Below are 57,132 nucleotides of genomic sequence, written 5' to 3'. Positions count from 1 at the left end.
GTTCACGACCGGCACATAGATCTGGCCGATCGCCAGATCCGACGTGTGGAGGATCTTCATCCGCGGCACGTAGCCAAGCTGGATGGCCTGGCTCGTCAGCGAATACGCGCCGGAGATCACCGCCTGCGACGCGATCACCGTCGCCACCGTCGACAGAATGACGAGCGGCAGCAACGCCCAATCCGGTGCAAGCAGGAAGAACGGATTTTCGATCGCTTTCGGGTTGTGCATCAGAAGTGCGCCCTGGCCAAAATAGTTCAGCACCAGCGACGGCATCACAAGCGCATACCAGGCCATGCGAATCGGCTTTGCGCCGAAGTGGCCCATGTCTGCGTACAAGGCTTCGGCGCCAGTCAGCACGAGCACAACGGAGCCCAGCACCACGTAGGCCTGCAGGACATGCGCCGACATGAAGCTGAATGCGTAACCGGGATTCAAGGCAGCGATCACACCGGGCGACTGCGCGATATGCATCACGCCGAGCACGGCAAGCGTCACGAACCACAGCACCATGATCGGCCCGAACAGACGACCCACCGTGGCGGTGCCGTGTCGCTGGATCCAGAACAGCAGCACGAGGACGATCATCGTAAGCGGCAACACCAGATGCGACAGCTTGGGCGCAGCGACCTCGAGCCCTTCGACCGCCGAGATCACGGAAATCGCCGGAGTGATCACGGCATCGCCGTAGAACATACAGGCGCCGAAGATACCGAGCATCATCAGGAGACCCGCCGCCCTGCTGCGCGGATCGAATGATCGTAGCGACAGCGCCATCAACGCGAGCACGCCGCCTTCGCCGTTGTTGTCGGCGCGCATCACGAAGAGCACGTACTTGACCGAGACCACGATGATGATCGCCCAGAACATCAGGGAGATGACACCGAGAATCGACGCGTCATTGAGCGGGATCCCATGCGACGGGGAGAACGCTTCCTTGAGCGAATACAGCGGGCTGGTGCCAATGTCGCCGAAGACGACACCGATCGCAGCAATTGCGAGCGAGGGCAAAGGCTGCCGGTGCCCGTGGTTGGTATCTGTCATAAACGCGAAGAATCCGTTCCTGATCGGAAAAACGAGCGCTATTCTAAACTGGCAGTCGAGACCGACCGTCTGGCATGTTGTGGATACACCACGAGGACAGCCCGCGCAGTGTAGCATCGCACCCGGGGCAAGTCTGCCCGTATCGGGACGTTTCACGCCTGCCCTGCGACTTGTCTGGCTCGCCTGCCCATAAAAAAACGGAGCCTGTCAAGGCTCCGTTTTCAATCCATCAAACACTCAGCCGGGCGCGATTGCATTCGTCACGCTTTCGGCGCGGAATCCTGCGAGGTTCCGCGCTTGATCCACGCACCGAGATTGTGCGGACGAACCGTATCCCATTCCTCGAAAGGCTGGTGAATCCACGGATTTGTCGGCAGATACTGCACGTGATAGTCAGGCGTCACCTTGGAACAGCCCTTGTACCAGAGCACCGCGGAACGCACCGCCGTTATGGCCGGATAGCGCTCCTTCAGATGCTGCTGGACACGTGCCAGTGTCACGCCCGAGTCGACGAGATCGTCGACCAGCAGCACGTTGCCCGACAGCTCGCCGCGCGTCATCGTGATGTACTGCGCGATGTCGAGCTCGCCCTGCTCCGTGCCCGCGGCTTCGCGATATGAACTCGTCGCGAGAATCGCCAGCGGCAGGTCGTAAATACGCGACAGCTGGTCGCCGACGCGCAGGCCGCCGCGTGCAAGACACAGGATCTTGTCGAACTTCCAGCCAGATTCGTGCACAGCGAGTGCCAACAGCTCGATGAGCCGATGGTACTCATCCCAGCCGACCCAAAGATTCTTGTCGTCGTTGCGCGGATCTTTCATCGCAATCATGGGCACACCCTGCGTCATGACTTAAACCTTGAATGGATGACGAAGGAGAATGGTCTCGTCGCGGTCCGGACCCGTCGACACCATGTCGATCGGCACACCCGCCACTTCCTGCACGCGCGTCAGGTAAGCCCGCGCGTTGGCAGGCAGCTTGTCCCATTCCTTGATGCCTACGGTGCTTTCCTTCCAGCCGCCGAACGTCTCGTAGACCGGCTCGCAGCGCGCCACTTCCGACGCACCACGCGGCAGGATGTCAACGTCCTTGCCGTCGATCTTGTAGCCCACGCACAGCTTGACTTCATCGACACCGTCGAGCACGTCGAGCTTCGTCATGCACAGACCCGACACGCCGTTGATCTGGATCGAGCGACGCAGCGCGGCCGCGTCGAGCCAGCCCGTGCGACGCGGACGACCCGTGACCGAGCCGAATTCCTTGCCAACGGTAGCCAGCGTCAGACCGATCTGTTCCTGGCGGCTTGCGTTGTCCGCGTCGTACAGTTCGCTCGGGAACGGACCCGAACCGACACGCGTGCAATACGCCTTCGTGATGCCGAGAATGTAGTTCAACTTTTGCGGACCGACACCCGCCCCCGCCGCGGCCGCGCCGGCCACGCAGTTGCTGGAGGTCACGAACGGATAGGTGCCGTGATCGATGTCGAGCAGCGTGCCTTGCGCACCTTCGAACAGCAGGTTGTGACCGGCGTGGTTCTCGTCGTAGAGACGACGCGAGACGTCCGTGACCATCGGCTTCAGACGGTCCGCATAGCTCAACATCATGTCGAGGGTCTGCTGGAAATCGACGGCCGCGGCGCCCAGATAGCCGGTCAGCACAAAATTGTGGAAGTCGAGATTTTCCCGCAGACGCTCAGCGAACGCTGCCGGCTCGAACAGGTCCTGCACGCGCAGACCACGGCGCGCCACCTTGTCTTCGTACGCCGGGCCGATACCGCGGCCGGTCGTGCCGATCTTGCTTGCGCCGCGACGTGCTTCGCGCGCCTGGTCGATCGCAATGTGGTACGGAAGAATCAGGGTGGTGGCTTCGGAAATGAAGAGGCGCTTCTGAACGTCGACGCCAGCGGCTTCGAGTTCGCCGATTTCCTTGAACAGCGCTTCCGGCGACAACACGACGCCATTGCCGATGTAGCACGCGACGCCGGGATGCATGATGCCCGACGGAATCAGACGCAAGATGGTTTTCTTGCCGCCGATGATGAGCGTATGACCGGCATTGTGACCACCCTGGAAGCGAACGACGCCTTGAGCGTGGTCCGTCAGCCAGTCGACGATTTTGCCCTTGCCCTCATCACCCCACTGGGTCCCCACGACGACGACGTTACGCCCGGGGTTCACATTCACTGCGCTGGCAGACATGTTGTTTCGTAAGCTGGTTAAAAACGTATTCTACCGATAATCGCGAAAGGTTCCGGATTTTTTCCGTTTCCGCTCAACGGTATGGACGTTATTCTGGGTATTTCAACATGGGCGCGACGAGTGTGTTCGGATTGCCGCGCCCGGCTTTGCGGCACTCAGGAACGGGTTTCGACGACCCAGGCACCGTTGCGCTCGACCAGCACCCGGTCGCACGCGAATTCATCGAGATCGTGTTCGTGGCCCGGCAACGCCTGAATCACGACTTCGCCAGCATCGCGCAATGCGGCAACGCTCGCACGGAGCGCGTCGTCATGCTGCCAGGGTGCCAGAATGGCACTGCTGCGCGCTTCGACCGGCGAAATACGCGCGACTTCGCGCAGATCGAGCGAAAAACCGGTCGCGGCCCGCGCCCGTCCGTAGGCCTGGCCGACGTGGTCGTAACGGCCGCCGCGCGCCACCGCATTCGGCACACCATCGACGTAGGCCGAGAACATCACGCCGCTGTGATAGGCATAGCCGCGCAGGTCGGCCAGATCGATCATGACTTCCGCGCCGTCGACCTGCGCCGCGAGAAACGCGAGATCGTCGAGTGCGCGGGAGATTTCAGGCATGTCCGGCAAGCGCGCACGCGCATCGGCGAGCACCGTCGCGTCGCCGTACAGCGTCGGCAGGACCCGTAAGGCGTCGCGCGTGACGGGCGCGAGGTCCGCCGTCAGTTCCGCGAGGCGCGGCACGTCCTTGCCGGCAAGCGCCTCGTACAGTGTTTCGCCAAGCGCAGCCGCCGCCGGATCCTTGTCGGTCAGGGCCGCCAGCACGCCCGCGTGACAGAGGTCGAGCCGCACCTTCGCGAGCCCGGACAGACGCAGTGCGTCGAGCATCAGTTGCTGGATTTCAAGATCCGCCTCGAGCCCGGCGTGACCATAGATTTCCGCGCCGATCTGGACCTGCTCGCGGGTGGCGTGCAAACCGCGTGGGCGCGTATGCAGCACGTTGCCGGCGTAACAAAGGCGCGTCACACCCTGGCGGTTCAGCAGATGCGCGTCGATCCGCGCGACCTGCGGCGTGATATCGGCCCGCAACCCGAGCGTACGGCCCGACAACTGGTCTACGAGCTTGAACGTGCGCAGGTTCAGATCGCTGCCGCCGCTCGTCAGCAGCGACTCGAGATATTCGAGAAGGGGCGGCATGACCATTTCGTAGCCGTACGCACGGAAACGGTCCAGCAGCCGGCGGCGCAACTCTTCAATCTTGCGGGCCTCCGACGGCAGCACGTCGGCAATATTCTCGGGAAGTAACCAGGTCGACATCGATACAGTCCTACGACGTTGAACACGGCGCCTGGGCGCGCCGAAAAATGACGGTGAATGGCGGATAAAACACGCGCCTCGCAGGAACAAATTGCGCAGCGTGGCGCCGATGGCGGCCAGCAAGCCGCAGCCTGCCCGGGTCGCTCTCGGGTCGAATCAGCTCAACTATCAGGCTGCAATCAGGCTGCAATCAGGTTGCAATCAGCAGCAGAATGAGGCCGAGCACCATCACGATCAGACCGCCGATCCGGATGTGGTGCGGCGGCCGCTCCGCTATTCTACGAAACGTGTCGCGCCAGGCGCTCGGAAAAACGAAGGGGAACATCCCCTCGATGATCAGCATCAGTGCGATCGCGAGCAGTAACGAACCAGCTATATCCATTCGAATGACGGCGCCACGACGCCAGCAGGCGTGCAGCGCTCAGGTAATCAGCGTTTGCGCGGGGTCGCGGCGGCGTCCGGCGGATTGCCGCCAGTCGGACTACGCATGAAGCGGAAGAACTCGCTGCTGGAATCGACCACGATCACGTCGTTCGCCTTGAAGCTGTTCCGGTAGGCCTGCATGCTCTGATAGAACTCGTAAAACTGCGGATCGCGCCCGAACGCTTCGGCTGCAATCGACGCGGCCTTGCCGTCGCCCTCGCCCTTGATCGTCTGCGCTTCCCGGTAGGCGTCCGCGATGAGACCCTCCTGCTGCCGGGCGGCGTCCGCCTTGATCTGATCGGCTTCGGCTGCACCCTGCGCCCGCTCCTGACTCGCCACCTGCTCACGTGCCGCGATCATCCGCTTGAAGACCGAATCGGCCATCGCCGCGGGAAAGTCGACACGCGTCAGCTGGATGGCGATCACATCGACGCCGAGCGCAGCCGTGTTTTTCTGCATGTCCATACGCGCCGCTGTTGCGATGTCCTGCTGCTTCGCGAGCGCATCCGGAAGTGCGAACTTCGCGAAGGCGTCGCCAAGCGCGCTACGCGACAGCGAGGCCAGCCGGTCAGGCAGGTCCTGGGTATCACCCTTCGTTTCCGCGAACAGCTTCAGCGGATCGGCGACACGATAGCGGATGACCGGATTCACCAGCACGTCGATCTTGTCCGACGTCACGTAGCGATCGGCATCCGGTGCATCGAACGACTGGATCCGGGTGTCGACGAGCGTGGCCGTCTGCAATGGAGGCGGCAGCTTGAAATGCAGCCCGGGACCGACCAGGACGGGCGCGGTGTCGCCATGAGCGGACACCACAGCCATATGCCGCTGGTCGACGACATAGAGCATCGACGAAGCCGCAAACAGCACGACCACAATTGCAACAACGAGCGCAACGATTCGATTCATGTTCGCGCTCCTTATTGCAGTTCTTCGTCGCGGCCGCGACTACGGAACGTATCGCGCGAGCGGAACGTATCGCTTGCCGCAGCGGCTTCGCTGGCCGCGCTCGCCACCGGGGCGCCTGACGCGGGCGCGACCGCGGCCGGGCCGCTCGCGGCTTGCGGCGCTGCTGCCGAACCGGTCTGCGCACCGACTGTGGCTGCCTCTGTCCCGCGCTGGCGTGTCTGGTCGATCAGCTTGTCGAGAGACAGGCTCAGCGTGTTGTTGCCGGACTTGCTGTCCACAAAGAGCTTCGTCGTGTTCGAATAGATATGCTGCATTGTGTCCAGATACATGCGTGTACGGATCACCGCGGGCGCCTTCGAGTATTGCTCGTAGACCTGTTTGAAGCGTTCTGCATCGCCCTGGGCCTGTGCAATGACGCGGTCGCTGTACGCCTTCGCATCGTCGATCAAGCGCGCCGCATCGGCCTGCGCACGCGGCAACAGTTCGTTTGCATAGGCCTGCGCGTCGCGCTTCGCGCGCTCGCGATCCTGACGCGCCTTCGCGGCGTCGTCGAATGCCGACTGAACCTGCTCCGGCGGCGTCACGCCCTGGATCGTCACACCGGTCACGGCGAGACCCGTATGGAATTCATCAAGCGAATGCTGGATGGAGTCGTTGAGCTGCTGACGGATTACTTCGCGATCCTGATAGAGGATATCGTCCATACCACGAGCGCCCACGATCTCGCGCACCGCCGCCTGCGCGGCCTGGGTGACCGCGAGGTCGGGATCGACGCTGCGGAACAGATAGTCGGTGGGCTTTCTCACCTGATACTGCACCGCGAAACGCACATCGACGATATCGCCATCGTGCGTGAGCATCGACGCATCCTTCACGTTGGCCATGCGCACGACATTGTTGCGGCCGATTTCCACCGACCGCACCTGCCCAACGTTGACCATATCGTGGGATTCAAACGGATAGGGCAAGCGCCAGTGCACACCCTGCCCCGCGGTATCGCGATACCTGCCGAACTGCGAGACGACGGCGGCCTGGCCTTCCTGAACCACAAACACACCGCTGCCCAGCCAGATTGCGATCAGCACGCCAATCACGATACCGACGCCGATGCGCGCGCCGCGACCGTTGTCCGGACGACGGTCACTGCCGCCCGAGCCTCCGCCCTTGCGGCCGAACACGCGGCTCAGCCGCTGGTTGAATTCACGCCACATTTCGTCGAGATCAGGCGGACCTTCGCCGTCCTTTCCGTTCTGCGGACGCTTCGGCTCGTTCGGACGCTGCCGGTCGCCATTGCCGTCTCCCCGGCCCCAGCGCGGATCGTTCATCGAAAGAATGGCGCGCAGCCGCAGCCAGATACTCCGCTCGTTGTAATCGTTCACCTGTGTTCGTTCACCAGAGTAGACAGCGGGTCAATGCAATTCGGCACGGGTCAGTGCCCGAGTTCTGAGACCTTGCGGTCGTCGGTTGGCACTGCCAGCCGGTCTTCTTCCGGCAATGGACGCCCACCGTTGGAAAGATATTCGGCAGTAGCGATTTCAGCGATGGCAGCGCGCAGCGTGTCTAGCCCCTGCCCTGTGCGCGCGCTCAAAAAGACGCGCGAAATATTACCATACTCATCCCGCTCGACCGCGTCGCCACGGGCCGCCAGCTCAGGAACGGCGTCGATCTTGTTGAAGACCAGCACCTGCCGGATCGAGTCAGCACCAATCTCGTGCAGTACTTCGTTTACCTGGTCGATCTGATCGAGCCGCACGGCGCTCGACGCGTCGACCACGTGCAGCAGCAGGTCAGCGTGAATGGTTTCCTCGAGCGTTGCCCGGAATGCGGCGACCAGCTGGTGAGGCAGTTCGCGAATAAACCCGACCGTATCCGACACCACCACCTGACCAACCTCATCGCCGAGATAGAGGCGGCGCGATGTCGTGTCGAGCGTGGCGAACAGCTGGTCGGCGGCATACGCCTGCGCCTTTGTCAGCGCGTTGAAGAGCGTCGATTTGCCGGCGTTCGTATAGCCGACGAGCGACACCGACATAGTCCGGTTGCGCTCACGCTGGCGACGTTGCGTGCCATGCTGGCGACGCAGCTTCTCGAGCCGCGACTTGAGCGCCTTGATCCGCTCGCCGATCAACCGACGGTCGGTTTCCAACTGCGTTTCACCTGGGCCGCGCAGACCGATACCGCCCTTCTGCCGTTCAAGGTGAGTCCACGCGCGTATGAGCCGCGTAGCGAGGTATTGGAGTTGTGCGAGTTCGACCTGCAGCTTGCCTTCGTGGCTGCGGGCGCGCTGCGCAAAGATATCGAGAATCAGACTGGTGCGGTCGATCACACGCCTGTTAAGCGCCTGCTCCAGATTGCGTTGCTGCGCGGGCGCCAGCGCGTGATTGAAGATGACGATTTCGATGTCGTTCGCCTCACACGCAAGACGCAATTCATCGGCCTTGCCGCTGCCGACGAACATCTTCGCGTCGGGGCTGGAGCGGCGTCCGGTGAGGGTGACTACGGGATTCGCGCCCGCGCTTTGCGCGAGCAGGCTGAGTTCTTCGAGACTGGCTTCGAAATCGATCTTACCGAAGTCGACGCCGACAAGCGCTGCGTTGGTCAAATTGGAGGGTATCAAGATGAAGCGGCCGGGAGTGATCGCCAACGGGCGACGCTACGCCGGCCGCGACGAGGGGTTAGGACTGTTCAGAATCCGGGTGGAAATTCACCGGACGGGCAGGCACGACCGTCGAGATGGCGTGCTTGTAGACCATCTGGGTAACCGTATTCCGGAGCAACACGACGTACTGGTCGAACGATTCGATGTTCCCTTGAAGCTTGATGCCGTTGACCAGATAGATCGAGACCGGCACGTGCTCTTTACGCAGTGCGTTCAAAAACGGGTCTTGTAACAATTGCCCTTTGTTGCTCATAGCAAACTCCGTATTTTTTTGCAGGTTGACTTAATTGACGACGAAGAAAAAGAAATCCGCCGTCAACCGCTACACTATAGCCGATTTTCGTTTTTGCGCGAGCGGCCTGGCCATCCGGCCAAACCCAACACACACGCGGGTTTCAGCCTTTATCCGCGTAAGGGTTCGTCGACGATCTGAACTCTATGCGCAATGGAGTCCCGGTCAGCCCGAAAGTTTCCCTGAAGCGGTTTTCGAGGTAGCGCTTATACGTTTCGGTGATCGCGTCGAGCGCGTTGCCGTGGATCACGATAATCGGCGGGTTTTGTCCCCCCTGGTGCGCGTAACGCAGCTTCGGACGCACCGGCCCGCGACGGCGCGGCTGCTGGAATTCGACGGCGTCGATCAGCGCGCGGGTCAGTTTGGGCGTCGGAAGCTTTGCCATGGCGGCGGCGTAAGCGTCGTCGACGGAGCGCATCAGCGGGCCGATCCCCGTTTTCTCCGCTGCCGAAATGAAATGGAACTTTGCGAAGTCGAGGAATTTTAGCTTGCGCTCCAGATCCGCCTTCGTGCGCTCACGCACATGCGAGTCGAGCCCGTCCCACTTGTTCACCCCGACCACGAGCGCACGCCCCTGCTCGACGACGAAGCCGGCAATGTGAGCATCCTGCTCCGAAATGTCCTGGCGCGCGTCCAGCAGAAGGATCACGACGTTGGCATCTGAAATCGACTGCAGCGTCTTGACCACCGAGAATTTTTCGATCGCCTCGAACACCTTGCCGCGGCGGCGCAGTCCCGCCGTGTCGATCAGCGTGTAGTTCTTGCCCTGCCGCTCGAAGTCGACGTAGATCGAATCGCGCGTCGTCCCGGGCATATCGAATGCAATTACGCGGTCTTCGCCGACCAGCGTATTGATGAGCGTCGACTTTCCGACGTTCGGGCGACCAACGATCGCGATCTTGACGCCGTGCGCGTTCTTGTCCTCGTCCTCTTCTTCCGGCTGACCGGCATACGCGACGCCGAGCGCCTCATTGATCATTTCCGTGACGCCGTCGCCGTGCGCCGCTGAAATGGCGCGCGGGTCGCCCAGACCGAGTTCGTAGAAGTCGGCGGCGACCGCGCTGTACTTCATCCCTTCGGCCTTGTTGACGACGAGGAAGATCGGCCGGCCGGTCTTGCGCAGGTAATCGGCAATCGACTTGTCCTGCGGCGCGAGTCCATTGCGTCCGTCAACGATGAACACCACGACATCGGATTCTTCGACCGCCTGACGGGTCTGCCGCGCCATCTCGTGCAGGATGCCGTCCTTCGCGACCGGCTCGAAACCGCCGGTATCGACAACCAGATAAGGCCGCTCGCCCGTGCGCCCTTCGCCATAGTGACGATCGCGCGTGAGGCCCGGCAAATCGGCGACGAGCGCGTCACGCGAACGCGTGAGACGGTTGAACAGCGTGGATTTCCCCACATTGGGGCGCCCAACGAGGGCAATTACGGGTTTCATCAGATGTTGTTCACGGTGAAACGCAGGGTCGAGACACTCGACGGGCCGCGCGGCGACGCCAGATGGCTGCCTGTCGGCTGCGTTTGACAAAAATTATCACGAAATCGGCCACGCCCGGATGCAATACGGTAAATGCGATGTGGTAACACACATCCCGGCAGACGAAAGGTCGGCTGGCTGGCGCGGCCTGAGCGTCCGCAGATCCAGCGTTGCGGACGGCGCTGACGCCATTGGGTGCGTCGCGTCTCCTGACCGCGCACCACTCTGAATTCGACCGCCGGACCAGCCGGGCCGGCAGCCTGTATCTCTCTTCACCACTTCTATCCTGAGCACGGGGTATTCCTGTGCATCAGAAACACGCGCGGCCGGCGAAGCCGGCCTGCGCGTCGATCGGACTCGAAACTGCGCGAAACCGCGCGAAACTACGCTTCCTGCGGCCCGTCAGCGCGGACGGAAGCCGTACAGGTCGCCGTCGCGCGTCTGCACGACGAGCGTGTCGCCCGCCAGCACGGGGGCAGCCGTAATGCCACTGCCGTCCGTCTTCATCCGTGCGACAAATGCCCCATTGTCGCGCGACAGGAAGTGCACATAGCCCTCGAAATCGCCGACCACTGCTGCATGCCCCAGCAAGAAAGGCACACCGACGTCGCGACTTTTCAGCTGTTCGTTGCGCCACAGCGGACGACCGTTCGTCGCATCGAAAGCCTGCACAATCGACCAATCATCGCCGGCAACGACCACGCTCTCATCCTGAGCAAGACCGCTCGTGCTCGAGAAATTCTTTTCCCACACCGCCCGGCCTGAATTCGCGTCGAAACAGCCAAGCTGTCCCTGGAACGTCACAGCACACGTCTGGGAGCCGACCAGCGTCGGCGCGCCGGTGACGTCGTTGATCCGTTCAACTTCGGTGACGCCCTTCGGATACGACACCGGCGCCTGCCAGTAGTTATCACCCGTCTGCAGGTTGATTGCGGCAAATGAGCCGCCCGGGAAGCCGGCCAGCACCGCCGCATCGCCGGCGAACGTCATGCCGGACGACACACGCAGGTTGAGCGGCATTGCGCGGTTGCGGTACACCCACTTCTGCTCACCCGTCTGCGCGTTGAACGCCGTGATCTGACCGTCGACCGTACGCACGATCACGAGCCCGTTGCCAACGAGCGGCGGCGAAATGATTTCGCCCGGCGCCGTGCCTTTCCACAGCAACTTGCCGTCGGGTCCGAGCACGTAGACACCACCCTTGAGCGCGCCCACGGCAGTCAGGTTGCCGTCGCTGCCAACGCCGGCCGACAGGTCGCTGTCGACCTTCGTGCGCCAGAGGTCTTTGCCCGTCTTGCCATCGATCTTGGCGACCGAGCCGTTCGCGCCAGCCGCGTACACGGCGTCACCGACCGCGACGGGCGAGAACAGATAGCGGCCAGCCTTGCCAACGCTCGCCTTCCACGTCTGCTGCACGTCGAGCACAGGTTTGAACTCGGTGAGCGGCGTCGGCACGCGGCGCTCGTCTTTCGTGGATGAGCAAGCCGCCATCATGAGGACGGTCATCGCACAGGCAACGGGCACAGCGTAACGTTTCAGCAGATTCATCGGTGGACGAAGCATTTATCGAGGATTAATCAAATGGAACCGGTCGATTGCGCAAAGCGCGGGTCAACCGCCCAGCGCGTCCAGCTTGAACTGGATCAACTGACGCATCGACGTATCGTTTTTCGACAGCGTATCGAGCGCGAGCTTGTAGGCTGCGCGTGCATCGTCGCGCTTGCCCTGTGCCGCCAGCAGATCGCCGCGCCCATCCGCAACGACGCCCTTGAAAGCGTCCGACTGCGGTTCCGCGAGCAACGCGAGGCCTGCATCATAGGCCTTTTCATCGAGCAGCAGCGATGCAAGTCGCAACTTCGCGACCTGCTTGAACTCGTCGTCTTTCGCGTGATCGATGACCCACTGCAACTGGATCTTCGCGGCAGGCTCGTCGCCGGCCGCATAGAGCGCCTTCGCGGCAGCCAGCGCCGTCATCTGCGCGTACGCGGTGCCGCTGAACTTGTCTTCCATGTCGCCCGCGACACGGGTGATCTTTGCCTTGTCGCCGGAAGCCACAGCCTGCTGAACCTGGTCATACAGCACGGCGGCTTCAGCCGCCTGACGACGTTGCCAGAAGTTCCAGCCGTTCCAGGCTGCGCCGGCAACGAGCACTACCAGTACGATCCACGTGGTTGCATTGCCCCACTGCGCCCACCATGCCTTTAAACTTTCAATCGATTCTTGTTCGTCGTGGTAACTCATCGCCAGGCGATTCCTTCTTCTTTAATACCTTGTACGTGTGTCGAAATGTGTCGAGCGCACCGCGCGATCAGTCGTCGCCGTCTTCGGCGGATGCAACCATCGCATTGATTAGAAATTCGGTCAAGTCTTCAGCCGGCACGTTCTGTTGCTCGCTCTTACTGCCTTCCGAGCCGACATTGCGCAGCGGTTTCACGCCGACCGTACCGTTCGCGATCTCATCTTCGCCGAGGACCACCGCGAACGCTGCGCCGCTCGAATCGGCCCGCTTCATCTGCGACTTGAAGCTGGCGGTCTGGCCGTCCGGGCTGCAATGCAGGATCACGTCGAGGCCTGTATCGCGCAGACGCTCGGCGATGATGAACGCCTGATCGCGGGCCGCTTCGCCCTGATGCACGACGTACACGTCGCAGCCCTCCTCCTCCGGAACGAGCTTGTCTTCCTTCAGCAGTTCCAGAATGCGCTCGACGCCCATCGCCCAGCCGCATGCCGCCGTCGGCTTGCCGCCGAGCTGTTCGATCAGCGGATCGTAACGACCGCCCGCGGCGACGGTGCCTTGCGCGCCGAGCTTGTCGGTAATCCATTCGAAGACGGTCAGATTGTAGTAATCGAGACCCCGCACGAGACGCGGATTGATTCTGAAAGGAATGTTGTTCGCCTTCAGGATGCGTTGTAGCCCTTCGAAGTGCGCAAGCGAAGCTTCGCCGAGAAAATCGATCAGCTTCGGCGCGTTCTGCGCAACCTCCTGCAGCGCAGGATTCTTTGTATCCAGCACCCGCAGGGGATTCGTATAGAGACGACGCTTCGCGTCTTCGTCGAGCACGTCCATGTGCTTCTCGAGATACGCGATCAGCTCGACACGATGCGCGGCGCGCTCCTCAGCGAGACCGAGCGAGTTGATTTCGAGCTTGATGCCCGTCAAGCCGAGATCGTCCCACAAACGCTGGCACATCAGGATGATTTCCGCGTCCGCATCCGGGCCGGCGAAGCCGAGCGCTTCGACACCGACCTGGTGGAACTGGCGATAACGCCCACGCTGCGGACGCTCGTGACGGAACATCGGGCCGACGTACCACAGCCGCTTCGGACCGTCGTAAAGCATGTTGTGCTCGATCGACGCGCGCACGACCGCAGCCGTGTTTTCCGGACGCAGCGTCAGGTTTTCGCCGTTCAACGCATCGGTGAAGCTGTACATTTCTTTCTCGACGATATCGGTTACCTCACCGATACCGCGCGTGAACAACTGCGTGTGCTCGACGATCGGCGTGCGGATGTTCTGGTATCCATACGAACGAAGCATCGACTTCACGGTCGACTCGAAAAACTCCCACAGCCCGGCATCCTGCGGAAGGATGTCGTTCATGCCCTTCACGCCCGACAATTTTTCGAGCTTTTTCTTCGATTCAGTCATCTGTCTTCGATTGACGATTTAGTTGAGCGCAGTCGCCCGGCCATAGCGGCGCTCGACGTAGTCGCTCACGATTTGCTGGAATTCTTCCGCGATACGCTCGCCACGCAGCGTCTTGACCTTTTCGCCGTCGATGAACACCGGTGCAGCCGGATTCTCGCCCGAGCCCGGCAGGCTGATGCCGATGTTCGCCTGCTTCGATTCGCCAGGACCGTTGACGATGCAACCCATCACCGCGACGTGCATCTTTTCGACACCAGGATACTGATCGCGCCAGACCGGCATCTGCGTGCGCAGATACGTCTGGATCTGCGAAGCGAGTTCCTGGAACAGCGTGCTGGTCGTACGGCCGCAGCCCGGGCACGCGATGACCATCGGCGTGAACGAGCGCAGCCCCATCGTCTGCAGGATTTCCTGGCCGACGATCACTTCACCGGTACGCGACGCACCCGGTTCCGGCGTGAGCGAAATTCGGATCGTGTCGCCGATACCCTGTTGAAGCAGCACCGACAGCGCAGCCGTCGACGCGACGATACCCTTCGAGCCCATGCCTGCTTCGGTCAGGCCGAGGTGCAGCGCGAACTCGCAACGGCGGGCGAGCTCACGATACACGGCGATCAGATCCTGAACACCGCTTACCTTGCACGACAGGATGATCCTGTTACGACCGAGCCCGAGTTCGACCGCGCGCTCCGCCGAGCCGATCGCCGACTGGATCAGCGCCTCGTACATCACGCTCTGCGCTTCCCACGGCTGCGTGCGCGCGGCGTTCTCGTCCATCATCTTCGCGAGCAGATCCTGATCGAGACTGCCCCAGTTGACACCGATCCGCACCGGTTTGTCGTACCTGATCGCGGTTTCGATCATCTGCGCGAACTGCGTGTCGCGTTTCGCGCCATGCCCGACGTTGCCCGGATTGATGCGGTACTTCGACAATGCCTCGGCACACGCGGGATAATCGCGCAGCAACAGGTGACCGTTGTAGTGAAAATCACCGACGAGCGGGACCGACACGCCCATCCGGTCGAGCTGTTCACGCACAGCCGGCACTGCAGCGGCAGCCTCCGGCGTGTTGACCGTGATACGCACGAGTTCGGAGCCAGCCTGCGCGAGTTCCTTGATCTGAATGGCAGTGCCGATCGCATCAGCGGTATCGGTGTTGGTCATCGACTGCACGCGCACTGGCGAGTCTCCGCCGATCGTGACGAGCTGGCCACCCCAGCGCACGTCGACTGCATGCGACGAGCGGCGCGGTGCGTGTCCGCCGAAAACCGGCTCGGACGAAGTGATCTGACTGCTGGATAGGGATTGAGCTTCGGAGTGCATCGAAAAACCCATTTACGCCGCAGGCGTCCTGCACGGAGCACGACGCCAGAATTGAAAAAGCGTCGCGGCTAAACGCCGCGACGCGTACCCTGTCAAGGCAATGCGAAGCGTGCCACATTACCCTTCGCTGATGCATATTTGGCCGGATCGACCGGCTGGCCGTCGAGCGACAGGGAATCGAGTCCGGCCTTGTTGCCAACCGTCACCTTGAACGGCGCTTCGCCAGCAACTTCCTTCGATTCGCCTGCGTGGACGAGGCCGGAGAACACCTCCTTGCCGTCCTTCTGCCGAACGCTGAACCAGCTGTCCTGCGTTACCTTGATGCCGACCGTCGCCTGGCCGCCGACAGTTGCTTCGGTCACTTCCGATGCAGCGGCAGCGGGCGCCTTCTCCTTCGCGGCGACGGCTGGCGCAGACGCTGGCGCCGGTGCCACCGGTACGGCGGCCGTGGGCAACGGAGCCGGCATCGGCGTTTCGGACGCGCCTTGCTCCGCCATCGCCGGCGCTTCGGATGCGGGGGCGTCCTGCCCGGCCACCGCAGCGGACGCTGCGGTCTGATCCTGCGCAACTGCGCCCGACGCGCCAGTCGCACTCCCCGCGCCACCCGCTGCACCATTCGCACCAGCCTTCAACCGCGCAAGCCACGCCGATGAATCGCCTCCGTTTGTGTGCCACATCGTGAGCGCAATTACCGCCACGACAACCGCGGCGACGCCCCACAGCCAGGACCGGGAGCGCGGCGAGCTGTCACCCAGCGACAGCGATACCCGACCACGCGGCAAATCCCTGCCAGACGATGCCGGCATCGAGAGATCCGGCTCCGGCACGCCTTTTACACGCCGCAAGGCCTGGGAAAACGGAGCGGGATCGACACCGAGCATCTTTGCGTAGCTACGCACCACGCCAAGCGCGAACGTCGTATCAGGAAGCTGGCTAACGTCGCCTGCCTCGAGCGCGCGCAGCTTGACCGGCGAAACCTTGAGGCGGGTAGAGACATCTTCGATCGTCCAACCCTTCGATTCGCGCAGCTCGGTCAATTGCGCCCCAACCGCGGCCAGTGAGTCCAGTCCGGGCTGCGCCGCAACCGGCGCCACGGCAGGTGCCGAACGGGCGGCATTCGTCTCTGTGCCATGCGGCTGCGGGTGCTGCGGCTCACTCATCCCAAATCCTTTCGCGTCGATTCTTTTTTACTCTTGCGATCCATGCAGGCCCATGCCTCGTCCAGATTCGCAGACCGTTTATAACAAAATGCGCGGCGTTCTGTGCCGCTTCCGATCGATTTTGCAAACTTTCTTTTCAGTTCGTCATGGCCTGTCGAGGTGACGAGACAGCCCACCACGCTTACACGGCGCGAACCTCGATCACCTTCGCCGCCTTCCCGGTGCGCTCAGCGAGACGGGTGCGGTCCTTGACCGCGCCAGCCAGCTGACCGCAGGCAGCATCGATATCGTCGCCGCGTGTCTTGCGCACCGTGGTGACGACGCCCGCGTCGATCAGCACCTGCGCAAACCGCTTGATCTGCTCCTGCTTCGAGCGCAGAAGCCCGGATTCCGGGAACGGATTAAACGGAATCAGATTGAATTTGCATGGCACGTCGCGCGTAACGGCAAGCAGTTCGCGCGCATGTGCTTCGGTGTCGTTCACACCGTCAAGCATGCAATATTCGAAAGTAATGAAATCTCGCGGCGCGACCTTCAGATAGCGCTGACAGGCCGCCATCAATTCGCGCAGCGGATACTTTTTGTTCAGCGGCACCAGTTCGTCACGCAACGCGTCGTTCGGTGCGTGCAGCGACACCGCAAGCGCCACCGGCAGATCCGCACCGAGGCGGTCCATCATCGGCACGACGCCAGACGTGGACAGCGTGACACGGCGGCGCGACAAACCATACGCGTTGTCGTCGAGCATCAGGCGCATGGCCGGCACGACGGCATCGTAGTTGAGCAACGGCTCGCCCATGCCCATCATCACGACATTCGTGACGACGCGCTCGCCTTTGCCTTCGCCACCCACGGCACGGCCGCCAGCAATGCCGAGCGACGCGCGCAGCGCAAACTCAGCCATGCGCAACTGGCCGATGATTTCGGCGGTCGTGAGGTTGCGGGAGAAACCCTGTTTGCCCGTCGAACAGAAACGGCAGTTGACCGCACACCCGGCCTGCGACGACACGCACAGCGTGCCCCGCGATTCTTCGGGGATGAAGACGGTTTCGACCGCGTTGCCGTTACCGACGTCGATCAGCCACTTGCGTGTTCCGTCTGCGGAGATGTGGTCGCTCGCGATATCGGGCATCGAAATCGTGGCGCGGCCCTTGAGCTTTTCGCGCAGCGACTTCGCGAGATCGGTCATGCCGTCGAAGTCGGCAGCGTTGTACTGGTGAATCCAGCGCTGCAACTGTTTGGCGCGAAACGGCTTTTCGCCGAGACTGTCGCAGTACGCGACGAGCCCCTGGGCGTCGAGATCGAGAAGGTTGACGGTTGGACTGCTCGTCATATCGAATCCTGCCATATCAGTGCGAAACCACGTTCATGCAACAAGCCACATGAACGCCGTGCCGTTCGCGCCCGTTCCTGCTGCTTCTAACGTGCTAACTGGCCGGCCGATCAGCGCGCGTAGACGTTGAGTGCCGGGAAGAAAAATGCGATTTCGACGGTGGCCGTTTCAGCTGCGTCCGAACCGTGGACGGCGTTGGCATCGATGCTGTCGGCGAAGTCGGCGCGAATCGTGCCCTTGTCGGCCTTCTTCGGATCCGTTGCGCCCATCAGGTCCCGGTTCAGCAGAATCGCGTTTTCGCCTTCCAGAACCTGAACCATCACCGGGCCCGAGATCATGAATTCGACGAGGTCCCTGAAGAACGGACGCGCGGCGTGAACGGCGTAGAACTTCTCGGCGTCGGCACGCGACAGGTGAACCATGCGTGCGGCAGCGATCTTGAGGCCAGCGTTTTCGAAACGGCTGTAGATCTGGCCGATCACATTCTTTGCCACTGCGTCCGGCTTGATAATCGACAGGGTGCGTTCGAGCGCCATAAAAACTCCAGAAAATTAAGAGGTTACAGATTCAAATGAATCCGCTATTGTAGCATGTTCCAGTGTATGATTGCGATTGAACCCTTACAGCACTGAAAGCATCTAACGAAGAGCCCGAAACCGCACCTTTGTCCATCTGGCGAGCTATTGAAACTCCGCATTGCCGGGATAATATTAGGTATGCACGGGCCCGTGGCCGGAGCAAAAAGAAACCGGCTGGCGTTGTACAACCACCGCGCATCACTGCGTTTGACGCAAGGAGAAAGCATGAACGATTCCCCCTATAACTTCGGCCGCAGCGGCACGATAGGCACGGTCGAAACCCGTAACCGCGTCCTGCGGAACACCTACTGGCTGCTCGCGCTGTCCATGGTGCCGACGGTGCTCGGCGCATGGGTGGGCGTCGCGACCGGGTTTTCGCTGTTTGCCGCTACCAGTCCCGCGATGAGTCTGCTGGCGTTCTTCGCGATTGCTTTCGGCTTCATGTTCGCGATCGAGCGCACAAAAAACAGCAGCGCCGGCGTGTTCGTGCTACTCGGCTTTACGTTCTTCATGGGCCTGATGCTGTCGCGGCTCCTGAGCTTCATTCTCGGCTTCTCGAATGGGCCGTCGCTGATCATGCTCGCGTTTGGTGGCACTGGTGTGATCTTCGCTGCCATGGCGACGGTTGCCACGGTCAGCAAACGTGACTTCTCCGGCCTCGGAAAATGGCTCTTCATGGGCGTGATCGTGCTGCTGCTGGCTATGGTCGCAAACATGTTCCTGCAACTGCCGGCGCTGATGCTCACCGTTTCGGTCCTCGCGATCGCAATCTTTTCGGCTTACATGCTGTTCGACGTGCAGCGCGTGGTGAACGGCGGTGAGACGAACTACATTTCGGCCACGCTCGCGATCTACCTCGATCTGTATAACGTGTTCACGAATCTACTGGCATTGCTCGGCATTTTCGGCGGCAACCGAAACTAGGAACCGTCGCCGCGGCGCGCAGCTTCGGCGGGGCGCCAGCCCGGCCGAAGCTGGTCCAGACTGGTTCCGGTGAATAATGCAAGGACGCCCATGACAAACGTCATGGGCGTCTTTTTATCTGCGCAATCGGCTGCTTTCTGCCGGACCGGCCGCACAAGCAGGTGTATTGCGAAACTCAAAGACATAACCAGTCAAACCCTACATCCTGCGATGCCACCACCACTTCGGTCGCCGCAACCCCCAGCACGCCGGCCATCGCGGCCTTCGCGAGTTCGGGCAAATTGTTTTGCTGACTCAGATGCGCAGCAACCAGGTGATTCAGTTTCGACCGGTCGAGCGACGCGAGAATTTCAGCCGCCGCATCGTTATTCAGGTGCCCGTGATCGCCGCCGATGCGCGCCTTCAGCGAAGGCGGATAACGGCTAGCCGCCAGCATCTGGACATCGTGGTTGCATTCGAGCATGAGTGCATCGCAGCCGCTCAATACTGAGCTGATATGCGACGTCGACGTTCCGACGTCGGTCAGCACGCCAAGCCGGCTCGCGCCGTCGGAAAACACAAATTGCAGCGGCTCGCGAGCATCGTGCGGGACCGTGTAAGGCAGCACGCTGAGATCGCCGATGGCGACCGCCTCGTCACCCCAGAGCACATGCAGATCGATGCAGGCTTCGTCTGCGCCGACGGCGCGCGCCGTGCCCCAGCTGGTATGCAGCGGAATCGACCACTTTCGGGCCAGCGTCAATGCGCTGCCGATGTGGTCGCCGTGCTCGTGGGTAATCAGGATAGCGTCGAGACTGCTGACACTCAAGCCGAGGCGCGCGAGGCGCCGATCGACCTCTTTCGCCGAGAACCCGCAGTCGAGCAGCACGCGCGTCGTGGTCGTTCCGCTTTGCGCCTCGACCAGCAGCGCGTTGCCCTCGCTGCCGCTTCCCAGACTGGCGAACCTCACGGCTCGCCTAGTTCAGCTCGGCATGCAGCAGCGACACGATGCGCTGCGCGTCCGACGACGTATCCACCTGGCCGTTCGCGTCGAGTACCGCAACCTGGGTCAGCGAGTCACTCTTCGAGCGCACATTCACGAGGAACTCCTGACCCGGTTTCTTCGAGCTGCTACCGCTATAGAACAGCTTGCCGAAGAGACCTTCCCTCTTCAATTCCTGCATCGAATCCGCATAGCGAACGTAATAGATCCCCTTCTCGCGGTCGCGATTGTCGACGGTGAAGTTGGTACGGTCGAGCGCGAGGCCCACGCGCAGCCATGCGCGGTCGAACGACTCAGGCAGATCCAGCGTCGCGGCGCCGTCAGCCGTGTCGATCTTCGCCGGCGCCGTCGCGGAACGTGCCTCAGTCAGGAGCTGCTTTGCCTGGGCGTCGGTCAGGCCGAACTTCTGCATCAGCTTCGCCAGAAACACCGCTTCGAGCGTCGGGTTGCGCGGACGCTCCTCCCAGCGCGAGGACGTCTTTTCCTGCCCCGTCAGCATTTCTTCCATCGCGCTGTGCGTGATCGAGATATCGGTCGTATTGTCCGAGGCGCGCGTGACGAGCGTGCGGAAACGGTCGCGCGTACCAGACGAATAAGCGAAGTCGATCACCTTGCCGATCGTGCGGCGAAACCAGTCGTCCGGGATGTTGGCGCGATTCTCGGCCCAGTCGGTCGACATGATGCCGGTAGCCGGCGCGTTGGTCGCGAGCGAGAAGCCGTTTTCTTCCCAGAACTCCTGCAACTGAGGCCAGAGCTGGTCAGGCGTACGGCCGTCGACTACGAGCCAGCGGCGGTCACCGTCGCGTTCGATGTGCATGCCGAACGGATCCTGCGCGTTAGGCACGCCTTCGGTCGAATTGCCCGCCGGCGTCACCGCCCGCTGCGGCGCGCCGCCGAGCGCAGCGCCGACCGGCGGCGCTGCATAGCGCTCATCCACCTTCGCGGTCGACAGGTCGCTCGGAATCGCCAGCGGCGGTGCGCTGCCGGCACCCTTGTAGTTGACCTTGTCGGACGAAAACCAGTCGTTCAGCGTGTCGCAGCCGGCGAGCGTACTCAGGGCAAGCGCTAGCGCCGCCATGCGGGTTGCGTGGAGGGAGAGTGCAGAACGTTTCATGAAGTCCTTCGTGATGCTGGAACGCGTTGCCTGGTTCAGTGCCGGGAACGTGGGCGATATCGACGTCGGTTAATGGAATGCCGGTGCTGGAGACTGAACGGTTCAGCCCAGCAGACCTGACTCGCGCAGCGCGGCACGCACAACATCGTGGTAACGCGCGTCGAGCGGAGTGAGCGGCAAGCGGATGCCGCCCTGAATACGACCCAGTTGCTGCAGCGCCCACTTCACCGGAATCGGGTTCGATTCGATGAAAAGGTTCTTGTGCAGGGAAAGCAGCTTCAAATGGATTTGACGGGCGGTTTTCGCGTCTGCCGCGAGCGCGGCCTTGCACAGCTCGCTCATTGCGCGCGGCGCCACGTTTGCCGTCACGGAAATGTTGCCATGGCCGCCAAGCAGCATCAGCGCGATCGCCGTGGGATCGTCACCGCTGTAGATGCCGAAATGGGCAGGCGCCGATTTGATCAGGTGCGCGGCGCGATCGATGTTGCCCGTCGCTTCCTTCACGCCCACGATGCCCGGCACCTGGGCGAGGCGCAGGATCGTCTCGTTGGACATGTCGGCGACCGTACGGCCCGGCACGTTGTACAGAATCACCGGCAGATCTACCGTTTCCGCGATCTTCGCAAAGTGACGGTAGATGCCTTCCTGCGTCGGCTTGTTGTAATAGGGTACGACCTGCAGTGTCGCGTCGGCGCCGACTTTCTTCGCCCGCTCGGTCAACTCGATCGCTTCAGTCGTGGAGTTGCCGCCCGAACCGGCGATCACGGGAATACGCCCGGCCGCGTGCTCAACGGCGGTCTTGACCATCAGCACGTGCTCTTCGACCGACAGCGTCGCCGATTCGCCGCTCGTCCCCACGACGACCAGAGCGTTCGTGCCCTCTTCAATGTGCCAGTCGATCAGTTTGCGAAACGCCGGCAGATCGAGGCTGCCGTCTTCGAGCATCGGGGTGACGATCGCGGGAATGCTGCCACGAATCTGAATGCCGTCTTGATTGCCGTTAGTCATGAAACGCCATGAATTTGATCAGTAAACCGCGATTGTAGCGGATTAGCCAGCCAGATCGTAACGCGGCGGGGATAGATCCCCCTCCCCGCCGGCAGACCGGTCAGCTTCGAGAATTGCGCAGATACGCTGGACGTACGCCGGACGAGGCTGCGCGAGAAAACCATCCTGAAATGCGACCACCCGCAGACGGCCACGCACCACGTCGAGCAGTTCCCCTGGCGCCAGCAGAAACGCAGGTCGCGAAGGCTTGCCCACCGTCTCGTTGCCCTGCGCGAAGGTTTCGTAAATCAGCACACCGGAGGGCGCGAGCGCATCCAGCAGACGTGGAAACAATGGACGATGCAGGTAGTTCGTGACCACCACCGCCGCAAATTTCGCGTCGGCAGGAAGCGGCCACGCCCCTTCTTCAATATCGGCAGTGAACGTCGTGATGCCGCGCTCGTCGCGCATCGCGGCGAGCGCATCAGCGTCGCGATCGATCGCCGTCACCGGATGCCCATGCGACGCAAACCAGCGCGCATGGCGCCCCGCTCCCGACGCCACATCCAGCACCGCGCCGCCCTCCGTCACCAGATGCGTCCACCGACGCACCCAGCGCGACGGTTCAGCAAGCGTCGAATGCGACGACGGCACATTGGAAGAAGCGTGATCGCCCATACGCACCTCGCCGAAACCGCCTCAGCTGTACGACAGGCCCATCGCCTCGCGCACATCGCGCATCGCTTCCGACGCGAAACGGCGCGCCTTGTCGCAGCCATCGGCGACGATCGCGCGCAGGAGCGACGGATCGTCCATGTACTTCTGTGCGCGCTCGAGCATCGGCTGCTGTTCGCGCAAGATGCCTTCGATGACAGGTTGCTTGCATTCGAGGCAGCCAATGCCGGCCGAGCGGCAGCCCTTCTGCACCCACTCGTGAGTCGTTTCGTCGGTATAGACCTGGTGCAGTTGCCAGACCGGGCACTTGTCCGGATCGCCCGGATCGGTGCGGCGCACACGGGCCGGATCGGTCGGCATCGTGCGGACTTTCTTCGTGATCGTCTCGGCGTCTTCACGCAGGCCGATCGTGTTGCCGTACGACTTCGACATCTTCTGCCCGTCGAGGCCCGGCATCCGCGACGCTTCGGTCAGCAGCACCTGCGGTTCGACGAGAATGATCTTGCGCGCGCCTTCCAGATAGCCGAACAGCCGCTCGCGATCATTCATCGACAGGCTTTGCGATTCCTGCAGCATCGCGCGCGCCTGTTCGAGGGCTTCGTCGTCGCCTTCCTGCTGGTAGGCATTACGCAGTTCGTGGTACAGCTTCGAGCGTTTGCCGCCGAGTTTCTTCGCGGCTTCGAGCGCCTTCTCCTCGAAGCCCGGCTCGCGGCCGTACAGGTAATTGAAGCGGCGTGCGATTTCGCGCGTCATTTCGACGTGCGGAACCTGGTCTTCGCCGACCGGCACGAGCGACGCGCGATACAGCAGGATGTCCGCCGCCATCAGGACGGGATAGCCGAGAAAACCGTAGGTCGACAGATCCTTGTCCTTCAGCTTTTCCATCTGCTCCTTGTAGGTCGGCACACGTTCGAGCCAGCCAAGCGGGGTGCTCATGCCAAGCAGCAGCGAGAGTTCCGCATGCTCGGGCACGCGGCTCTGGATGAAGAGCGTCGCCTGCGCCGGATCGATACCCGAAGCGAGCCAGTCGATCAGCACTTCCCAGACGTTCTTTTCGATCACATCGGGCGTTTCGTAGTGCGTCGTCAGCGCGTGCCAGTCGACGACGCAAAAGAAGCACGGGTATTCGGACTGCAGCCGCACCCAGTTTTTCAGCACGCCGTGATAGTGGCCGAGGTGCAGCGACCCGGTGGGCCGCATGCCGGAGAAGATACGGTCTGGGAACATGGTTGTATTAGAGAAGCGAAACGAGAGGAGTCAGGATAGCCGTCACGACGTCGTAACCGAGATTGACGAGCGGGCGCAGCCAGTACTTCGTCAGCGTGCCGGTCATCACAAGCGCCATCACGATGAAAAAGCCGTACGGTTCGATGCGCGACAGCGCGATCGACTGGCGCGCCGGCAGCAACGCGGTGAGCACACGGCCACCATCGAGCGGCGGCAGCGGAAACAGGTTGAGCACGCCCAGTACGAGATTGATGCCGACACCGGCTGCGGCCATTCGCGTGAAAAACGGTTCGTCGACGTTCATGGCGGTAAGCGCCACGCTCAATACACCCCACACAAGCGCCTGAACGAAATTGCAGACAGGCCCGGCTAGCGCGACCCACAGGCTGCCCCAGCGCGGGTTGCGCAGGTTGCCAAAGGCGACGGGAACCGGCTTCGCATAGCCGAACATGAACGCCCCGCTCGTCGCGAAGTACAGCAGCAACGGGATGGCGATGGTGCCGAGCGGATCGATATGCCGCATCGGATTGAACGAAACGCGACCGAGCACGTAGGCCGTGTTGTCGCCCAGAAGGCGCGCGACATAGCCGTGTGCGGCCTCATGCAGCGTGATGGCGAAAATCACCGGCAACGCGTATACGACAATGGTCTGTATCAAGGAAGAATCCATAACTCGCTATTGTATCAATGCGGGGAGCCGCGACCGACGGCTTTCTATGCCGGCTGTTCGAGCCCGAAGGGTTCAAGGCTGCCGCGTCCGGGACGTACGAGCACGGGTTCATGGCCGGTCAGGTCGATCACCGTCGACGGTTCGCACGGGCACGCGCCTCCATCGATCACGAGTTCGATCTGCTTTTCGAGACGTACCCGGATTTCCTCCGGGTCGTTCAGCGGCCGGGTTTCACCCGGCATGATCAACGTCGAACCGAGCAGCGGCTCGCCGAGTTCCTCGAGAATCGCGAGTGTAATCGCGTGGTCCGGCACGCGCAGACCGATCGTCTTGCGCGCCGGATGGGAGAGCCGCCGCGGCACTTCTTTCGTCGCCTGCAGCACGAAAACATAGGGGCCCGGCGTCACCGACCTGATGAGCCGGTACTGCCGGTTGTCGACCATGGCGAAGTTGGACAGCTCCGACAGATCGCGCACGAGCAGCGACAGCAGTTGTTTTTCATCGAGGCCGCGAATCCGGCGAAGACGTTCGACCGCGTCCTTGTCGTCCAGCTGACACGCGAGCGCGTAGCTCGAATCGGTGGGCAGCGCGACGATTCCGCCGTCCTTGATGATCTGCACCGCCTGCTTGATGAGACGCGGCTGCGGATTATCGGGATGGAGCCGAAAGAATTGGGACATGTCGGGTGAGCAAGGTATCGGATTATCGGGCACGACAAACACGGTCAGCGACAGCTCACGCGGCCCGCGGCCGCGGCGGGTCACAGCCAACGTTCCCAGACGGGCTTGAGATCGGACGGAAGGGGTGGCAGGCTGCCGAGTTCGGTACGCCCTTCCCCGGCCGCATGAAAATCCGACCCGCGCGAGGCCTCAAAACCGAAACGGCGCGCCACGTCCGCGTATTCGCGATACTGGTCCGGCGTGTGGCTGCCGGTGACGACTTCGATCGCCTTGCCTCCAAGGTCGATAAACTCGCCAAAGAACGCGTCGAACTCAACCGGCGTGTAGTTGTACCTGCCAGGATGCGCGACGATCGCCTCGCCACCGGCAATCTGGATCCACCTGAGCGCATCCGACAGCTTCGACCAGCGATGCGGTACGTAACCCGGCTTGCCGTCACCGAGGTAGCGGTTGAAGACATCCTGCGTCGATTCCGCGTAGCCGCTTTCCACCATGTAGCGCGCGAAATGGGTACGGGAGATCATGTCGGGATTGGAGACGTAACGCAACGCGCCGGCGTAGGCGTCCGGAATACCGAGCTTCCCGAGTTGCTCGCCGATGGCTTCAGCGCGCGCCGCCCGGCCGTCGCGCGTGCGCGCAAGCCCCTCGATAAGCGTCGTGCATTCCGGATCGATATGCAGACCGACGATGTGCACCGTGCGCGATGCCCATGTCACGGAGATTTCGACGCCGCACAGATAGCCCATGCCGAGTTCCTGCGCCGCGGCCCGGGCCTCGGCCTGCCCACCCACCTCGTCGTGATCCGTCAACGACCACAACGTCACGCCGCCAGCGTGCGCGCGGCGCGCGACCACGGCGGGCGCAAACTGGCCGTCGGAGACGGTGGAATGGCAGTGTAGATCGGCGTTCATCATTGACTTGAAAGGGTTCTGCGATCATTTTACTGCAACGCTGTAGTTCGACGCACCGATCCATCGCCGTTAGCGCCGATGCGCAAAAAAATTATGCGCAAAATGCCTCGATCAGCGCGGCGACCTGCGCTGGCTGGTCGTGATGCACCATATGGCCCGCATCATCGACGATCTCTTCGTGCCAGTCCGGAAACGCCTGAAAGCGGGCCTTGAATTCCCCAAGCGGGATGTCGCCGGCAATCTGCGCGAGCGTCGGGGACGCCGCGGCTTCAACGTGGAGCACCTTCGCCGTCACCTTGCGCCAGACGGCCATCACTTCGTCCAGCCTGTACAGCATCGGACCGCGCATCTTGTGAGCCGGATCAGCGAGAAGCACGAAGCGGCCATCGTCGTCCTGCTTCGACCAGTGCTGCGCGAGGAAGCCGGCGCGCTGGGGGGCGAGCCGTTCGTTGTTGCGGATCAGGCGGGCCGCGACGTCATCGAGCGACGCGTAGTGCTTCAGCGTCGGCGGATTCTTGATTTCGTCCAGCCAGCTACGCAGTCGCCGCGGCGATTGTTCGGCGCGCGAAGGCGCGAGACCAAAACCTTCCAGGTCGACGACCCGTCGCACACGCTCCGGCCGCACACCCGCATAAAGACAGACAACGTTCGCTCCCATGCTGTGCCCCACCAGATTGACTTCCCCGGACGGCGCGTAATGGTCGAGCAACGCGTCGAGGTCAGACAGATAGTCATGGAACACGTAGTGGCCACCCCCCTGCTGCGCGACTGGCCAGTCGGACAGGCCAAAGCCCCGGGCATCCGGCGCAATGACCTGCCAGTCGCCGCTGAGCGCGTCGACTACGAACTGGAACGACGCCGCCACATCCATCCAGCCATGCAACATGAAGAGCGTTGGCGCGTCCGGGTTTCCCCAACGCCGTACGTGGAGACGCACGCCGCGCACAGATACGAAGTCGGACTGCGAGGTTTTCATGAGCGCGACCCAAAAAAAGAATGATCGTTCGATTATAACGGGACAGGACGATGACCGCGCGACACCATGTGGAGTGGTCGCACCATTGGGTTCCGGGATCCGTGCCGCTTCAATTCACAACGAACAGGATCGCGTACAACTGACGCCCGTATGAACCCGCGCCGGTTTCGAGGGGGCGGAGATTTCCGGCGGTTCACTGTCAGCGGATGAGGTCCACCTGACCAGAAGGCGCCGTCAATCCGGTTTCGGCAAGGTCCCCGCTTCGAGTCCGGCCAGCGCGGCCAGCTCGGCTTCATCAAACCCGGCGTCGCGTCGCGCTTCGAAATTGAATGGACCACGCAGCTTTGGTGCGTGGTACTGGTCGGCGAGACGCGTGTAAGTCAGGTGAGGATCGAGCGCCTGCTGACTGCAGAGATACCGGAACCAGTGGTTGCCGATCAGCACATGGCCGATCTCATCGCGCAGGATGACGTCGAGAATCGCCGCCGACGCGTGGTCGCCCGCCTGCTTCAGCCGCGCCCGGATCGGCGGTGACGCGTCGAGTCCACGCGCCTCGAGCGTCCTTGGCACGAGCGCCATTCGTGCGAGAACGTCGCCCCGCGTTCGATCGCACATGTCCCACAAGCCATCGTGCGCGGGAAAATCGCCGTAGGCGTGGCCGAGTTCCGCCAGCCGCGCGCTGAGCAGCGAAAAATGATGGGCCTCCTCCGCCGCGACTTTCAGCCAGTCCGAATAGAACGCGGCAGGCATGCCGGCAAAGCGCCAGACCGCGTCGAGCGCGAGATTGATGGCGTTGAATTCAATGTGGGCCAGCGCGTGCAACAGCACGGCTCGCCCTTCGTCCGACTGCATGCTGCGACGCCCCAGCCGTTTCGGTTCCACCAGTTCGGGCTGCACGGGGCGGCCCGGCAGGTCCGCCGGCTCATCGATCGAGCGTTCCGGCACGCACTGCAGATCGCCGTCGCGTACCCGCACGTATAGCGCCCGCGCCGCGTCGGCCTTGAGCGACGGGACGCGCTCACGCAGGACAGCGAGCGCCTCGGAGCGGGCGCAGACATCGATGGACGAAACAGTCGGCGAAGAGGAGACGGCAGGATTCATGACAACAAAGCGCGAAATATCCGGGAAACAAGCGGCAAGGAAACGGCAAAACGTCGGACGGGAATATGGCGAGCCAAAACGCTCCCCGTGCGCAACCGTTTACAATACGCGATTCGACCACGCAGCGCGCCTCGCGCACTGCAGCTGCGCTTTCCTTCGACGGCGCGGCGCTACCCGACACAGAGGAGACACTGTGGCAATTTACAAGCTTGGCGATGCAGCCCCGACCATCCACGAAAGCGTGTTCGTCGCGGACACAGCGACCATCATCGGTAAAGTCGAAGTCGCGGAGAACGCGAGCGTCTGGTTCGGTGCCGCGATCCGCGGCGACAACGAACCGATTTCGATCGGCGCGGGCAGCAATATCCAGGAAGGCGCGGTTCTCCACACCGACCCCGGTTACCCGATGACGATCGAAGCCAACGTCACGATCGGCCACCAGGCCATGATCCACGGCTGCACGATCAAGGAGGGCGCACTGATCGGGATTCAGGCAGTGGTCTTGAATGGAGCGGTAATCGGCCGCAACTGTCTGGTTGGCGCCGGAGCCGTGGTTACCGAAGGCAAGGTGTTTCCGGACAATTCACTGATTCTGGGCGCGCCTGCGAAAGTCGTCCGCGAACTGACGGAAGCGGACATTGCAGGCATGCAGCGCGGCACGGCGAGTTACGTCGAGCGCCGCGAATATTTCAAGGCGCAGTTGGTGCGCATCGGCTAGGAGCCGCTGCGCACGGCGCGCTGGCGCAGCATTGAGCTTGCGCCATTCGACCGAGGAAAAGTTGTGAACGACCAGTTGCAAAAATTCATGTTCAGCGCAGCGCCGGTGCGCGGCGAAATCGTTTCACTGCGCAATACGTGGCAGGAAGTGCTGACACGTCGCGATTACCCGGCGCCAGTGCGCAACGTGCTCGGCGAGATGATGGCTGCTTGCGCGCTGCTGTCGGCGAACCTGAAGTTCGACGGCACCCTCATCATGCAGATTTTCGGTGACGGCCCGGTCAAGATGCTGGTCGTGCAGTGCAGCTCGGACCTGTCGATGCGGGCCACGGCGAAGTTCTCAGGCGATGTCGCAAGCACGATCGGCGAGGACACCACGCTCGTCGAACTGCTCAACGCAGGCGGCAACGGCCGCTGCGTGATCACGCTCGATCCGCGCGAAAAGCAGCCCGGCCAGCAGCCGTACCAGGGCATCGTGCCGCTGAATGGCGTGGACGGTCCGCTGAAATCGATGGCCGAAGTGCTCGAGCATTACATGCACCACTCCGAGCAGCTCGACACCCGCCTGTGGCTCGCCGCGAATTCGGAGCGCGCGGTCGGCATGCTGCTGCAAAAACTGCCTGGTGACGGCGGAATCGTGCCGCATCCGGGCGAGCTCGACACGGACACGTGGGAACGGGTGTGCACGCTCGGCGGCACGCTTTCCCAGGACGAATTGCTGAAGGAAGAACCGGAAACGGTGTTCCGGCGTCTCTTCTGGCAGGAGAACGTACAGCACTTCACGCCGACACCCGCACGCTTCGAATGCAGCTGCTCGCGCGGCAAGGTTGGCGCGATGCTGAAGATGCTCGGCCGGGAGGAAGTCGACAGCGTGGTCGAGGAACGTGGGCACGTAGAGATTCACTGCGAGTTCTGCAATCAGCGGTACGAATTCGACCCCGTCGATGTGGCGCAACTTTTTGTCGCCAGCGGGCTCTCAGAAGGAGTCATGCCGGCGGCCGAGCAACGGCACTGACACGCGCCCCGTGTGACACATGCTTGCGACGGCGCCGCCGCCCGCTTCGAGCAGGACTGACGGCGCAACGTCTCTGATCATTGGCGACGCCCTTGCACCCAGACGGCCCCAGGCGTCCTGCCGATGGAGGTTGAAATGAGCACTCCGCTGCGTCGTCTCCTGCGTTCCATCACGGCGCTCTCGATCATCACCGGAAGTGCCGCGCTGACCGGCTGCGTGATGGACCCGCCCGGCCCTGCACCGATCTACAGTCGTCTGCCCGCCGATCAATCCGGTGTGCCGAACGACGTCCGGCCGCTGACGCCGGAAGAACGCCGGCGTTACGACGCAATCGACAGGCAGGTGCTCACGGAACAGAACCAGGCCATGGCCGCCGAAGCCGCTGCACAAGCCTGGTCGCGTTATTACGCGCCGCCCGTCGCCGTATATGGCGGCTACTACAGCGGCGGATGGGGACCCGGCTGGAGCACTGGAATCGGCTACGGCTACGCTCCGGGATGGGGTTACGGCTGGTAGTCAGGCCCACGCCTGTCCAGCGGGCCGTCAAAAGCAAAATGGCGCGGTTTTCACCGCGCCATTTTTGTTTCTCGCCGGCAAGGCGAAAGGACGCTTCCTGCGCTACACGCGCATCAGCCCGCGCCCTTTTCTTTTGGATTCTTCTTCGCGTGCTTCCTGTCCGGCTTCGCCCGTGACTCAGGATTCGGAACCACACGCACCGGTGCGGCCGACACCTCGCCACGCGTCGACGTCGTGGCCGCCGGCGTATTCGAGGTCGGCAATGGCGCGTTAGGCGACACGAACTGAACGAACACTTCGCCGTCCTTCACCATGCCCATCTCGTAGCGCGCACGCTCTTCGACTGCGGCCGTGCCATTCTGCAGATCCTGCACTTCGCCTTCGATACGCTCGTTACGCAGCTTCGCGTCCGCGTTCTTCTTTTGCTGATCGGCGAGTTCCTGCTGCAATTCATGCACGCGCAACCAGCCGCCGTGCCCCCACCAGAGCGGGTACTGGATCAGCGCCAGCAGGACAATCAAAACGACAGTGACAAGCCGCATGAAGAGTGCACAAATAATACGCACCGCCCTGCGCTATACGCAGGGCGGCGGGCTGATTCAGAAATGAAGGGTGACCGCTTCAAAGGCCAATACGCGCTCAGTGCACAATCGACGCGCGATCAGCGCAGATTGTAGAACGCCGACTTGCCCGGGTAGCTCGCGATATCGCCGAGATCTTCTTCGATACGCAGCAGCTGGTTGTACTTGGAGATACGGTCGCTGCGCGACAGCGAGCCCGTCTTGATCTGGCCGGCGTTCAAGCCGACCGCGATATCGGCGATCGTCGAATCTTCGGTTTCGCCCGAACGGTGCGAGATCACAGCCGTGTAACCTGCGCGCTTCGCCATTTCGATCGCTGCGAAGGTTTCCGTCAGCGTGCCGATCTGGTTGATCTTGATCAGGATCGAGTTTGCAATACCCTTATCGATGCCTTCCTTCAGGATGCGCGTGTTCGTCACGAACAGGTCGTCGCCGACCAGCTGGATCTTCTTGCCGAGCTTGTCGGTCAGGAGCTTCCAGCCTTCCCAGTCGCTTTCGTGCATGCCGTCTTCGATCGACACGATCGGGAACTTGTCCGCGAGCGTGGCGAGGTAGTCGGTGAATTCCGCCGACGACAGTTGCAGACCTTCGCCTGCCAGCTGGTACTTGCCGTCGTGATAGAACTCGCTCGCGGCGCAGTCCAGTGCGAGCAGCACGTCTTCGCCCGCGCGATAGCCGGCTTTTTCGATCGCCTGCAGGATGGTGGACAGGCATTCGTCGTTGCTGCCGAAGTTCGGCGCGAAACCGCCCTCGTCACCCACGGCCGTGCTCATGCCACGGTCGGAGAGAATCTTCTTCAGTGCGTGGAACACTTCCGCGCCGCAACGCAGGGCTTCGCGGAACGTCGGCTGGCTGACCGGAACGATCATGAATTCCTGGATGTCCAGGCTGTTGTTCGCGTGCGCGCCACCGTTGACGATGTTCATCATCGGCACCGGCAGTTGCATGGCGCCGGAGCCACCGAAGTAGCGGTACAGGGGCAGGCCGGCTTCTTCGGCAGCCGCCTTCGCGACGGCCATCGAAACAGCCAGCATGGCGTTCGCGCCAAGGCGCGACTTGTTGTCGGTGCCGTCGAGTTCCAGCAGCGTCTTGTCGAGGAAGGCTTGCTCGGAAGCGTCGAGGCCCATGATGGCTTCGGAGATTTCAGTGTTGATGTGCTCAACCGCCTTCAACACACCCTTGCCGCCGTAACGGCCGGTTTCGCCGTCGCGCAGCTCGATGGCTTCGCGCGAACCCGTCGATGCCCCCGACGGCACTGCTGCGCGGCCCATCGTGCCCGATTCCAGCAGCACATCGCATTCGACAGTGGGGTTGCCTCGCGAATCGAGAATCTCGCGACCGATGATATCTACGATAGCACTCATGGTTTCCTCAAGAAATGACGTTGGATTCTTACGGTGAAACTGCGTCCGGCACGCGGAAAAGCCGCTCGCGCCCGCACGCTTTCTACGACTATCGGGTTCGCCCCGGATTCATTCGCACGGCGCCGGCTGACACGGTGCGAACGCCTGCATCAGTTGAAATCGCTTTCGAGGAACGGCGCGCGCTTGACGGCCTGATCGAGCGTCAAGAGCGTCTCGAGCAGATCGGCCATGCGATGCAGCGGCACGGCGTTCGGACCGTCCGACTTCGCCTGCGCCGGATTCGGGTGCGTTTCCATGAAGAGACCGGCGACGCCCGTCGCAACCGCAGCGCGTGCGAGCACCGGCACGAATTCGCGCTGACCGCCCGAGCTCGTGCCCTGCCCGCCTGGCAACTGCACCGAGTGGGTGGCGTCGAACACGACCGGCGCGCCGGTTTCGCGCATGATCGCGAGCGAGCGCATGTCCGAAACCAGGTTGTTATAACCAAACGACACGCCGCGTTCGCAGGCCATGAAACGGTCTTCCGACAGGCCGGCTTCACGTGCCGCGTCGCGGGCCTTGTCGATCACGTTCTTCATGTCGTGCGGCGCGAGAAACTGGCCCTTCTTGATGTTGACCGGCTTGCCCGAGCGCGCGCACGCGTGGATGAAATCGGTCTGACGGCACAGGAACGCCGGCGTCTGCAGCACGTCCACGACCGATGCCACCGCCTCGATTTCATGCTCGCTATGAACGTCGGTGAGCACCGGCAAACCGAGCTGCTTCTTCACTTCGGACAGGATGCGCAGACCTTCGTCCATACCCAGACCGCGAAACGACTTGCCGCTGCTGCGATTGGCCTTGTCGTACGAGGATTTGTAGATGAACGGAATCTTCAGCTTCGCGCAGATTTCCTTGAGCTTGCCGGCCGTGTCGATCGTCATCTGTTCGGATTCGACGACACAGGTGCCCGCGATCAGGAAAAACGGCTTATCAAGGCCGACTTCGAAATCGCCCAGTTTCATGCTTTCTCCTCGACGCGCGACGCCTGAAGATGGTGAGCGAGCGCTGCCTCGACAAACGACTTGAAGAGCGGATGACCATCACGCGGCGTGGACGTGAACTCCGGGTGGAACTGAACGCCGACGAACCACGGGTGCATGTCGCGCGGCAGCTCCATCATTTCCGGCAGATCTTCGCTCGGAGTATGGGCGCTGATGATAAGGCCGCCGGCCTCGAGCTGGGGTACGAAGCGGTTATTGACTTCATAACGGTGGCGATGACGTTCGTTCACGTCCTTGCCATAGATCTCCGCGGCCATCGTGCCGGGCTTGATCGGACAGCGTTGTGAGCCGAGACGCATCGTGCCGCCGAGATCCGACTCTTCGTCGCGCTTCTCGACGCGGCCTTCGCGGTCGTACCATTCGGTGATCAGTGCGACCACACGGTTCTCGGTCGTCGGATCGAACTCCGTGCTGTTGGCGTTTTTCAGACCGACGACGTCGCGCGCGAATTCGATGACTGCCAGTTGCATACCGAGGCAGATGCCGAGGTACGGCACCTTCGCTTCACGCGCATAGCGGATCGCCGCAATCTTGCCTTCGGTGCCGCGACGACCGAAGCCGCCAGGCACCAGCACGGCGTCGAGGTGCTTCAGACTTTCGACGCCCTGCGTTTCGACCTCTTCCGAGTCGATGTATTCGATGTTGACCTTCGTCGACGTGTGGATCGACGCATGGCGCAGCGCCTCGATCAGCGACTTGTACGACTCGGTCAGCTCGACATACTTGCCGACCATGCCGATCGTGACTTCGTTCTTCGGGTGCTCGAGCTTCTCGACCAGATCCGACCACATCGACAGATTGGCCGGCTTCGGCGTGAGCTTAAGCTCGTTGCAGACGATCTCGTCCATACCCTGGTCGTGAAGCATCTGCGGAATCTTGTAGATGCTGTCCGCGTCCCACACCGAAATCACTGCATCTTCCGGCACGTTCGAGAACATCGAGATCTTCGCGCGCTCGTCGTCGGGAATCGGGCGGTCGGCACGGCACAACAGCACGTGCGGCGAGATGCCGATTTCACGCAGCTTCTGCACGCTATGCTGCGTGGGCTTGGTTTTCAGTTCACCCGCGGTAGCCACCCAGGGCACCAGCGTCAGGTGCACGAAGCACGAACTGTTGCGGCCCATGCGCAGGCTCATCTGGCGCGCGGCTTCGAGGAACGGCAGCGATTCGATGTCGCCGACCGTGCCGCCCACTTCAACGATTGCGACGTCCGGCTCACCGCACGTCGCGGAAGCCGCGCCGCGTTCGATGAACGCCTGGATCTCGTTCGTGATGTGCGGGATGACCTGCACCGTTTTGCCCAGATAGTCGCCGCGGCGCTCCTTGCGGATCACCGATTCGTAAATCTGGCCGGTAGTGAAGTTGTTGGCCTTGCGCATCTTCGTGCTGATGAAGCGCTCATAGTGGCCAAGATCGAGGTCGGTCTCCGCTCCGTCTTCCGTCACGAACACTTCGCCGTGCTGAAACGGGCTCATCGTGCCGGGGTCGACGTTGATGTAAGGATCGAGCTTGAGGAGGGTGACTTTGAGGCCGCGCGATTCGAGAATCGCGGCGAGGGAAGCGGCGGCAATACCCTTGCCGAGGGAAGAAACTACGCCGCCGGTGACGAAAACATATTTGGTCATCGCTGGATGCTCGCGGGAAAAACGGATTATACCGTAAAGCAGGGCCTCAACCCAGCAATATGCCAGCAAGATGCGCCGCTTCGACGTCGATCCCGCACCGTTTTCCAGGCCAGCAGCGACGCGCCACCGTCCACGCCCGGATCATCCTCGACCGATGCGAATTTCGTCGTGCGGGGCTGTCGGAACTCAGCCCCGGCGCTCCAGCTCCCGCAGCATGCGCTGCACGGCGCGCGCGGTTTCGAGCGGCTTTTCCATCGGATACAGGTGACTGCCCTCGAGCCACTCGAGGTGCCCTCCGGCGGCCCGGCGCGTGGCGTCGAGACCGGCCTGGCGGATCTCCTTCGACTGCGTGCCCGCGATGAAACCGACCGGCACCGGCGCACCGCGCGCAAGACGCGCGCCGAGCGTGTGCGGCAAGGTCTTGTAGATCAGATATTCGATGCGGCGATCGAACGCCAGCGAGCGGCCGCCGTCGGGCGAGGTCTGCGGAATGCCGAAGTCGATATAGTCGGACAGCACGCGTTCGTCCCAGCGCGCGAACGCTGGCTTCGAGTGAAAATGGCGCCACGCTTCGTCACGGCTTGCCCAGTGCGTGCGCCGCGTGCGCGTTGCGGCAGCCGGCGACAGGCGCTCGTCGAGCCCGGTCCACTGCGACACGCGCAGCATGCTGCTGCGCCAGCCCGCGATGACGGGCGAATCGAGCATCACCACGCCCCTCACCCACTGCGGCTTCTTCAGCGCGGCCATCAGCGACAGATAGCCGCCTAGCGAATGGCCCACGAGCCACACCGGCTGCTCGTACCGGCTGCCGATATCGGCGAGCAGTTCCTCGACGAGATGCGGCCAGTCGCGCGTAACCGGAAAGCGTGCGTCGTGCCCCAGGCGCTCGACGAAGCGCAGTTCGTAGTCGTCCGCGAGTTCGGCGAAGATGGTCCGGTAGGTCGACGCAGGAAAACCGTTCGCGTGCGAGAAGTGGATGATGTTTTTCAAGCGCCGTCATCTCCTTTTTTGGTTGTGGTGACCGCGTTTAATCCGCCGCCTTGCCTGCTCCTCACGACCGGGACGGGAAAGCACTCCGCCGGTCACATGTCCATCCAGTAGCGCCGGTGCGTGTCGCGATACCGCTCTATCGATAGCGCTGTGCCAGTCGCCTCGATCCGGGCTGCGCCGTCGTCGTCGCTGCGCGACAACTCGATATGACGCGCGAGATACCGCGCATACACGCCCGGGTTCGGGTGATGAAAACGGTTGCGATAGCCTACCTGAAATATCGCGACAAGCGGGTCGACAGAGTCGAGGAACGGCTCGGTAGACGATGTCTTGCTGCCGTGGTGCGCTACGAGCAACACCTGGGCGCGCAACTCGCCCGGGTCGCGGGTAAGCAGAATGCGCTCGACGGGCGCCTCCATGTCGGCGGCAAGCAATGCGGACTCGCGAGGTTGAACCATAGCCGCCGACCCGCCTGACATGCCCTGCCCCGTGCCCGGCGCATCGCCCGCCGTGCTCACGCGCAACACGCAACAATGATCGTTGGGCTTGCCCTGCAACGGCCCCGCATCGGGCCACAGAACCGTGAAGTCAACGCCGTCCCAATGCCAGCGCTGGCCGGCCGCACACGGCACCGTGCTGACGCCTGCGCCTCGTGCGCTCGCCAACAAGGGATGCGACGGCTCGAGTGCGGCGAGCAACTGACGCACCTCGATCCCCGCGAGCACGGCTGGCGCACCGCCTGCATGATCCGAATCCGCATGACTGATCACCAGCGCATCCAGACGTTTCACGCCGTTCGCGTACAGATAGGGCACAACGATGCGCTCGCCCGCATGGGTCGACTCCGGACCTGGGCCCGCATCGAACAGCAATGAATGATGCGCGGTCTCGATGAGGATCGACGAACCCTGACCAATGTCGAGTGCGGTCAGGCGGAAGGTGCCGGGAGCGGGCGCAGTCAGTGGCGGCACCAGCAGCGGCAGCCAGGTCAACGGCGCCGCCCAGCGCAGCGGCCAGCCCCGGGGCGCCAGGCACCACGCGACGCCGACAGCCGCCACGGCCAGCGCCCAGCCGTCCGGCTGCGGCAGGCGCCAGAGCATCCATGCGGGACCCGATAGCGCTTGCAGTCCGGCTACCAGAACATCGAGCAGCGCATGGGCCGCGCGAAACGCAACGCCATCGAGCGGCGCAGGCAGCGCGACGCTCGCGAGCACCATCGGCGTCACAAAGAGGCTCACCCACGGAATCGCGAACGCGTTTGCCAGCGGGCCAACCAGCGGAATCTGCGCGAACCAGTAAACGGTCAGCGGCGCGAGAGCGAGCGTGACCGCAAACTGCACATGCGCGCTACTGCGCATCCGCCCGCTCAGCGCCCGCAACCGCCGACGCAAGGCAGCCTGAATCCGGGCGAAGCGCGACGCTTCAGCGTCACCAGCATGTCGCTCGCGATCGCGATCGCGGTCGCGAATGCGCAATCGTCCCGACATCGCAAACAGGATCGCCGCCACCGCGCAGAACGACAGCCAGAAACCCGCGGACAAGACGGCCCACGGATCGATCAACAACACCAGCCCGAGTGCCCAGGCCAGCACAAACGACGGCGCCACGCTGCGCCCGCTGATGAACGCCGCCGAAACGACGACGAGCATCCACAGCGCCCGCTGTGCCGGGACATTGAAACCGGCGAGCGCGGCATGGCCAGCCGCGAACAGCGCGCCACCGACAGTCGCGACTTTCTGTGCGGGAATCAACAGCGGCCAGTCGCGACCGACAAAACACGAGCGCCGCCACAGACTGCCCACAACCCAGGCCGCCAATCCAGCAACGAAACCAATATGCAACCCGGATATCGCGACCAGATGGCTCGTGCCGGTATTGCGCATAAGCAGCCAGTCGGCGGCACTGATGGCATCCTGCGCGCCCACCGCGAGCGCGACGACGATGCCGGCATGGGGCGCATCGCCCAGCGCCGCTTCGATCCTCGCGCGCACCGCAGCGCGCCAGCGATCGACCGTCACGCCAACGCCCCGGGCAGTCCCCGGCAATCGCAACGCCGTAGACGGCGAAATGACATAGCCAGTCGCCCGGACATTGCGCGCAAGCAAGGAAGCTTCCGCGTCACGCAGGCCAAAGTTGGCGTTGCCGTGCGGACGCTTGAGCCGCACGGACAGCCTCCAGCGCGCACCCGGTTCGAGGACGGGCGGCGGGGTATCTGCGGCAATCCATGAGAGCAGGATCGTGCGGGGAAACCGCTCGATCTGCGCATCGTTCGACTCGACTTCGAAGAGGAAACGCGCGCCTTTCGTATCACGGGCAGGCAGGCCTCTGACATATCCGTCGACGACGATGTCACGGCTTTCCTGGTCAATCGGCAAAGCCCGCGCGAGACGTTGTTCCGCACGCGAGGCCGCATAGTCAAAGCCAACACATCCCGAAGCCAGACCAACGGCAAGCCAGCCTGCCACCACCGTCAAACGGGAACGGTTCGTCGAAAGCAGCCACACGGCCACACCGACAAGACCACTGGCCACCAGCACAAGCGCCCACCAGCCGCCGCGCCCTGGCAACACCGCCTGCTGCTGCAAATACAGGACACCCAACGCAAATCCGCACCACACTGCCCGCATCCGTCCGCCCTCCGAGAGACGCCGGTGCGTGCATCAGGCGCAACGGCGCCGGGCACGTGTTCCGCCCGGCGCGAACCACATGCATCGATTATCCAGAGGAAAGTGCGAGCCGGGGCAGCGCGGCGTGAGCGTTAGCCGTTGTGCCTAGCGCAAGCTCGTTTTCGCTGATGCCGCGCAGTTCGGCGAGGATCGCGCCGATGCGCGGAATCTGATCCGGCATGTTGCGCTGCCTGTACAACCAGGAGGGAGAGATGTCAGGCGCGTCCGTCTCGACGACGATCGCCTCGAGCGGCAACTGAGCGGCAAGGCGCCGGATCTGCAACGCACGCTCGAACGTCAGATTGCCGCCGAAGCCAAGATGCATGCCGTGATCGATGAACGCCTGCGCCTGCTGGAAACTGCCGTTGAACGCATGCGCGATGCCGCGATGGACGGCGTGCCGCCGCAGGCCTTTGAGCACCTGATCCTGCGACTTGCGAACGTGACAGATCACAGGCAGATCGAATTCGCGCGCGAGTTTCAACTGCTCGCTGAAGAAGAACTGCTGCCGCTCATCGTCGAGACCCGGGACAAAATAGTCGAGACCAATCTCACCGAGGCCGACGAAACGCGGATCGTCGAGACTGGCTTCGATCGCGAGGCGCAGCACATCGAGATCGGCGTCCTGGGCGCCCGGCGTGTAAAGCGGATGAATACCCAACGCGTAAGCGCCGCCTTCGACGCGCTGCGCCAGTTCCCGCACCGTCGCGAAGTTCTCGCGCGCGACACCCGGAATCACGATCCGCGACACCCCTGCCTCACGGGCGGCCGTAGCAACAGCCGCGCGGTCCGCATCGAACTCCGAAGCATCGAGATGGCAGTGCGTGTCGATCCACATGCGCGCGCCCCGGCGAGAAAGTCAGTGAGAAGTTACACAGGAACCGACGGCTCTTCGTATAGCACACCGTCGCGCAGACGCATCGTGCGGTCGCAGCGCGCAGCCAGATCCGGATCGTGCGTGACGATCACGAAGCTCGTATCGAGCGTCTCCGACAGTTCGAGCATCAGATTGAACACTGTATCCGCCGTGGCGCCGTCGAGGTTGCCGGTCGGCTCATCGGCCAGCACGCAGGCCGGCTTCGTCACGAGTGCACGCGCAATGGCCACCCGTTGACGCTCACCTCCCGACAGTTCGCCCGGACGATGTTTCGCCCGGTGCGCCATGCCGACGCGCTCCAGCACCGCAAGCGCTTCATGGCGCGCGGCCTCGGTCGTAAGACGGCGGATGCGCAACGGCATCGCGACGTTATCGAGTGCGGAGAACTCCGGCAGCAAATGGTGGAACTGATAGACGAAGCCAAGCGCCCGATTGCGCAGGTTGTTGCGTTCGCGCTCCGAAAGCTTCGTGAACGGCTTGCCCATCACGGACACGTGGCCCGCGCTCGGTTCGTCGAGGCCGCCCAGCACATGCAGCAGCGTGCTCTTGCCCGAGCCCGACGCGCCCACAATGGCGAGCTTCTCGCCGCGGCGCACGGAAAGCTGCGTGTTGTTCAGCACCTGGACATTGAGGCCGCCCTGCACGAACGCCTTCGATACGCCGGTCGCTTCCAGTACGTAGGGATACAAACCGGCTTCGTCGGACATGGCTTGAGGGATGGAAAGATCATTCATAACGCAGCGCCTCCGCCGGACGGACCCTGGCACCGCGCCAGCTCGGATACAGCGTCGCCACCGCCGACAGCGCGAAGGCGATCAGGCCAATGCGGATCACGTCGCCCGGCACGAGCTCGGACGGCAGCTCGCTGATGAAGTACACCGAAGGCGGCAGGAACTGCACGCCGAGCAGATGTTCGATCATGGGCACGAGCCATGGAATGCTCCACGCGATCAGGCAGCCGAGCGCGACGCCCGTAGCCGTGCCGACAAAACCGATCGTCACGCCCTGCACGACGAAAATCTTCATGATCGAGCCGGGCTGCGCGCCGAGCGTGCGCAGGATGGCGATGTCGGCCTGCTTGTTGGTTACCGTCATCACCAGCGACGACACCAGGTTGAACGCCGCCACCGCGATGATCAGCGTGAGAATGATGAACATCATGCGTTTTTCGATCTGTACCGCCGAGAACCAGGTCTTGTTCTGCTGCGTCCAGTCGCGGATGTAGAGGTCGCCGGAAAGCGAGCGCGCCAGTTCGTGCGCGACCTCCGGTGCGCGCTGCATATCCTTCAGCCGCAGCCGCACCCCCGTCGGCGCGGGCAGCCGGAACAGCACCTCGGCATCGCGAATGTTGATCAGCGCGAGCGTGCTGTCGTATTCGTAGTGCCCCGATTCGAACACGCCGACCACCGTGAACTGCTTCAGACGCGGCAGCATGCCGGCAGGCGTCATCGAGCCTTCGGGCGCCACCAGCGTGATCTTGTCGCCGGTTTGCACGCCCAGGTTGGTCGCCAGATCCGCGCCAAGCACGATGCCGAAGTCGCCGGGCACGAGATCGGTCAGCTTGCCGCCTTTCATCTCCTTGCCGATGTCGGACACTTCGGGTTCGAGCGTCGGCTCGACGCCGCGCAGCGCAACGCCGCTCACGGCGTCGCCGCGCGTCAGCAGCGCCTGCGCTTCGACGTAGGGTGCCGCGCCGATCACCGATTTGTTCTGCCGCGCTTCCTGCGCGGTCAGCTGCCAGTTCGGCATCGAGCCCGCCGGCGAAAAGATCTCGACGTGCGCGAGCACCGACAGCATCCTGTCGCGCACTTCCTTCTGGAAGCCGTTCATCACCGACAGCACGACGATCAGTGCCGCGACGCCAAGTGCGATGCCCGACATCGACACCAGCGCGATGAACGAGATAAAGCCGTTGCCGGTCGTGCGTTTGCCGGCGCGCGTATAACGCCAGCCAATCTGCCATTCGTAGGGAAGTTTCAAGCGAATCCTTATCTGTGTTGCTTCGGCTTCTTTTTCAGCGCGTGCTGGCGAAAACGCCCTGTGCGCGGCCCGAGCGCCGTGATCGTTGGGTCCGCAACACGGCCTTTGGTTCCTCGCCGGCGTGTCGTGGAGCTTGCGCAGCCTTACGGGCCGCGCCGCGGCCGGGCGATGCCCCGACGGCACCACGGCGCGGCCGCGCGCTCCCTGCCAACGGGGCGCTCGCCTCCACCGATCAACCGCGAAGTTTGCCATACAATGCGTTTGCACCCGGCAACGGCAAGACCGGAGCGGGTCATGCTTATGTTATTTGCGCCTTCAGACCGGCCCTCATGCTTTCGTAAGTGGCTGATTGTATTGAAGCCGCCAGGCATTCAAGGTGCAAACAAGAGTCGCAAATAACAGAGCCCCCGATTGTTCGTTTGCGGGGGATGCGCATACCCGGGAAGGGCCAGAGCGTTCCAGAGGGAGACGAAATCCGACCTGCCAATACAAGAGCCAGGAAGTCCTTCGGAAAGCGCATGGACGCAGTTCGACCGGAACACACAAGCCCAGGACACCCGCAAGATCAACGGAGGTATCGACGTGAAACACCGCCTGCTGTTGCTGCTGGCTCTTGCCGCCTGCTCGCAAACACCTCAAACGACAAGCCCTGCCCCTTCGACCATTGCGACTGCCGCAGCCACGCCAGCCGCCACCGGTACGGCATCGACGACCGGCAGCGGGCTGCTCGGCCAATACCACTGGCAACTCATCGAAGCCACTGACAGCAAAGGCACCCGCATCGACGCACTGTTCGCCCGGGCGGACAAACCGGTGCAACTGGACTTCAGTGCTGACCGGCTGACGGTTGTCAACAGCTGCAACAACATGGGGGGCGGCTACAGCATCAGGAAGGGGCGACTTCAGATGGGCCCAATGATACGCACCATGATGGCCTGCCCCGATGCTGCCCTCGCTGCGCTCGACGACGCTCTCGCCCAGCGCCTGCAAGGCAGCCTCGAACTGAGCCTGCAGGGCGGCGGCAACGCCCCGCACCTGCAACTGGTCACCGACAGCGGTGACACATTGAGCTTCACCGGCCTGCCGACGGCAGAGTCCCGTTTCGGCGGCCCGGGTGAAACGGCGTTCCTGGAAGTGGCCGCGCAGACCGTGCCGTGCAACCACCCGCTTATTCCTGGCAAGCAGTGCCTGCTAGTGCGCGAGCGTCACTTCGACGAGCAAGGCCTGCCGGCCGGCACGCCTGGCGCATGGCAACCGCTGAATCAGGATATCGAGGGTTATACCCACGCACCGGGCATCCGCAACGTGCTGCGCGTGAAGCGCTATACCGTCAGGAACCCGCCTGCCGACGCACCGTCCGTCGCGTACGTGCTGGACCTCGTGGTCGAATCCGAAAAAGTCCAGCAGTGAGTGGTCTTCGGGGGTATGGGGAACGCCCGAAGCGCGAGTGATGCTGATGTCCTGGGTCGTCGTCCTCATGACTTCGTCCTTCACCTTCCGGCCTGTTGAATCTGCGCTCCGGAGCCGCCTCGATGCATAGGGCGCGGACGGATGAAAGCCGGAAACGGCGGGAAAGAAGCCGCATGCGAAGCACTTCCGCTTCTGTTTGCAGAAGAAGCTCCGGACACGACGTTCCATGGCCGGTCTTGACTCCGACGCGGCCGCTTTCCTCGCGGATCTTCTCGAAGAGGACAGCATCGGCTTTGCAATTGTTGACTTTGCCTGCAGACACGGTTGACGCTATGATGCGCCCAATTGTGTTACACTCAGTTACAAATGGAAGATCCCTACAACACCATCCGCTACGCTCATTTCGCCCTCATGATGGCATCGCTCGCGATCATGCTGGCAATGGCGCTCTTCTAAGCCGAAGCAACGGTTTGGGGCGGATTTGCGGCCATTCGCTCTGCATATTCTCCAGCGCAAACACCTCAACGCCTGGGATTACTCAGGCAGCCATCCAGCGTTCGTTAGTACGGCGAGTTGCGATTCTCGAGAAAGGTGTACTGCGCTGCACGGTCCGCAACATCTGAGTACAGCGGTCGCGGCGATATTTCCAGGCTTGACCGGGACGATGCAGCGGTCATGGCGTGGCAAGCTGCCGCCACCCCAGCGGCGGTTCGTCTCAAGGTTGTCGCATCGCGCGTTGCAGGTGATTGTTGCCCTACAATGCGCAGCATCATGCACGCCACCCGCCTCCACCTCCTGTTGCCGTTCGCGCTGCCATCAGCCGCCGACGCCGCCACCGCCCTGCACAACCTCGTCACCCCCGCCCTCGATCGACTGGTTGCCCGCGGCACGCTCGTCGAACGCGTGATCGGCGAGGATTTCCAGCGCACGCTGCCACACGAACGCTGGGTCGCGCGGCAATTCGACGCCATTTCGCCGACCCAGCCAGCCGCCGACGAAGCGCCACTCGCACCCTACATGCTGCTGGCCGACGGCGGCGAGCCGGGCGATGCCACATGGGCGTGCATCCAGCCGGTCCATGTGCGCATTGCGCACGATCACCTGGTGCTCATCGACCCAGCCGCGCTCGATCTGGAGGACGACGAGGCGGCCACGCTGCTCGCCGTCGCGCGCCCGCTGATCGAGGAACTCGGCGTCCGCATCGAAGCACCGAAACCGACGCGCTGGTATCTGTCGAGCGATACGTTCGGCTCGCTCGCGGGCGCTTCACCACTGCGCGCAAGCGGCCGCAACATCGAAATCTGGCTGCCGCATGAGGCGCATACCGGCGAGCGCTCGCGCGCATGGATGAAGCTGCAGAACGAAGTGCAGATGGCGTGGTTCGAGCACCCGGTCAACGAGGCGCGCGAAGCCCGCGGTCTGCCGGCCGTCAATTCGATCTGGTTTCACGCGCAAGGCGTCGCCCTGCCGGTCAGGAGTCCGTTTGCGCAGGTCCTGTCCGACGCGCCTGCCACGCGCGGACTCGCGCTTGCCGCACAGGCCGGGGCCGGCTCGCAACCCGCATCGTTCGCGGCCTTCGCCCCCACGGCAACGGCTGGCGTGACGCTGGTTGAACTCGATCCGTTTTCCGCGCCTTATGTCGAACAGGACTGGGCGCGCTGGAACGACGCGTTCGCCGCGCTGGAAGCGGACTGGCTCGCCCCGGCCCTCGCGGCGCTACAGGCCGACCGCATCGGCGAGCTTGGCCTGACGCTGTGTGGCGACACCGGCTCGGTGACGCTCACCGTCACGCGCAACGATCTGCGCAAGTTCTGGCGGCGGCGCGTGTTCGCGTCCCTCTTCATCGAATGATCCAACGTATTTTTTCCGGCCTTACTGCATGACTCGAATCGTTACGCGCGCCTGTTCCCCTGCCGATGCGCAAGCGCTGATCCGCCACGGCCTGCATCCCGTCCTCGCGCGCCTGTATGCGTCGCGCGGCGTATGCATGCCCGACGAGATCGAGACCGGCCTTGCCCGCCTCGTGCCACCTGCCGCGCTGAAAGGCTGCGAAGACGCCGCCGTGCTGCTGGCGGATTCGATCGAGGGCAAGCGGCGTATGCTCGTCGTCGCCGACTACGACTGCGACGGCGCAACCGCCTGCGCGGTCGCCGTGCGCGGACTGCGGATGTTCGGCGCGCAGATCGACTATCTGGTGCCCAACCGCTTCGAATACGGCTACGGCCTCACCCCCGAGATCGTCGCGCTTGCGGCGCAGCGCAAACCGCACCTGCTGATCACCGTCGATAACGGCATCGCCAGCGTCGACGGCGTCGAAACAGCGAATGCGCTCGGCATCGACGTGCTCGTCACCGATCACCACCTGCCGGGCGACGACCTGCCGGCCGCCCGTGCGATCGTCAATCCGAACCAGCCAGGCTGTACGTTTCCGAGTAAATGCATCGCGGGCGTCGGCGTGATGTTCTACGTGCTGCTCGCACTGCGCGCCGAGTTGCGCCGTCGTGGCGCTTTCGGAGACGCGCGTCCCGAACCGCGTCTGGATGGCCTGCTCGACCTCGTGGCGCTCGGCACCGTCGCCGACGTCGTGAAGCTCGACGGCAACAATCGCGTGCTCGTCGCGCAGGGTTTGCAGCGCATTCGCAACGGCCGGATGCAGCCCGGCATCGCCGCCCTCTTTCGTGCGGCCGCGCGCGATGCGCGCAGTGCATCCGGCTTCGATCTGGGCTTCGGGGTCGGGCCTCGCCTGAATGCAGCGGGACGGCTGTCGGACATGTCGCTCGGCATCGAATGCCTGACCACCGACGACATCGGCCGCGCATGGGAACTCGCCCAGCAACTCGATGCGATGAATCGCGAGCGGCGCGAGATTGAAGCCGGCATGCAGCAACAGGCGCTCGCCGACCTGTCCGCAATCGATCCGGAAGGTGCGACCACCATCACGCTCTTCAACGAAAGCTGGCACCAGGGCGTGATCGGCATCGTCGCGGGGCGGCTTAAGGAGAAGTTTCACCGGCCGTCCTTCACCTTCGCGCTCGCTGACGGGAGCGGCACACTCGTCAAGGGTTCAGGGCGCTCGATCGCGGGCTTCCACCTGCGCGACGCGCTCGATCTGATCTCGAAGCGCGAGCCGGGCTTGATCGTCAAGTTCGGCGGCCACGCGATGGCGGCCGGCCTGACCCTCGCGACGGCCGACGTGCCCCGCTTCACCGCGGCATTCGAAGCGGTGGGCCGGGAGTGGCTGAACGAAAATGCGCTCGCGCGCGTGATCGAGACGGATGGCGAGCTGGAGGACGCGTATTTCACGCCCCAGTTCGTCGAGATGCTCGACGCAGCGGTCTGGGGCCAGGGATTCCCGGCGCCGGTGTTCTCGGGCGAGTTCGACATCGCTTCGCAGGCGCTCGTTAAAGACAAGCACCTGAAGCTGCAACTGGCGCGCGGGCGCCAGCGCTTCAACGCGATCTGGTTCAACCACACCGACCCGCTCCCCGCCCGCACGACCGTCGCCTACCGGCTTTCGCGCGATACGTGGAACGGCGTGTCGCGCGTCCAGCTGATCGTCGAGCACGCGGCGGGTTGAGGCCGCGCCGGGGCTCTTCACGCCCCGGCAGCCGCCGCATTCAAAGCCGGAAAAAGGCCCAAAACCAGCTGAAAAGCCGCCGGAAACACGCGCCGGATCGCGCATTGGCGTCCGGCCGCGGGCGCCGATCGGCTATAATTTCACCTTTTTACGAAGCCACAAAAGATCGACATGGAAGCGGAACGTCTCAACGCGATCGAAGCCTCTCTGGCAGACCTGCGCCGTCGCGCGGGCGAGCTACGGGGGTATCTTTGACTACGACGCCAAGTCAGTGCGTCTGATCGAAGTCAATCAGGAACTCGAAGACCCCAACGTCTGGAACGACTCGAAGCACGCCCAGGCCCTCGGCCGGGAGAAGAAGCTGCTTGACGACGTCGTCGGCAAACTGACCTCGCTCGACACCGACCTGCGCGACACGCAGGATCTCTTCGAAATGGCCCGCGAGGAAGCAGACGAAGACACGCTCCTCGCCTGCGAAGCTGATGCGGCCGGTCTCGAACAGCGCGTGGCCGACATGGAATTCCGCCGGATGTTCTCGAACCCGGCCGACCCGAACAACGCCTTCCTCGACATCCAGGCGGGCGCCGGCGGCACCGAAGCGTGCGACTGGGCCGCGATGCTGCTGCGCCAGTACCTGCGCTACTGCGAGCGCAAGGGCTTCAAGACAGAAGTGCTCGAAGAATCCGAAGGCGACGTCGCCGGCATCAAGAACGCGACGATCAAGATCGAAGGCGAATACGCGTACGGCTTTCTGCGCACCGAAACCGGTGTGCACCGCCTCGTGCGCAAGTCCCCGTTCGATTCGTCGGGTGGCCGCCATACTTCGTTTTCGTCGGTGTTCGTGTATCCGGAAATTGACGATTCGATCGAAGTCGACATCAATCCGGCCGATCTGCGTATCGACACGTACCGCGCGTCGGGCGCGGGCGGTCAGCACATCAACAAGACCGACTCCGCGGTGCGGATTACGCACATGCCGTCGGGCATCGTCGTGCAGTGCCAGAACGACCGTTCGCAGCACCGCAATCGCGCCGAAGCCATGGCGATGCTGAAGTCGCGCCTGTACGAAGCGGAAATCCGCAAGCGTCAGGCCGAGCAGGACAAGCTCGAAGCGGGCAAGACCGATGTGGGCTGGGGCCACCAGATCCGCTCGTACGTGCTCGACAACAGCCGTATCAAGGATCTGCGCACCAACGTCGAAATCAGCAATACCAAGAGCGTGCTCGACGGCGACCTCGACCCGTTCATCAGCGCGAGCCTGAAACAGGGCGTGTAAGCCGCTTTGGCGCGGCACGGCTGTGCCGCCGCGCCGAGCTTCGCTTCTCCGGTGCGTCCGGTGCGTTCGGTGCGGCGGCTTCCTCATGCCGCTGCGTCGAACGCCAGGCGCGATCACCATCGAGCTTCAGCATCGTCAGCACCATCCAAGCCACCCCGAACACCGAACCATCATGACCGAACCGACCCAGACGAACGCCGTTCCTGAGGACGACAACCAGATCATCGCCGAGCGCCGCGAAAAACTTCGCGTGCTGCGCGAACAGGGCGTCGCCTACCCGAACGACTTCCGTCCCACCCACCACGCCGCCGACCTGCAATCGGAGTACGCCGAAACCGACAAGGAAACGCTCGAAGCGAAGTCGCTTCAGGTTGCCCTCGCCGGCCGGATGATGCTCAAGCGCGTGATGGGCAAGGCCAGCTTCGCAACCGTGAAGGACGGCTCGGGCCAGATCCAGTTCTTCATCACGCCGGCTGACGTCGGCGAACAGACTTACGAAGCCTTCAAGAAGTGGGACCTCGGCGACATCGTCGCCGCGCGCGGGGTGCTGTTTCGCACCAACAAGGGCGAGCTGTCGGTGCGTTGTACGGAACTGCGTCTGCTCTCGAAGGCGCTGCGTCCGCTGCCCGACAAGTTCCACGGCCTCGCCGACCAGGAAATGCGCTATCGCCAGCGCTATGTCGACCTGATCGTCACGCCGGAAGCCCGCAAGACCTTCGCCGCGCGCACGAAGGTCGTTTCGTCGATCCGCAATTTCATGTCGAACGCGAACTTCATGGAAGTCGAAACGCCGATGCTGCACCCGATCCCGGGCGGCGCGGCGGCCAAACCGTTCGCCACTCACCACAACGCGCTGGATATGCAGATGTTCCTGCGTATCGCGCCTGAGCTCTATCTGAAGCGGCTGATTGTCGGCGGCTTCGAGCGCGTGTTCGAGATCAACCGGAATTTCCGTAACGAAGGCGTTTCGCCGCGTCACAATCCGGAATTCACGATGATGGAGTTCTACGCCGCGTACACCGATTACACGTGGCTGATGGATTTCAACGAGCAACTGATCCGTCAGGCCGCGATCGACGCAATCGGTACGACTGCGCTCACCTATCAGGGCCGTGAACTCGACCTGGGCAAGCCGTTCCATCGTCTGACGATCAACCAGGCCATCCAGAAGTACGCGCCGCAATACACGGACGCGCAACTCAACGACAGCGCCTTCCTGCGCACCGAACTGAAGAAGTTTGGCGTCGATGCGTCGCAGCCCCAGTTCTTGAATGCAGGCGTTGGTGCGCTGCAACTGGCGCTCTTCGAAGAGACCGCCGAATCACAGCTGTGGGAGCCGACTTTCATCGTTGACTACCCGATCGAAGTGTCGCCGCTCGCGCGCGAATCGGACAAGGTCGCGGGCATCACCGAGCGCTTCGAACTGTTCATCACGGGCCGGGAAATCGCCAATGGCTTCTCGGAACTGAACGATCCGGAAGATCAGGCCGCGCGCTTCAGAAAGCAGGTCGAGCAGAAGGATGCCGGTGACGAAGAAGCCATGTTCTACGACGCCGACTACATTCGCGCGCTGGAGTACGGCATGCCTCCGACGGGCGGCTGCGGGATCGGTATCGATCGCCTCGTGATGCTGCTCACCGACAGCCCGAGTATTCGCGACGTCATTCTTTTCCCGCATCTGCGCCGCGAAGACTGATCGTTTTCGCCGACTTCCGTCGTATCGACGCGCCCGGCGCAACGCCGGGCGCGTCCGATGGTTTGTAACTATCGGTAAAAGCTGCAGGGGTCTCGACCGCCTGCTCGCGGCCTCCTTGTCCCTTCTCCCCCCGGATTCAAGATCCAACGGCACCAGACCACGATCTACGTCCGATGCCATTTCCGGGCAGGCGCGGGAATGGTTACAAATTGAAACCTTGGGTTTTTAGAATTGTCGGAGACTGTGTGTCGAAACCAGGCAACGCTAACTCTGCTCGAGACGGAGGTCGAAATGGACAATCCCAACACACAAACCACGCAAAAAAACCGTCTTCATCCGCTTGTCGCTGCTGCAGCTGGCGCAGTTATCGTCGGTGCTTTGGCCGCCACGGCCGCAGTAACGGGCGTATTTCCGAAGGCAGGCGGCACCAACGCGCAGACGGATCAGACACAGGCAGCCCAGATTGCATCGCAGCCGGTTGTCGATTCGGCGAGCCCCGCCAACCCGGCAACTTACGCACAGCAGCAACAGCCTGCCCAACAGAGCGCCCAACAGCCCGTCCAGCAACAGGCTGAACCGCAACCGGCCCCGCGTGCCCCCGCTGCGGCCCAGCAACCTCAGTATGCGCAACAGCCGCAAGCGCAACCGCAGTACGCCCAGCAGGCCCCGGCACAGCCGGCCTACTGCCAGAGTTGCGGTACGGTCGAAGCCATCTCCGCGGTCAAGACTGAAGGTCATGGGACGGGTATTGGCGCGGTTGGTGGCGCAGTCGCAGGCGGCGTAGTCGGCAACCAGTTCGGCGCAGGCAATGGCCGTACCGCCATGACGCTGCTCGGTGCGCTTGGCGGCGGTTTGGCCGGCAACTCGGTCGAAAAACATCTGCGCAGCACGACCAGCTATTCAGTGCGCGTACACATGGAAAACGGCAAGACGCGTTACTTCACCTATCACGAGGCGCCGCCATTCCAGCAAGGGCAACGCGTGCGGGTCGAGAACGGCACGCTCGTCGCCGGTTGAGATGTTTTCCTTTCCGGGCGCGCGTTCCGTACGCCGTCGTCGGAAGTAAAAAAGGCGATTCCACTGGAATCGCCTTTTCTGCCTTTGCGCTGTCTGGTTCTTCTCGAACGGTCGATACCTGTCAGTAATCCGCGTCTTCGATCCAGGCTGCCTGGATCGCTTCCAGGATCTTCTCGTTCGACCGGTTCGGATCGTCATCGAAGCCGTCCAGTTCCATCACCCAGCGGTGCAGATCGGTGAAGCGCACCGTTTGCGGGTCGACGTCCTGGTGTTTGTCGGTCAGGGCCATCGCGATCTCCTGCGTGTCGGTCCATTTCATGGCTGCTCGCTCCTCTTAGTGATTTTCCTTCGCGTGGTTAATCGAGTAACGCGGGATTTCGACGACGAGATCCTGCTCGCCGGGAACCACGGCCTGGCACGACAGACGCGATTCGGGTTCGAGACCCCATGCCTTGTCCAGCAGATCGTCCTCGTCTTCTTCCGACGGCGTGAGCGCGTTGAAGCCTTCACGTACGATCACGTGACACGTCGTGCACGCGCACGACTTCTCACAGGCATGCTCGATCTCGATACCGTGTTCGAGCAGGCTGTCGCAGATGCTCTTGCCTGGAACGGCATCGATCACCGCGCCCTCCGGGCACAGCTCGACGTGAGGCAGCACAACGATTTGAGGCATACGTTTTCCGGTTCTCTGTGAAGCACGGCTGCCAGCAGCAGCCGGGCTCCCTGTCATTTTACTGGTGACACGCGCCTTTTTGACACGCGTCACATGATTCGTGGGGATAAAGCGGATCAGATCTCGTCGAGCTTGCGGCCCGCGAGCGCGCGCCGGATACCCTTGTTCATGCGGCGTGCGGCGAATTCGTCGGTGCCTTCGGCGAGCGCCTTGGTCGCGGCTTCGACGGTGTCGACATCGTCGCCTTGTGCGACGTTGCGCAGCGCCGTCAACAGCGTGTCGAGTTGCGCGCGTTCGGCTTCGTCGAGCAGTTCGCCGTCGGCCGCGAGTGCCGCGTCCGTCGCCTCGATAAGACGCTGCGCTTCGACCTGCGCCTCGCGCAGCGCGCGGGCGCGCATGTCGACTTCGGCCGTCGTAAAGCTCTCTTCGAGCATGCGCGCCACCTCGTCGTCAGCGAGACCGTAGGACGGTTTCACCACGACCGAGGCTTCCACGCCCGAATGCTGCTCGCGCGCGAACACCGACAGCAGACCATCCGCATCGACCTGATAGGTCACACGGATGCGCGCCGCACCGGCCGCCATCGGCGGAATGCCGCGCAGCTCGAAGCGCGCGAGCGAACGACAGTCGGCCACCAGTTCGCGCTCACCCTGGACGACGTGAATCGCCATCGCCGTCTGGCCGTCCTTGAATGTCGTGAAGTCCTGCGCGCGGGCGACTGGAATGGTCGAGTTCCGCGGGATGATCTTCTCGGTCAGTCCGCCCATTGTCTCGACGCCAAGCGACAGCGGGATGACGTCGAGCAGCAGCCAGTCGTCGCCGTCCGCGCTGCGGTTGCCTGCGAGCAGATCAGCCTGGATCGCCGCGCCAAGCGCGACAACCTGATCCGGATCGAGATTGATCAGCGGCGGCTGGCCGAAGTACGTCTCGACCGCGCGGCGGATCACCGGCATGCGCGTCGCCCCGCCAACCAGCACTACACCTTTGATGTCCGCCGGCGTGACTTTCGCGTCACGCAACGCCTTTCTCGTCGGACCGAGCGTACGCTGCACGAGGTCCTTCGTGAGGCCTTCGAACGTCGCTTCATCGACCGTCAGATCGAGCGCCGTGCCATTCGCCAGCGACACGGTGAGCTTTGCCTGCGGCGCGCCCGAAAGGGCTTCTTTCAGCACGCGGACGTTATCGAGCAGCAGCCGAACGTCTTCCGGCACGAGCGTCTGAGGGGCGATGCCCGCCTGCGCGAGCACATGGCGGTACAGTGCGTGGTCGAAATCGTCGCCGCCGAGCGCGGAATCGCCGCCGGCAGCCAGCACTTCGAAAACGCCCTTCGTGAGCTTGAGGATCGACAGGTCGAACGTGCCGCCGCCAAGGTCGTAGACCGCGTATAGACCCTCGGAACCGTTGTCGAGCCCGTAGGCGATCGCCGCGGCCGTCGGCTCATTCAACAGGCGCAGTACGTTCAGCCCTGCCAGACGCGCGGCATCCTTGGTCGCCTGGCGCTGCGCTTCGTCGAAATAGGCCGGCACCGTGATCACCGCGCCGACCAGCTCGTCGCCGAGCGTATCTTCGGCGCGCTGACGCAGCGTGGCGAGAATCTCCGCCGATACTTCGACGGGGCTCTTCACGCCGTCGACCGTGCGGATCTGGACCATGCCAGGCGCATCGACGAAATCGTAGGGCGCATTTTCCGCGCCTTCCACTTCGCTTTTGCCGCGGCCCATGAAACGCTTGACCGAGACGATCGTGTTGCGCGGATCGGTCGCCGCTTCGGCCTTCGCCGTTCGGCCGATCCGGCGACCGCCCTTTTCGAGGTAGCGCACCACCGACGGCAACAGCACGTGACCGTCTTCGTCGGGCAGTACGTCGGGCACGCCGCTGCGCACGGCGGCGACGAGGGAATTCGTGGTGCCGAGGTCGATGCCGACAGCGAGCCGTCGCTGATGCGGCGCTGGCGCCATGCCGGGTTCGGAGATTTGCAGTAAAGCCATCTGTGATCTTCTTCGGGGATCGTTCGACCCGCTAATGTTTGATTCGCGACAAATGAGGTGTCTGGGTGCGCAGACTAGTTCTCGAGCTTTTCGATCTGCGCGCCGATTTCCGACGCCACCCGCTCGATGAACATCATTTGCCGCACCGCTTCACCTGCCGCCTGGTTCGCGCCGCTGTCAAGCAGCGCGCCGAGCTTCGTCAGGCGTACACGCTCTTCGTCGCGCAGTTCATTGAGGAGCGCATCGAGGGCGTCGATATTCTTCGCCGCAGCGGCGTCTTCGATGCCTTCGCGCCATTCCATCTGCTGCATGAGGAACGCCGGCTCCATCGCCGTATTGTTATGCGCGCCGACGTCGATGCCGCGCAGCGACAGCAGGTAGGTGGCACGCTTGAGTGGATCGCGCAACGTCTGGTACGCCTCGTTCGTGCGCGTCGCCCACTGCATCGCGATGCGCTTTTGCGCATCGCCAGCTGCGGCAAAGCGGTCGGGGTGAACCTGGGCCTGAACGGTGCGGTAAGCGTGGTCGAGCGCGTGTGCGTCGATCGTGAATTGCGCCGGCAGGTTGAACAGGTCGAAGTGACTGTCGGTCAGCGAGGCCATCGAATTACGTCGTCCGTTGAAGAGATGCGCCAATGTGCACCGGAAAATTAAAAAGGCGGCCCGCGCCGCCTTTTTCCCGCTTCGCGCGGACTCACACGCGGAACGATTCGCCGCAACCGCACTCGTCCTTCACGTTCGGGTTGTTGAACTTGAAACCTTCGTTCAACCCCTCTCGTGCGAAGTCGAGTTCAGTGCCGTCGATATAGGCGAGGCTCTTCGGATCGACAATGAGCTTCACGCCGTTGCAGTCGAATACCTGATCTTCCGGCGCAAGTTCGTCTACATATTCCAGCTTGTAGGCGAGACCCGAGCATCCGGTCGTGCGCACACCGACCCGCAACCCGACACCCTTGCCGCGTCGCGTCAGATACTTCTGAACGTGCTGTGCTGCCTTTTCGGTCAACGTAATTGCCATAGCGTTTCTCATTGCGCAGGACCTCGTGTTTTCACGCGCCCTGCGACCCTGCCTGCATCCAATATCGCTCGTGCCGGACGGCCACGCGCCTGCGCGCCCGCCTTGCTTCCCTGCTACCCGCGCCCAGCCGGGGCGCTTAAGCGGCTTGCTGCTTCTCGCCTGCTTCGACGGCTTCGCCGCCGTGACGCTGCTTGTAATCGGCGACCGCTGCCTTGATCGCATCTTCCGCGAGGATCGAGCAGTGGATCTTCACCGGCGGCAGCGCGAGTTCTTCTGCGATCTGCGTGTTCTTGATCGACATTGCCTGGTCCAACGTCTTGCCCTTCACCCATTCGGTGACAAGCGAGCTCGACGCAATCGCCGAACCGCAGCCGTACGTCTTGAACTTCGCGTCTTCGATGATGCCGTCCGCGCCCACGCGGATCTGCAGCTTCATCACGTCGCCGCATGCCGGCGCGCCGACCATGCCGGTGCCGACTGCATCGTCGTCCTTCGCGAAGGAACCAACGTTGCGCGGGTTTTCGTAATGGTCCAGAACCTTGTTGCTATAAGACATGATTAAACTCCTTGATTCGATTCAATCTGCATTCGGTGTCGATCGCCGATGCCAATGTGGCACCAATGCGGCGCGTCAGTGCGCAGCCCACTTGATGGTCGAAATATCGATACCGTCCTGATGCATTTCCCACAGCGGCGACAGGTCGCGCAGCTTGGCAATCTTGCTCTTCAACAGGTTGATCACGTAGTCGACGTCCTGTTCCGTCGTGAAACGGCCGACCGTGAAGCGGATCGAGCTGTGCGCCAGTTCGTCGTTGCGGCCGAGCGCGCGCAGCACATACGACGGCTCCAGCGAAGCCGACGTGCACGCCGAACCCGACGACACCGCGACGTCCTTGACTGCCATGATCAGCGACTCGCCTTCGACGAAGTTGAAGCTGATGTTCAGGTTGTGCGGAACACGCTTTTCCATGTCGCCGTTCACATACGTTTCTTCGATTTCCGAGAGGCCGCGCAGCAGACGGTCGCGCAACATGCGGACGCGCTCGTTTTCCGTCGCCATTTCTTCGCGCGCAATGCGGAACGCTTCGCCCATGCCGACGATCTGGTGCGTCGCCAGCGTGCCCGAGCGCATGCCGCGCTCGTGACCGCCGCCGTGCATCTGCGCTTCGATGCGCACGCGCGGCTTGCGGCGGACGTACAGCGCGCCGATGCCCTTCGGACCGTACGTCTTGTGCGCCGAGAACGACATCAGATCGACCTTCAGCTTTTGCAGGTCGATCTCGATCTTGCCGGTGGCCTGAGCCGCATCGACGTGAAAAATGATGCCCTTTTCGCGGCAGATTTCACCGATCGTCTCGATGTCCTGAACCACACCGATCTCATTGTTGACCGACATCACCGACACCAGAATCGTGTCCGGGCGCAGCGCAGCCTTGAACACGTCGAGGTCGATCAGGCCGTCGTCCTTCACGTCGAGGTAGGTGACTTCAAAGCCTTCGCGTTCGAGCTCGCGGCAGGTATCGAGCACAGCCTTATGCTCGGTCTTCACCGTGATGATGTGCTTGCCCTTGCTCTTGTAGAAGTGTGCGACACCCTTGATCGCCAGGTTGTCCGATTCGGTGGCGCCCGACGTCCAGATGATTTCGCGCGGGTCGGCATTCACGAGCGCCGCAACGTTCTCGCGCGCTTCCTCGACCGCACGTTCCGCCTCCCAGCCATACGAGTGGCTACGCGAGGCCGGATTGCCGAACTGCTCGCGCAGATACGGAATCATCTTGTCCACCACGCGCGGGTCGACCGGGGTCGTTGCGCTGTAATCCATGTAAATGGGCAGGTGGGGAATGTCGTTATTCATCAATCGCTCCGGGAAATCTATGTACTGGCTCTGGCTGGGGATCGGTTCGGGCCTGATGTCGCACCCTTTTCGCTTTTTTGCGCCTTGATTAACCGGCCAGGTTGAAAACGGAATTGGGTCCTTTCGGCGTGACACGCGTGGGCTCTACCGCTGGGGCCTCGCTGCGCCGGTCGCGTAGCACCGCCGGCGCGCCTTCGCGCGAGCGTTGCTGGTCGACGAGATCTTTCAGCGAGACCGAATCGAGGTACTCGACCATCTTCTGGTTCAGAGTCGACCACAGTTCGTGCGTCATGCAGTGACCGTCGTGCTGTTTCGTGCCTTCGCAGGTGCCCTTGCCGCCGCACTGGGTAGCATCGAGCGGCTCGTCGACGGCGATGATGATGTCCGCCACGGTGACGTCCTCGGCACGGCGGGCAAGATTGTAGCCGCCGCCCGGCCCGCGCACGGACTCGACGATCTCATGGCGCCGCAGCTTGCCAAACAGCTGCTCGAGGTAGGACAGGGAAATGTGCTGGCGCTGGCTGATACCCGCAAGCGTCACCGGGCCCTGCTCCTGGCGCAGCGCCAGGTCAATCATCGCCGTGACGGCGAAACGGCCTTTCGTGGTGAGTCTCATGATGTATTGGGAACCGCGATTCTCGACA

General features: G+C 62.8%; 54 protein-coding genes (1 of these 54 cut by a window edge). 10 read left to right on the top strand and 44 right to left on the bottom strand.

Annotated elements, in window-relative coordinates; all coding sequences use genetic code 11:
* The 17 genes from P3T23_RS21055 to ndk form a co-directional block, all read right to left on the bottom strand.
* On the bottom strand, positions 1 to 1,044 hold the 5' portion of the coding sequence (locus tag P3T23_RS21055) for a potassium transporter Kup (RefSeq protein ID WP_429318066.1). The gene continues 843 nt to the left of window position 1, outside the view; only the first 1,044 of its 1,887 coding nucleotides appear in the window; the start codon lies at positions 1,042 to 1,044; its stop codon lies off the left edge, out of view.
* Between the two features lie 260 nt (positions 1,045 to 1,304).
* Complete coding sequence (locus P3T23_RS21050) at positions 1,305 to 1,892, bottom strand: phosphoribosyltransferase (RefSeq protein ID WP_429318065.1); 588 nt, start codon at positions 1,890 to 1,892, stop codon at positions 1,305 to 1,307.
* Positions 1,893 to 1,895: 3 nt separating this feature from the next.
* Positions 1,896 to 3,242: an adenylosuccinate synthase gene (locus P3T23_RS21045; RefSeq protein WP_429318064.1), complete on the bottom strand. Its 1,347-nt coding sequence runs from the start codon at positions 3,240 to 3,242 to the stop codon at positions 1,896 to 1,898.
* Between the two features lie 155 nt (positions 3,243 to 3,397).
* On the bottom strand, positions 3,398 to 4,549 hold the full coding sequence (locus P3T23_RS21040) for an ATP phosphoribosyltransferase regulatory subunit (protein ID WP_429318063.1): 1,152 nt from the start codon (positions 4,547 to 4,549) through the stop codon (positions 3,398 to 3,400).
* 190 nt (positions 4,550 to 4,739) lie between these two features.
* Positions 4,740 to 4,931 carry a DUF2065 domain-containing protein gene (locus P3T23_RS21035; RefSeq protein WP_133662783.1) on the bottom strand — a complete coding sequence of 64 codons (192 nt, stop codon included), beginning with the start codon at positions 4,929 to 4,931 and terminating at the stop codon, positions 4,740 to 4,742.
* 47 nt (positions 4,932 to 4,978) lie between these two features.
* Positions 4,979 to 5,881: a protease modulator HflC gene (hflC, locus tag P3T23_RS21030; RefSeq protein WP_429318062.1), complete on the bottom strand. Its 903-nt coding sequence runs from the start codon at positions 5,879 to 5,881 to the stop codon at positions 4,979 to 4,981.
* Between the two features lie 11 nt (positions 5,882 to 5,892).
* The gene (hflK, locus tag P3T23_RS21025; protein ID WP_429318061.1) at positions 5,893 to 7,260 is read right to left on the bottom strand and encodes an FtsH protease activity modulator HflK; all 1,368 of its coding nucleotides are present in this window, start codon (positions 7,258 to 7,260) and stop codon (positions 5,893 to 5,895) included.
* Positions 7,261 to 7,310: 50 nt separating this feature from the next.
* Positions 7,311 to 8,525: a GTPase HflX gene (hflX, locus tag P3T23_RS21020; RefSeq protein ID WP_429318060.1), complete on the bottom strand. Its 1,215-nt coding sequence runs from the start codon at positions 8,523 to 8,525 to the stop codon at positions 7,311 to 7,313.
* Between the two features lie 31 nt (positions 8,526 to 8,556).
* Positions 8,557 to 8,793: an RNA chaperone Hfq gene (gene hfq, locus P3T23_RS21015; RefSeq protein WP_006051315.1), complete on the bottom strand. Its 237-nt coding sequence runs from the start codon at positions 8,791 to 8,793 to the stop codon at positions 8,557 to 8,559.
* Between the two features lie 142 nt (positions 8,794 to 8,935).
* Positions 8,936 to 10,273 carry a ribosome biogenesis GTPase Der gene (der, locus tag P3T23_RS21010; protein ID WP_133662779.1) on the bottom strand — a complete coding sequence of 446 codons (1,338 nt, stop codon included), beginning with the start codon at positions 10,271 to 10,273 and terminating at the stop codon, positions 8,936 to 8,938.
* A gap of 441 nt (positions 10,274 to 10,714) precedes the next feature.
* On the bottom strand, positions 10,715 to 11,860 hold the full coding sequence (bamB, locus tag P3T23_RS21005; RefSeq protein WP_429318059.1) for an outer membrane protein assembly factor BamB: 1,146 nt from the start codon (positions 11,858 to 11,860) through the stop codon (positions 10,715 to 10,717).
* Positions 11,861 to 11,923: 63 nt separating this feature from the next.
* Positions 11,924 to 12,553, bottom strand: coding sequence for a YfgM family protein (locus P3T23_RS21000; RefSeq protein ID WP_429318058.1), 630 nt, complete (start codon positions 12,551 to 12,553; stop codon positions 11,924 to 11,926).
* A gap of 67 nt (positions 12,554 to 12,620) precedes the next feature.
* Complete coding sequence (hisS, locus tag P3T23_RS20995; protein WP_429318057.1) at positions 12,621 to 13,961, bottom strand: histidine--tRNA ligase; 1,341 nt, start codon at positions 13,959 to 13,961, stop codon at positions 12,621 to 12,623.
* Between the two features lie 18 nt (positions 13,962 to 13,979).
* The gene (gene ispG, locus P3T23_RS20990; protein WP_429318056.1) at positions 13,980 to 15,296 is read right to left on the bottom strand and encodes a flavodoxin-dependent (E)-4-hydroxy-3-methylbut-2-enyl-diphosphate synthase; all 1,317 of its coding nucleotides are present in this window, start codon (positions 15,294 to 15,296) and stop codon (positions 13,980 to 13,982) included.
* 80 nt (positions 15,297 to 15,376) lie between these two features.
* Positions 15,377 to 16,444, bottom strand: coding sequence for a helix-turn-helix domain-containing protein (locus tag P3T23_RS20985; RefSeq protein WP_429318055.1), 1,068 nt, complete (start codon positions 16,442 to 16,444; stop codon positions 15,377 to 15,379).
* A gap of 181 nt (positions 16,445 to 16,625) precedes the next feature.
* Positions 16,626 to 17,777 (bottom strand): 23S rRNA (adenine(2503)-C(2))-methyltransferase RlmN, encoded by a 1,152-nt coding sequence (rlmN, locus tag P3T23_RS20980; RefSeq protein ID WP_429318054.1) that lies wholly within the window; start codon positions 17,775 to 17,777, stop codon positions 16,626 to 16,628.
* Between the two features lie 110 nt (positions 17,778 to 17,887).
* The gene (gene ndk / locus P3T23_RS20975) at positions 17,888 to 18,313 is read right to left on the bottom strand and encodes a nucleoside-diphosphate kinase (protein ID WP_429318053.1); all 426 of its coding nucleotides are present in this window, start codon (positions 18,311 to 18,313) and stop codon (positions 17,888 to 17,890) included.
* Between the two features lie 267 nt (positions 18,314 to 18,580).
* Between ndk and P3T23_RS20970 the strand changes: the two genes are divergently transcribed.
* Entirely contained in the window at positions 18,581 to 19,279 is a 699-nt protein-coding gene (locus tag P3T23_RS20970; protein WP_429318052.1) for a Bax inhibitor-1/YccA family protein, read from the top strand.
* Between the two features lie 175 nt (positions 19,280 to 19,454).
* On the opposite strand, the gene P3T23_RS20965 is transcribed toward P3T23_RS20970, so the two are convergent.
* From P3T23_RS20965 to P3T23_RS20920, 10 genes are all read right to left on the bottom strand, one after another.
* Positions 19,455 to 20,228, bottom strand: coding sequence for an MBL fold metallo-hydrolase (locus tag P3T23_RS20965; protein ID WP_429318051.1), 774 nt, complete (start codon positions 20,226 to 20,228; stop codon positions 19,455 to 19,457).
* A gap of 7 nt (positions 20,229 to 20,235) precedes the next feature.
* Positions 20,236 to 21,375 carry an outer membrane protein assembly factor BamC gene (bamC, locus tag P3T23_RS20960; protein ID WP_429318050.1) on the bottom strand — a complete coding sequence of 380 codons (1,140 nt, stop codon included), beginning with the start codon at positions 21,373 to 21,375 and terminating at the stop codon, positions 20,236 to 20,238.
* 102 nt (positions 21,376 to 21,477) lie between these two features.
* Positions 21,478 to 22,383 carry a 4-hydroxy-tetrahydrodipicolinate synthase gene (gene dapA / locus P3T23_RS20955; protein ID WP_429318049.1) on the bottom strand — a complete coding sequence of 302 codons (906 nt, stop codon included), beginning with the start codon at positions 22,381 to 22,383 and terminating at the stop codon, positions 21,478 to 21,480.
* Positions 22,384 to 22,425: 42 nt separating this feature from the next.
* Positions 22,426 to 23,040, bottom strand: coding sequence for a class I SAM-dependent methyltransferase (locus P3T23_RS20950; protein ID WP_429318048.1), 615 nt, complete (start codon positions 23,038 to 23,040; stop codon positions 22,426 to 22,428).
* A gap of 21 nt (positions 23,041 to 23,061) precedes the next feature.
* A complete protein-coding gene (locus P3T23_RS20945; RefSeq protein ID WP_429318047.1) occupies positions 23,062 to 24,264 on the bottom strand; it encodes a tryptophan--tRNA ligase in 1,203 nt (400 codons plus the stop codon).
* A gap of 7 nt (positions 24,265 to 24,271) precedes the next feature.
* Entirely contained in the window at positions 24,272 to 24,934 is a 663-nt protein-coding gene (locus tag P3T23_RS20940; protein WP_429318046.1) for a site-2 protease family protein, read from the bottom strand.
* 44 nt (positions 24,935 to 24,978) lie between these two features.
* The gene (locus tag P3T23_RS20935; protein WP_429318045.1) at positions 24,979 to 25,614 is read right to left on the bottom strand and encodes an L-threonylcarbamoyladenylate synthase; all 636 of its coding nucleotides are present in this window, start codon (positions 25,612 to 25,614) and stop codon (positions 24,979 to 24,981) included.
* An 80-nt stretch (positions 25,615 to 25,694) separates the two neighbouring features.
* Positions 25,695 to 26,525 (bottom strand): 3',5'-nucleoside bisphosphate phosphatase, encoded by an 831-nt coding sequence (locus P3T23_RS20930; RefSeq protein ID WP_429318044.1) that lies wholly within the window; start codon positions 26,523 to 26,525, stop codon positions 25,695 to 25,697.
* A 91-nt stretch (positions 26,526 to 26,616) separates the two neighbouring features.
* Positions 26,617 to 27,501, bottom strand: a complete 885-nt coding sequence (locus P3T23_RS20925) for an alpha/beta fold hydrolase (RefSeq protein ID WP_429318043.1) — start codon at positions 27,499 to 27,501, stop codon at positions 26,617 to 26,619.
* Between the two features lie 234 nt (positions 27,502 to 27,735).
* Positions 27,736 to 28,602, bottom strand: a complete 867-nt coding sequence (locus P3T23_RS20920; RefSeq protein WP_429318042.1) for a ferritin-like domain-containing protein — start codon at positions 28,600 to 28,602, stop codon at positions 27,736 to 27,738.
* Positions 28,603 to 28,795: 193 nt separating this feature from the next.
* Between P3T23_RS20920 and P3T23_RS20915 the strand changes: the two genes are divergently transcribed.
* The 3 genes from P3T23_RS20915 to P3T23_RS20905 all read left to right on the top strand — a co-directional run bounded on the left by P3T23_RS20915 (position 28,796) and on the right by P3T23_RS20905 (position 30,850).
* On the top strand, positions 28,796 to 29,320 hold the full coding sequence (locus tag P3T23_RS20915; protein WP_429318041.1) for a gamma carbonic anhydrase family protein: 525 nt from the start codon (positions 28,796 to 28,798) through the stop codon (positions 29,318 to 29,320).
* 63 nt (positions 29,321 to 29,383) lie between these two features.
* Positions 29,384 to 30,334, top strand: coding sequence for an Hsp33 family molecular chaperone HslO (gene hslO, locus P3T23_RS20910; RefSeq protein ID WP_429318040.1), 951 nt, complete (start codon positions 29,384 to 29,386; stop codon positions 30,332 to 30,334).
* A 135-nt stretch (positions 30,335 to 30,469) separates the two neighbouring features.
* Positions 30,470 to 30,850, top strand: a complete 381-nt coding sequence (locus tag P3T23_RS20905) for a hypothetical protein (protein ID WP_429318039.1) — start codon at positions 30,470 to 30,472, stop codon at positions 30,848 to 30,850.
* Positions 30,851 to 30,963: 113 nt separating this feature from the next.
* Here the strand turns inward: P3T23_RS20905 and ftsB are convergent, their stop codons facing one another.
* The 9 genes from ftsB to P3T23_RS20860 all read right to left on the bottom strand — a co-directional run bounded on the left by ftsB (position 30,964) and on the right by P3T23_RS20860 (position 41,976).
* Positions 30,964 to 31,392 carry a cell division protein FtsB gene (gene ftsB / locus P3T23_RS20900; protein WP_429318038.1) on the bottom strand — a complete coding sequence of 143 codons (429 nt, stop codon included), beginning with the start codon at positions 31,390 to 31,392 and terminating at the stop codon, positions 30,964 to 30,966.
* Between the two features lie 119 nt (positions 31,393 to 31,511).
* Positions 31,512 to 32,795 carry a phosphopyruvate hydratase gene (gene eno, locus P3T23_RS20895; protein WP_429318037.1) on the bottom strand — a complete coding sequence of 428 codons (1,284 nt, stop codon included), beginning with the start codon at positions 32,793 to 32,795 and terminating at the stop codon, positions 31,512 to 31,514.
* Positions 32,796 to 32,944: 149 nt separating this feature from the next.
* Positions 32,945 to 33,799 (bottom strand): 3-deoxy-8-phosphooctulonate synthase, encoded by an 855-nt coding sequence (gene kdsA, locus P3T23_RS20890; protein WP_429318036.1) that lies wholly within the window; start codon positions 33,797 to 33,799, stop codon positions 32,945 to 32,947.
* The gene (locus tag P3T23_RS20885; RefSeq protein ID WP_429318035.1) at positions 33,796 to 35,463 is read right to left on the bottom strand and encodes a CTP synthase; all 1,668 of its coding nucleotides are present in this window, start codon (positions 35,461 to 35,463) and stop codon (positions 33,796 to 33,798) included. Before P3T23_RS20885 ends, kdsA begins: the two co-directional genes overlap by 4 nt.
* Before the next feature lie 186 nt (positions 35,464 to 35,649).
* Positions 35,650 to 36,453, bottom strand: a complete 804-nt coding sequence (locus tag P3T23_RS20880) for an alpha/beta fold hydrolase (protein WP_429318034.1) — start codon at positions 36,451 to 36,453, stop codon at positions 35,650 to 35,652.
* A 92-nt stretch (positions 36,454 to 36,545) separates the two neighbouring features.
* Positions 36,546 to 39,080 carry a DNA internalization-related competence protein ComEC/Rec2 gene (locus P3T23_RS20875; RefSeq protein WP_429318033.1) on the bottom strand — a complete coding sequence of 845 codons (2,535 nt, stop codon included), beginning with the start codon at positions 39,078 to 39,080 and terminating at the stop codon, positions 36,546 to 36,548.
* Between the two features lie 88 nt (positions 39,081 to 39,168).
* Positions 39,169 to 39,957, bottom strand: coding sequence for a TatD family hydrolase (locus tag P3T23_RS20870; protein WP_429318032.1), 789 nt, complete (start codon positions 39,955 to 39,957; stop codon positions 39,169 to 39,171).
* Between the two features lie 32 nt (positions 39,958 to 39,989).
* Positions 39,990 to 40,730: a lipoprotein-releasing ABC transporter ATP-binding protein LolD gene (gene lolD, locus P3T23_RS20865; RefSeq protein WP_133662751.1), complete on the bottom strand. Its 741-nt coding sequence runs from the start codon at positions 40,728 to 40,730 to the stop codon at positions 39,990 to 39,992.
* Positions 40,723 to 41,976, bottom strand: a complete 1,254-nt coding sequence (locus P3T23_RS20860; protein WP_429318031.1) for a lipoprotein-releasing ABC transporter permease subunit — start codon at positions 41,974 to 41,976, stop codon at positions 40,723 to 40,725. The genes lolD and P3T23_RS20860 overlap by 8 nt, the downstream gene beginning before the upstream one ends.
* Positions 41,977 to 42,558: 582 nt before the next feature.
* On the opposite strand from P3T23_RS20860, the gene P3T23_RS20855 reads away from it, so the two are divergent.
* The 6 genes from P3T23_RS20855 to P3T23_RS20830 all read left to right on the top strand — a co-directional run bounded on the left by P3T23_RS20855 (position 42,559) and on the right by P3T23_RS20830 (position 50,952).
* Complete coding sequence (locus tag P3T23_RS20855) at positions 42,559 to 43,386, top strand: DUF4377 domain-containing protein (RefSeq protein ID WP_429318030.1); 828 nt, start codon at positions 42,559 to 42,561, stop codon at positions 43,384 to 43,386.
* 759 nt (positions 43,387 to 44,145) lie between these two features.
* Positions 44,146 to 45,237 (top strand): regulator, encoded by a 1,092-nt coding sequence (locus P3T23_RS20850; RefSeq protein ID WP_429318029.1) that lies wholly within the window; start codon positions 44,146 to 44,148, stop codon positions 45,235 to 45,237.
* 28 nt (positions 45,238 to 45,265) lie between these two features.
* Positions 45,266 to 46,963 (top strand): single-stranded-DNA-specific exonuclease RecJ, encoded by a 1,698-nt coding sequence (gene recJ, locus P3T23_RS20845; protein WP_429318028.1) that lies wholly within the window; start codon positions 45,266 to 45,268, stop codon positions 46,961 to 46,963.
* Between the two features lie 171 nt (positions 46,964 to 47,134).
* A protein-coding gene (gene prfB / locus P3T23_RS20840) for a peptide chain release factor 2 (RefSeq protein ID WP_429318027.1) occupies positions 47,135 to 48,239 on the top strand; the annotation gives its coding sequence in 2 pieces (ribosomal slippage) (positions 47,135 to 47,215 and positions 47,217 to 48,239; 1,104 coding nt in all).
* A gap of 172 nt (positions 48,240 to 48,411) precedes the next feature.
* Positions 48,412 to 49,935 (top strand): lysine--tRNA ligase, encoded by a 1,524-nt coding sequence (lysS, locus tag P3T23_RS20835; RefSeq protein ID WP_429318026.1) that lies wholly within the window; start codon positions 48,412 to 48,414, stop codon positions 49,933 to 49,935.
* A 291-nt stretch (positions 49,936 to 50,226) separates the two neighbouring features.
* Positions 50,227 to 50,952 (top strand): glycine zipper 2TM domain-containing protein, encoded by a 726-nt coding sequence (locus P3T23_RS20830; protein WP_429318025.1) that lies wholly within the window; start codon positions 50,227 to 50,229, stop codon positions 50,950 to 50,952.
* 121 nt (positions 50,953 to 51,073) lie between these two features.
* On the opposite strand, the gene iscX is transcribed toward P3T23_RS20830, so the two are convergent.
* From iscX to iscR, 8 genes are all read right to left on the bottom strand, one after another.
* The gene (gene iscX / locus P3T23_RS20825) at positions 51,074 to 51,271 is read right to left on the bottom strand and encodes a Fe-S cluster assembly protein IscX (protein ID WP_429318024.1); all 198 of its coding nucleotides are present in this window, start codon (positions 51,269 to 51,271) and stop codon (positions 51,074 to 51,076) included.
* Between the two features lie 15 nt (positions 51,272 to 51,286).
* Positions 51,287 to 51,628, bottom strand: coding sequence for an ISC system 2Fe-2S type ferredoxin (gene fdx, locus P3T23_RS20820; RefSeq protein ID WP_133662744.1), 342 nt, complete (start codon positions 51,626 to 51,628; stop codon positions 51,287 to 51,289).
* A gap of 116 nt (positions 51,629 to 51,744) precedes the next feature.
* A complete protein-coding gene (hscA, locus tag P3T23_RS20815; RefSeq protein ID WP_429318023.1) occupies positions 51,745 to 53,616 on the bottom strand; it encodes a Fe-S protein assembly chaperone HscA in 1,872 nt (623 codons plus the stop codon).
* 74 nt (positions 53,617 to 53,690) lie between these two features.
* Positions 53,691 to 54,218, bottom strand: coding sequence for a Fe-S protein assembly co-chaperone HscB (hscB, locus tag P3T23_RS20810; RefSeq protein WP_429318022.1), 528 nt, complete (start codon positions 54,216 to 54,218; stop codon positions 53,691 to 53,693).
* 91 nt (positions 54,219 to 54,309) lie between these two features.
* The gene (gene iscA / locus P3T23_RS20805; protein WP_133662741.1) at positions 54,310 to 54,633 is read right to left on the bottom strand and encodes an iron-sulfur cluster assembly protein IscA; all 324 of its coding nucleotides are present in this window, start codon (positions 54,631 to 54,633) and stop codon (positions 54,310 to 54,312) included.
* A gap of 136 nt (positions 54,634 to 54,769) precedes the next feature.
* Positions 54,770 to 55,189: a Fe-S cluster assembly scaffold IscU gene (gene iscU, locus P3T23_RS20800; RefSeq protein WP_429318021.1), complete on the bottom strand. Its 420-nt coding sequence runs from the start codon at positions 55,187 to 55,189 to the stop codon at positions 54,770 to 54,772.
* Positions 55,190 to 55,264: 75 nt separating this feature from the next.
* Positions 55,265 to 56,488 carry an IscS subfamily cysteine desulfurase gene (locus P3T23_RS20795; protein ID WP_429318020.1) on the bottom strand — a complete coding sequence of 408 codons (1,224 nt, stop codon included), beginning with the start codon at positions 56,486 to 56,488 and terminating at the stop codon, positions 55,265 to 55,267.
* A gap of 88 nt (positions 56,489 to 56,576) precedes the next feature.
* Positions 56,577 to 57,104, bottom strand: coding sequence for a Fe-S cluster assembly transcriptional regulator IscR (gene iscR / locus P3T23_RS20790; protein WP_429318019.1), 528 nt, complete (start codon positions 57,102 to 57,104; stop codon positions 56,577 to 56,579).
* Positions 57,105 to 57,132 lie beyond the last annotated feature (28 nt).

The organism is Paraburkholderia sp. GAS448 (assembly GCF_050435685.1).
GTDB lineage: Bacteria > Pseudomonadota > Gammaproteobacteria > Burkholderiales > Burkholderiaceae > Paraburkholderia.
The sequence above is the reverse complement of the archived record's forward strand: the minus strand, read 5'-3'. Positions and strand labels throughout refer to the sequence as shown.

What these genes read in the sequence shown, in the direction of transcription:
- P3T23_RS21050 (WP_429318065.1), bottom strand. Translation starts at nt 1,892, where the DNA reads ATGACGCAGGGTGTGCCCATGATTGCGATGAAAGATCCGCGCAACGAC.
- P3T23_RS21045 (WP_429318064.1), bottom strand. Translation starts at nt 3,242, where the DNA reads ATGTCTGCCAGCGCAGTGAATGTGAACCCCGGGCGTAACGTCGTCGTC.
- P3T23_RS21040 (WP_429318063.1), bottom strand. Translation starts at nt 4,549, where the DNA reads ATGTCGACCTGGTTACTTCCCGAGAATATTGCCGACGTGCTGCCGTCG.
- P3T23_RS21035 (WP_133662783.1), bottom strand. Translation starts at nt 4,931, where the DNA reads ATGGATATAGCTGGTTCGTTACTGCTCGCGATCGCACTGATGCTGATC.
- hflC (WP_429318062.1), bottom strand. Translation starts at nt 5,881, where the DNA reads ATGAATCGAATCGTTGCGCTCGTTGTTGCAATTGTGGTCGTGCTGTTT.
- hfq (WP_006051315.1), bottom strand. Translation starts at nt 8,793, where the DNA reads ATGAGCAACAAAGGGCAATTGTTACAAGACCCGTTTTTGAACGCACTG.
- der (WP_133662779.1), bottom strand. Translation starts at nt 10,273, where the DNA reads ATGAAACCCGTAATTGCCCTCGTTGGGCGCCCCAATGTGGGGAAATCC.
- bamB (WP_429318059.1), bottom strand. Translation starts at nt 11,860, where the DNA reads ATGAATCTGCTGAAACGTTACGCTGTGCCCGTTGCCTGTGCGATGACC.
- P3T23_RS21000 (WP_429318058.1), bottom strand. Translation starts at nt 12,553, where the DNA reads ATGAGTTACCACGACGAACAAGAATCGATTGAAAGTTTAAAGGCATGG.
- hisS (WP_429318057.1), bottom strand. Translation starts at nt 13,961, where the DNA reads ATGACTGAATCGAAGAAAAAGCTCGAAAAATTGTCGGGCGTGAAGGGC.
- ispG (WP_429318056.1), bottom strand. Translation starts at nt 15,296, where the DNA reads ATGGGTTTTTCGATGCACTCCGAAGCTCAATCCCTATCCAGCAGTCAG.
- P3T23_RS20985 (WP_429318055.1), bottom strand. Translation starts at nt 16,444, where the DNA reads ATGAGTGAGCCGCAGCACCCGCAGCCGCATGGCACAGAGACGAATGCC.
- rlmN (WP_429318054.1), bottom strand. Translation starts at nt 17,777, where the DNA reads ATGACGAGCAGTCCAACCGTCAACCTTCTCGATCTCGACGCCCAGGGG.
- ndk (WP_429318053.1), bottom strand. Translation starts at nt 18,313, where the DNA reads ATGGCGCTCGAACGCACCCTGTCGATTATCAAGCCGGACGCAGTGGCA.
- P3T23_RS20970 (WP_429318052.1), top strand. Translation starts at nt 18,581, where the DNA reads ATGAACGATTCCCCCTATAACTTCGGCCGCAGCGGCACGATAGGCACG.
- bamC (WP_429318050.1), bottom strand. Translation starts at nt 21,375, where the DNA reads ATGAAACGTTCTGCACTCTCCCTCCACGCAACCCGCATGGCGGCGCTA.
- dapA (WP_429318049.1), bottom strand. Translation starts at nt 22,383, where the DNA reads ATGACTAACGGCAATCAAGACGGCATTCAGATTCGTGGCAGCATTCCC.
- P3T23_RS20950 (WP_429318048.1), bottom strand. Translation starts at nt 23,040, where the DNA reads ATGGGCGATCACGCTTCTTCCAATGTGCCGTCGTCGCATTCGACGCTT.
- P3T23_RS20945 (WP_429318047.1), bottom strand. Translation starts at nt 24,264, where the DNA reads ATGTTCCCAGACCGTATCTTCTCCGGCATGCGGCCCACCGGGTCGCTG.
- P3T23_RS20940 (WP_429318046.1), bottom strand. Translation starts at nt 24,934, where the DNA reads ATGGATTCTTCCTTGATACAGACCATTGTCGTATACGCGTTGCCGGTG.
- P3T23_RS20935 (WP_429318045.1), bottom strand. Translation starts at nt 25,614, where the DNA reads ATGTCCCAATTCTTTCGGCTCCATCCCGATAATCCGCAGCCGCGTCTC.
- P3T23_RS20930 (WP_429318044.1), bottom strand. Translation starts at nt 26,525, where the DNA reads ATGAACGCCGATCTACACTGCCATTCCACCGTCTCCGACGGCCAGTTT.
- P3T23_RS20925 (WP_429318043.1), bottom strand. Translation starts at nt 27,501, where the DNA reads ATGAAAACCTCGCAGTCCGACTTCGTATCTGTGCGCGGCGTGCGTCTC.
- P3T23_RS20920 (WP_429318042.1), bottom strand. Translation starts at nt 28,602, where the DNA reads ATGAATCCTGCCGTCTCCTCTTCGCCGACTGTTTCGTCCATCGATGTC.
- P3T23_RS20905 (WP_429318039.1), top strand. Translation starts at nt 30,470, where the DNA reads ATGAGCACTCCGCTGCGTCGTCTCCTGCGTTCCATCACGGCGCTCTCG.
- ftsB (WP_429318038.1), bottom strand. Translation starts at nt 31,392, where the DNA reads ATGCGGCTTGTCACTGTCGTTTTGATTGTCCTGCTGGCGCTGATCCAG.
- eno (WP_429318037.1), bottom strand. Translation starts at nt 32,795, where the DNA reads ATGAGTGCTATCGTAGATATCATCGGTCGCGAGATTCTCGATTCGCGA.
- kdsA (WP_429318036.1), bottom strand. Translation starts at nt 33,799, where the DNA reads ATGAAACTGGGCGATTTCGAAGTCGGCCTTGATAAGCCGTTTTTCCTG.
- P3T23_RS20885 (WP_429318035.1), bottom strand. Translation starts at nt 35,463, where the DNA reads ATGACCAAATATGTTTTCGTCACCGGCGGCGTAGTTTCTTCCCTCGGC.
- P3T23_RS20875 (WP_429318033.1), bottom strand. Translation starts at nt 39,080, where the DNA reads ATGCGGGCAGTGTGGTGCGGATTTGCGTTGGGTGTCCTGTATTTGCAG.
- P3T23_RS20870 (WP_429318032.1), bottom strand. Translation starts at nt 39,957, where the DNA reads ATGTGGATCGACACGCACTGCCATCTCGATGCTTCGGAGTTCGATGCG.
- lolD (WP_133662751.1), bottom strand. Translation starts at nt 40,730, where the DNA reads ATGAATGATCTTTCCATCCCTCAAGCCATGTCCGACGAAGCCGGTTTG.
- P3T23_RS20850 (WP_429318029.1), top strand. Translation starts at nt 44,146, where the DNA reads ATGCGCAGCATCATGCACGCCACCCGCCTCCACCTCCTGTTGCCGTTC.
- recJ (WP_429318028.1), top strand. Translation starts at nt 45,266, where the DNA reads ATGACTCGAATCGTTACGCGCGCCTGTTCCCCTGCCGATGCGCAAGCG.
- lysS (WP_429318026.1), top strand. Translation starts at nt 48,412, where the DNA reads ATGACCGAACCGACCCAGACGAACGCCGTTCCTGAGGACGACAACCAG.
- P3T23_RS20830 (WP_429318025.1), top strand. Translation starts at nt 50,227, where the DNA reads ATGGACAATCCCAACACACAAACCACGCAAAAAAACCGTCTTCATCCG.
- iscX (WP_429318024.1), bottom strand. Translation starts at nt 51,271, where the DNA reads ATGAAATGGACCGACACGCAGGAGATCGCGATGGCCCTGACCGACAAA.
- fdx (WP_133662744.1), bottom strand. Translation starts at nt 51,628, where the DNA reads ATGCCTCAAATCGTTGTGCTGCCTCACGTCGAGCTGTGCCCGGAGGGC.
- hscA (WP_429318023.1), bottom strand. Translation starts at nt 53,616, where the DNA reads ATGGCTTTACTGCAAATCTCCGAACCCGGCATGGCGCCAGCGCCGCAT.
- hscB (WP_429318022.1), bottom strand. Translation starts at nt 54,218, where the DNA reads ATGGCCTCGCTGACCGACAGTCACTTCGACCTGTTCAACCTGCCGGCG.
- iscA (WP_133662741.1), bottom strand. Translation starts at nt 54,633, where the DNA reads ATGGCAATTACGTTGACCGAAAAGGCAGCACAGCACGTTCAGAAGTAT.
- iscU (WP_429318021.1), bottom strand. Translation starts at nt 55,189, where the DNA reads ATGTCTTATAGCAACAAGGTTCTGGACCATTACGAAAACCCGCGCAAC.
- P3T23_RS20795 (WP_429318020.1), bottom strand. Translation starts at nt 56,488, where the DNA reads ATGAATAACGACATTCCCCACCTGCCCATTTACATGGATTACAGCGCA.
- iscR (WP_429318019.1), bottom strand. Translation starts at nt 57,104, where the DNA reads ATGAGACTCACCACGAAAGGCCGTTTCGCCGTCACGGCGATGATTGAC.